Annotated in this window: 53 protein-coding genes and 1 riboswitch (1 of these 54 running past the window's edge); of the genes, 43 read left to right on the top strand and 10 right to left on the bottom strand. The window is 45.6% G+C overall.

Annotation, left to right across the window (positions count from 1 at the left end; all coding sequences use genetic code 11):
* Positions 1 to 67 carry the beginning of an aminopeptidase gene (locus AC58UU_RS30790; protein WP_497321245.1) on the bottom strand. 1,163 nt of this gene lie to the left of the window's left edge, so 67 of the gene's 1,230 nt are visible here — the first part of the coding sequence; it begins with the start codon at positions 65 to 67; its stop codon lies beyond the left edge, outside the window.
* Positions 68 to 151: 84 nt separating this feature from the next.
* Between AC58UU_RS30790 and AC58UU_RS30785 the strand changes: the two genes are divergently transcribed.
* The 4 genes from AC58UU_RS30785 (at position 152) to AC58UU_RS30770 (ending at position 4,913) form a co-directional block, all read left to right on the top strand.
* Positions 152 to 1,816, top strand: a complete 1,665-nt coding sequence (locus tag AC58UU_RS30785) for a glutamine--tRNA ligase/YqeY domain fusion protein (RefSeq protein ID WP_497321243.1) — start codon at positions 152 to 154, stop codon at positions 1,814 to 1,816.
* A gap of 177 nt (positions 1,817 to 1,993) precedes the next feature.
* Positions 1,994 to 2,698 carry a response regulator transcription factor gene (locus tag AC58UU_RS30780; protein WP_497321241.1) on the top strand — a complete coding sequence of 235 codons (705 nt, stop codon included), beginning with the start codon at positions 1,994 to 1,996 and terminating at the stop codon, positions 2,696 to 2,698.
* The gene (locus AC58UU_RS30775; RefSeq protein WP_497321239.1) at positions 2,692 to 4,104 is read left to right on the top strand and encodes a sensor histidine kinase; all 1,413 of its coding nucleotides are present in this window, start codon (positions 2,692 to 2,694) and stop codon (positions 4,102 to 4,104) included. The genes AC58UU_RS30780 and AC58UU_RS30775 overlap by 7 nt, the downstream gene beginning before the upstream one ends.
* Before the next feature lie 68 nt (positions 4,105 to 4,172).
* Positions 4,173 to 4,913 (top strand): hypothetical protein, encoded by a 741-nt coding sequence (locus AC58UU_RS30770; RefSeq protein ID WP_497321238.1) that lies wholly within the window; start codon positions 4,173 to 4,175, stop codon positions 4,911 to 4,913.
* A 541-nt stretch (positions 4,914 to 5,454) separates the two neighbouring features.
* On the opposite strand, the gene AC58UU_RS30765 is transcribed toward AC58UU_RS30770, so the two are convergent.
* A complete protein-coding gene (locus AC58UU_RS30765) occupies positions 5,455 to 6,630 on the bottom strand; it encodes a winged helix DNA-binding domain-containing protein (protein WP_497321236.1) in 1,176 nt (391 codons plus the stop codon).
* 143 nt (positions 6,631 to 6,773) lie between these two features.
* Positions 6,774 to 7,622 (bottom strand): DUF72 domain-containing protein, encoded by an 849-nt coding sequence (locus tag AC58UU_RS30760; protein ID WP_497321234.1) that lies wholly within the window; start codon positions 7,620 to 7,622, stop codon positions 6,774 to 6,776.
* A 126-nt stretch (positions 7,623 to 7,748) separates the two neighbouring features.
* Here AC58UU_RS30760 and AC58UU_RS30755 point away from each other — a divergent pair, with 126 nt between their 5' ends.
* Positions 7,749 to 8,123, top strand: a complete 375-nt coding sequence (locus AC58UU_RS30755) for a DUF2512 family protein (protein WP_497321233.1) — start codon at positions 7,749 to 7,751, stop codon at positions 8,121 to 8,123.
* A gap of 86 nt (positions 8,124 to 8,209) precedes the next feature.
* On the opposite strand, the gene AC58UU_RS30750 is transcribed toward AC58UU_RS30755, so the two are convergent.
* Positions 8,210 to 8,404, bottom strand: coding sequence for a YgaP family membrane protein (locus AC58UU_RS30750; RefSeq protein ID WP_497321232.1), 195 nt, complete (start codon positions 8,402 to 8,404; stop codon positions 8,210 to 8,212).
* A 311-nt stretch (positions 8,405 to 8,715) separates the two neighbouring features.
* Here AC58UU_RS30750 and AC58UU_RS30745 point away from each other — a divergent pair, with 311 nt between their 5' ends.
* The 16 genes from AC58UU_RS30745 to AC58UU_RS30670 all read left to right on the top strand — a co-directional run bounded on the left by AC58UU_RS30745 (position 8,716) and on the right by AC58UU_RS30670 (position 23,615).
* On the top strand, positions 8,716 to 9,495 hold the full coding sequence (locus tag AC58UU_RS30745) for a sulfite exporter TauE/SafE family protein (RefSeq protein ID WP_497321231.1): 780 nt from the start codon (positions 8,716 to 8,718) through the stop codon (positions 9,493 to 9,495).
* Positions 9,496 to 9,531: 36 nt separating this feature from the next.
* Complete coding sequence (locus AC58UU_RS30740) at positions 9,532 to 10,686, top strand: MBL fold metallo-hydrolase (protein WP_497321229.1); 1,155 nt, start codon at positions 9,532 to 9,534, stop codon at positions 10,684 to 10,686.
* An 18-nt stretch (positions 10,687 to 10,704) separates the two neighbouring features.
* Complete coding sequence (locus AC58UU_RS30735) at positions 10,705 to 11,025, top strand: rhodanese-like domain-containing protein (protein ID WP_497321228.1); 321 nt, start codon at positions 10,705 to 10,707, stop codon at positions 11,023 to 11,025.
* 35 nt (positions 11,026 to 11,060) lie between these two features.
* Positions 11,061 to 11,633 carry a sulfurtransferase TusA family protein gene (locus AC58UU_RS30730; RefSeq protein WP_497321226.1) on the top strand — a complete coding sequence of 191 codons (573 nt, stop codon included), beginning with the start codon at positions 11,061 to 11,063 and terminating at the stop codon, positions 11,631 to 11,633.
* 31 nt (positions 11,634 to 11,664) lie between these two features.
* The gene (locus AC58UU_RS30725) at positions 11,665 to 11,892 is read left to right on the top strand and encodes a sulfurtransferase TusA family protein (RefSeq protein ID WP_497321225.1); all 228 of its coding nucleotides are present in this window, start codon (positions 11,665 to 11,667) and stop codon (positions 11,890 to 11,892) included.
* 103 nt (positions 11,893 to 11,995) lie between these two features.
* Positions 11,996 to 12,478 (top strand): DsrE/DsrF/DrsH-like family protein, encoded by a 483-nt coding sequence (locus tag AC58UU_RS30720; RefSeq protein WP_497321224.1) that lies wholly within the window; start codon positions 11,996 to 11,998, stop codon positions 12,476 to 12,478.
* Positions 12,479 to 12,567: 89 nt separating this feature from the next.
* On the top strand, positions 12,568 to 12,828 hold the full coding sequence (locus tag AC58UU_RS30715) for a metal-sensitive transcriptional regulator (protein WP_497321223.1): 261 nt from the start codon (positions 12,568 to 12,570) through the stop codon (positions 12,826 to 12,828).
* Between the two features lie 23 nt (positions 12,829 to 12,851).
* Positions 12,852 to 13,238, top strand: coding sequence for a rhodanese-like domain-containing protein (locus AC58UU_RS30710; protein ID WP_497321221.1), 387 nt, complete (start codon positions 12,852 to 12,854; stop codon positions 13,236 to 13,238).
* 135 nt (positions 13,239 to 13,373) lie between these two features.
* Positions 13,374 to 13,868 (top strand): ferritin-like domain-containing protein, encoded by a 495-nt coding sequence (locus tag AC58UU_RS30705; RefSeq protein ID WP_497321220.1) that lies wholly within the window; start codon positions 13,374 to 13,376, stop codon positions 13,866 to 13,868.
* A gap of 637 nt (positions 13,869 to 14,505) precedes the next feature.
* Entirely contained in the window at positions 14,506 to 15,516 is a 1,011-nt protein-coding gene (locus AC58UU_RS30700; RefSeq protein ID WP_497321218.1) for an ABC transporter substrate-binding protein, read from the top strand.
* Between the two features lie 263 nt (positions 15,517 to 15,779).
* Entirely contained in the window at positions 15,780 to 16,139 is a 360-nt protein-coding gene (locus AC58UU_RS30695; protein ID WP_497321216.1) for a Na-translocating system protein MpsC family protein, read from the top strand.
* 779 nt (positions 16,140 to 16,918) lie between these two features.
* Complete coding sequence (locus tag AC58UU_RS30690; protein WP_497321214.1) at positions 16,919 to 19,273, top strand: FdhF/YdeP family oxidoreductase; 2,355 nt, start codon at positions 16,919 to 16,921, stop codon at positions 19,271 to 19,273.
* A 5-nt stretch (positions 19,274 to 19,278) separates the two neighbouring features.
* Positions 19,279 to 20,133, top strand: coding sequence for a formate dehydrogenase accessory sulfurtransferase FdhD (fdhD, locus tag AC58UU_RS30685; protein ID WP_497321212.1), 855 nt, complete (start codon positions 19,279 to 19,281; stop codon positions 20,131 to 20,133).
* Positions 20,134 to 20,228: 95 nt separating this feature from the next.
* Positions 20,229 to 22,739 (top strand): trypsin-like peptidase domain-containing protein, encoded by a 2,511-nt coding sequence (locus tag AC58UU_RS30680; protein ID WP_497321210.1) that lies wholly within the window; start codon positions 20,229 to 20,231, stop codon positions 22,737 to 22,739.
* A gap of 94 nt (positions 22,740 to 22,833) precedes the next feature.
* Positions 22,834 to 23,301: a VanZ family protein gene (locus AC58UU_RS30675; RefSeq protein ID WP_497321208.1), complete on the top strand. Its 468-nt coding sequence runs from the start codon at positions 22,834 to 22,836 to the stop codon at positions 23,299 to 23,301.
* 59 nt (positions 23,302 to 23,360) lie between these two features.
* Entirely contained in the window at positions 23,361 to 23,615 is a 255-nt protein-coding gene (locus AC58UU_RS30670; RefSeq protein WP_497321206.1) for a hypothetical protein, read from the top strand.
* A gap of 364 nt (positions 23,616 to 23,979) precedes the next feature.
* Here the strand turns inward: AC58UU_RS30670 and AC58UU_RS30665 are convergent, their stop codons facing one another.
* Entirely contained in the window at positions 23,980 to 24,750 is a 771-nt protein-coding gene (locus tag AC58UU_RS30665) for a pirin family protein (RefSeq protein WP_497321204.1), read from the bottom strand.
* A gap of 163 nt (positions 24,751 to 24,913) precedes the next feature.
* On the opposite strand from AC58UU_RS30665, the gene AC58UU_RS30660 reads away from it, so the two are divergent.
* The 3 genes from AC58UU_RS30660 (at position 24,914) to AC58UU_RS30650 (ending at position 26,829) form a co-directional block, all read left to right on the top strand.
* A complete protein-coding gene (locus AC58UU_RS30660) occupies positions 24,914 to 25,330 on the top strand; it encodes a BlaI/MecI/CopY family transcriptional regulator (RefSeq protein ID WP_497321203.1) in 417 nt (138 codons plus the stop codon).
* A 2-nt stretch (positions 25,331 to 25,332) separates the two neighbouring features.
* Positions 25,333 to 26,172, top strand: coding sequence for a M56 family metallopeptidase (locus AC58UU_RS30655; RefSeq protein WP_497321201.1), 840 nt, complete (start codon positions 25,333 to 25,335; stop codon positions 26,170 to 26,172).
* 168 nt (positions 26,173 to 26,340) lie between these two features.
* Positions 26,341 to 26,829: a DUF2231 domain-containing protein gene (locus tag AC58UU_RS30650; protein ID WP_497321200.1), complete on the top strand. Its 489-nt coding sequence runs from the start codon at positions 26,341 to 26,343 to the stop codon at positions 26,827 to 26,829.
* Positions 26,830 to 26,901: 72 nt separating this feature from the next.
* Here AC58UU_RS30650 and AC58UU_RS30645 read toward each other — a convergent pair whose 3' ends face one another.
* Positions 26,902 to 27,078 (bottom strand): hypothetical protein, encoded by a 177-nt coding sequence (locus tag AC58UU_RS30645; protein WP_497321198.1) that lies wholly within the window; start codon positions 27,076 to 27,078, stop codon positions 26,902 to 26,904.
* A 600-nt stretch (positions 27,079 to 27,678) separates the two neighbouring features.
* Here AC58UU_RS30645 and AC58UU_RS30640 point away from each other — a divergent pair.
* From AC58UU_RS30640 to AC58UU_RS30620, 5 genes are all read left to right on the top strand, one after another.
* Positions 27,679 to 29,424: an ABC transporter ATP-binding protein gene (locus AC58UU_RS30640; protein ID WP_497321197.1), complete on the top strand. Its 1,746-nt coding sequence runs from the start codon at positions 27,679 to 27,681 to the stop codon at positions 29,422 to 29,424.
* Between the two features lie 34 nt (positions 29,425 to 29,458).
* Complete coding sequence (locus AC58UU_RS30635) at positions 29,459 to 31,513, top strand: ABC transporter ATP-binding protein (protein WP_497321336.1); 2,055 nt, start codon at positions 29,459 to 29,461, stop codon at positions 31,511 to 31,513.
* Positions 31,514 to 31,715: 202 nt separating this feature from the next.
* Positions 31,716 to 31,802 (top strand): putative holin-like toxin, encoded by an 87-nt coding sequence (locus AC58UU_RS30630; RefSeq protein ID WP_156389939.1) that lies wholly within the window; start codon positions 31,716 to 31,718, stop codon positions 31,800 to 31,802.
* Between the two features lie 345 nt (positions 31,803 to 32,147).
* Positions 32,148 to 32,462, top strand: a complete 315-nt coding sequence (locus AC58UU_RS30625) for a hypothetical protein (protein WP_307437512.1) — start codon at positions 32,148 to 32,150, stop codon at positions 32,460 to 32,462.
* Between the two features lie 206 nt (positions 32,463 to 32,668).
* Entirely contained in the window at positions 32,669 to 35,518 is a 2,850-nt protein-coding gene (locus tag AC58UU_RS30620) for an S-layer homology domain-containing protein (RefSeq protein WP_497321335.1), read from the top strand.
* A gap of 69 nt (positions 35,519 to 35,587) precedes the next feature.
* On the opposite strand, the gene AC58UU_RS30615 is transcribed toward AC58UU_RS30620, so the two are convergent.
* On the bottom strand, positions 35,588 to 36,211 hold the full coding sequence (locus AC58UU_RS30615; protein ID WP_497321195.1) for an NAD(P)-dependent oxidoreductase: 624 nt from the start codon (positions 36,209 to 36,211) through the stop codon (positions 35,588 to 35,590).
* A gap of 161 nt (positions 36,212 to 36,372) precedes the next feature.
* Between AC58UU_RS30615 and rluF the strand changes: the two genes are divergently transcribed.
* Positions 36,373 to 37,083, top strand: coding sequence for a 23S rRNA pseudouridine(2604) synthase RluF (rluF, locus tag AC58UU_RS30610; RefSeq protein WP_497321193.1), 711 nt, complete (start codon positions 36,373 to 36,375; stop codon positions 37,081 to 37,083).
* A gap of 267 nt (positions 37,084 to 37,350) precedes the next feature.
* A complete protein-coding gene (locus tag AC58UU_RS30605; protein ID WP_497321192.1) occupies positions 37,351 to 39,717 on the top strand; it encodes an S-layer homology domain-containing protein in 2,367 nt (788 codons plus the stop codon).
* Positions 39,718 to 39,874: 157 nt separating this feature from the next.
* Here the strand turns inward: AC58UU_RS30605 and AC58UU_RS30600 are convergent, their stop codons facing one another.
* A complete protein-coding gene (locus AC58UU_RS30600; RefSeq protein WP_173184903.1) occupies positions 39,875 to 40,036 on the bottom strand; it encodes a hypothetical protein in 162 nt (53 codons plus the stop codon).
* A 167-nt stretch (positions 40,037 to 40,203) separates the two neighbouring features.
* Here AC58UU_RS30600 and ilvA point away from each other — a divergent pair, with 167 nt between their 5' ends.
* From ilvA to AC58UU_RS30560, 8 genes are all read left to right on the top strand, one after another.
* Positions 40,204 to 41,460, top strand: coding sequence for a threonine ammonia-lyase IlvA (ilvA, locus tag AC58UU_RS30595; RefSeq protein ID WP_497321190.1), 1,257 nt, complete (start codon positions 40,204 to 40,206; stop codon positions 41,458 to 41,460).
* A 62-nt stretch (positions 41,461 to 41,522) separates the two neighbouring features.
* A riboswitch (cyclic di-GMP riboswitch) is annotated at positions 41,523 to 41,611 on the top strand.
* 87 nt (positions 41,612 to 41,698) lie between these two features.
* Positions 41,699 to 43,237: a putative bifunctional diguanylate cyclase/phosphodiesterase gene (locus tag AC58UU_RS30590; RefSeq protein WP_497321189.1), complete on the top strand. Its 1,539-nt coding sequence runs from the start codon at positions 41,699 to 41,701 to the stop codon at positions 43,235 to 43,237.
* A gap of 256 nt (positions 43,238 to 43,493) precedes the next feature.
* Entirely contained in the window at positions 43,494 to 44,567 is a 1,074-nt protein-coding gene (locus AC58UU_RS30585) for a BMP family lipoprotein (protein WP_171649596.1), read from the top strand.
* A 130-nt stretch (positions 44,568 to 44,697) separates the two neighbouring features.
* Complete coding sequence (locus tag AC58UU_RS30580) at positions 44,698 to 46,239, top strand: ABC transporter ATP-binding protein (RefSeq protein WP_497321188.1); 1,542 nt, start codon at positions 44,698 to 44,700, stop codon at positions 46,237 to 46,239.
* Positions 46,232 to 47,311 (top strand): ABC transporter permease, encoded by a 1,080-nt coding sequence (locus AC58UU_RS30575; RefSeq protein WP_497321187.1) that lies wholly within the window; start codon positions 46,232 to 46,234, stop codon positions 47,309 to 47,311. Before AC58UU_RS30580 ends, AC58UU_RS30575 begins: the two co-directional genes overlap by 8 nt.
* A gap of 1 nt (position 47,312) precedes the next feature.
* A complete protein-coding gene (locus AC58UU_RS30570; protein ID WP_497321185.1) occupies positions 47,313 to 48,296 on the top strand; it encodes an ABC transporter permease in 984 nt (327 codons plus the stop codon).
* A 193-nt stretch (positions 48,297 to 48,489) separates the two neighbouring features.
* The gene (locus tag AC58UU_RS30565; RefSeq protein WP_497321184.1) at positions 48,490 to 50,436 is read left to right on the top strand and encodes a methyl-accepting chemotaxis protein; all 1,947 of its coding nucleotides are present in this window, start codon (positions 48,490 to 48,492) and stop codon (positions 50,434 to 50,436) included.
* 168 nt (positions 50,437 to 50,604) lie between these two features.
* Entirely contained in the window at positions 50,605 to 50,973 is a 369-nt protein-coding gene (locus AC58UU_RS30560; RefSeq protein ID WP_497321183.1) for a VOC family protein, read from the top strand.
* A 62-nt stretch (positions 50,974 to 51,035) separates the two neighbouring features.
* On the opposite strand, the gene AC58UU_RS30555 is transcribed toward AC58UU_RS30560, so the two are convergent.
* Positions 51,036 to 51,800: an SDR family oxidoreductase gene (locus AC58UU_RS30555; protein ID WP_497321182.1), complete on the bottom strand. Its 765-nt coding sequence runs from the start codon at positions 51,798 to 51,800 to the stop codon at positions 51,036 to 51,038.
* A 138-nt stretch (positions 51,801 to 51,938) separates the two neighbouring features.
* Between AC58UU_RS30555 and AC58UU_RS30550 the strand changes: the two genes are divergently transcribed.
* Positions 51,939 to 52,136: a hypothetical protein gene (locus AC58UU_RS30550; protein ID WP_497321181.1), complete on the top strand. Its 198-nt coding sequence runs from the start codon at positions 51,939 to 51,941 to the stop codon at positions 52,134 to 52,136.
* A 49-nt stretch (positions 52,137 to 52,185) separates the two neighbouring features.
* Here the strand turns inward: AC58UU_RS30550 and AC58UU_RS30545 are convergent, their stop codons facing one another.
* The gene (locus AC58UU_RS30545) at positions 52,186 to 53,043 is read right to left on the bottom strand and encodes an AraC family transcriptional regulator (RefSeq protein ID WP_497321180.1); all 858 of its coding nucleotides are present in this window, start codon (positions 53,041 to 53,043) and stop codon (positions 52,186 to 52,188) included.
* A 234-nt stretch (positions 53,044 to 53,277) separates the two neighbouring features.
* On the opposite strand from AC58UU_RS30545, the gene AC58UU_RS30540 reads away from it, so the two are divergent.
* From AC58UU_RS30540 to AC58UU_RS30530, 3 genes are all read left to right on the top strand, one after another.
* Complete coding sequence (locus AC58UU_RS30540; RefSeq protein WP_497321179.1) at positions 53,278 to 54,459, top strand: galactokinase; 1,182 nt, start codon at positions 53,278 to 53,280, stop codon at positions 54,457 to 54,459.
* Entirely contained in the window at positions 54,460 to 55,446 is a 987-nt protein-coding gene (gene galE / locus AC58UU_RS30535; RefSeq protein ID WP_060648625.1) for a UDP-glucose 4-epimerase GalE, read from the top strand.
* Between the two features lie 69 nt (positions 55,447 to 55,515).
* Positions 55,516 to 57,093: a UDP-glucose--hexose-1-phosphate uridylyltransferase gene (locus AC58UU_RS30530; protein WP_497321177.1), complete on the top strand. Its 1,578-nt coding sequence runs from the start codon at positions 55,516 to 55,518 to the stop codon at positions 57,091 to 57,093.
* Positions 57,094 to 57,671: the final 578 nt, after the last annotated feature.

The following is a 57,671-nucleotide window of genomic DNA, read 5'->3' as shown; positions in this document are numbered from 1 at the left end:
GTACGTTTAATCCTACACGAATTGCAAGCTCTGCATATTTATCTAAATAATGTTCGAATGTCTCCATATCGCTGGCTCCTTTATATTTTAGTGAGATATAGTGTATGATAGAAAATAAAACTTTAACCCGTGGGAGAAAGGCTGGGCGAATATGGAAACGAAGAGCGCAACAATAAGCACTCCATCCAATTTCATTAAGAACATTGTAAACGAAGATCTGAAATCAGGCAAAGTCAGTCAGGTTATTACCCGATTTCCCCCGGAGCCGAACGGTTACCTTCATATAGGACATGCGAAGTCGATCTGTCTTAATTTTGAACTTGCGGATGAATTCAAAGGGTTAACGAACCTTCGCTTCGATGATACGAATCCAGTTAAGGAAGATACGGAATATGTAGAATCCATTAAAGCCGATGTGGCATGGCTTGGTTTTCAGTGGGATGGCTTGTTCTTCGCTTCGGATTATTTCGAGGAAATGTACAACCGCGCACTAGTATTGATCCGCAAAGGTTTGGCGTATGTGGATAACCAAACAGCGGATGAAATTCGTGAGACCCGCGGGACGCTTACACAGCCGGGTACGAACAGTCCTTACCGCGAGCGCAGTATCGAAGAGAATCTCGATTTGTTCGAGCGTATGCGTGCCGGTGAATTCAAAGATGGAGAGCGTGTTCTTCGTGCCAAGATCGATATGTCTTCGCCGAACATCAACCTTCGCGATCCAATCATCTACCGTGTCGTGCATGCCCATCACCATAATACGGGAGATGCTTGGTGCATCTACCCAATGTACGCTTTCGCGCATCCTTTGGAAGATGCCATTGAAGGTGTAACGCATTCTATCTGTACGCTCGAGTTCGAAGATCAACGCCCGTTCTATGATTGGGTTGTTCGCGAGTGTGAAATGCCGAATGTGCCTAGACAATATGAATTTGCACGCCTCAACCTGACGAATACGGTGATGAGTAAAAGAAAGCTGAAACAACTTGTCGACGAGAAAGCCGTTGACGGTTGGGACGATCCGCGGATGCCCACCATCTCCGGTCTGCGCCGCAGAGGCTTTACGGCTGAATCCATTCGCAATTTCGCTCGCGAAATCGGTGTAGCTCGCAGCTATAGCGTCGTCGATGCGAAGATGCTGGATCATTTTATCCGTGAGGATCTGAAGTTGAAGGCGATGCGTACAATGGGTGTTCTTAATCCGCTCAAAGTCGTGATTACGAACTATCCTGAGGATCAAGTCGAAATGCTGGATATGGAGAACAACGCAGAGAATCCGGAGATGGGCAATCGCCAAATTCCGTTTTCCCGCGAGATCTACATCGAGCAAGACGATTTCATGGAAAATCCGCCGAACAAATATTTCCGGTTATTTCCCGGCAACGAAGTGCGGTTGAAAAACGCCTACTTCATCAAATGCAATGATTTCATCAAAGATGAGAACGGCAAAGTGGTTGAGCTGCACTGCACCTATGACGTGGAAACGAAAAGCGGCAGCGGCTTCACCGGTCGTAAAGTCAAAGGAACGATACACTGGGTGGATGCGAAGAGTGCTGTACCTGCGGAGTTCCGCCTGTATGAGCCGCTGATTCTCGATAACCAAGAGAACGAGGATGCTTCGTTCTTGGAGAACTTGAATCCGAACTCGCTGCAAATTGTGCAAGGTTTCGTGGAAGACAATATGAAGCAAGCACAGCCGCATGATAAGTTCCAATTTTTCCGCCACGGCTATTTCAACGTAGATCCGAAACATACAACAAGCGATAGACTGGTGTTTAACCTGATTGTCTCGCTGAAAAGCTCATTTGAAATATAAGATTGGGCTCGCTTGAGTTCTAATAAAGATTAGATAGGAAATCCTAGTGAAAACTAGGATTTTTTGTTGTGCAGGCAGCCTGTTGCGGTGGAAAGCGATTTTGAAAAAATAAATTTTTTGTTCACAAATATCCAGTAATATAAATGATATATATCTATTTTTTAAGGAGAGTGCCGCGTGACAACCGTATTGGTGGTAGATGATGATCTTAATATTTGCCGGATTACGAAGTTATATTTGGAGAAAAATGGATATATAGTCGTAACCGCAAATGACGGTGAGCAGGCGCTAACCCAGTTCGATGAGCTGCACCCAGACTTCATTGTACTCGACATTATGATGCCCAAACGCGATGGCTGGGAGGTCTGTCAGAAAATTCGTGCAAAGAGTGATGTTCCTATTCTCATGCTGACGGCAAGAGGTCACGTGGATGAGCGAATTGAAGGTTTGCAGATGGGCGCCGATGATTATCTGGTGAAGCCCTTTGACCCTAACGAACTGGTTGCTCGTGTGACCACGATTCTTCGCAGGACGCTGCTCCGTACAGAAGCTGCTGCGCCTGCTCATCTATATGAAGTGGGCAGCTTGCGAGTGGATAGCCTATCCCATGATGTGACTGTAGAAGGGCAGTTCGTTGCTTTGCCCAAGAAGGAGTATGAGCTGCTGCTTTTTTTCGTACGAAACCCGAATCAAGTTTTTACCCGGGAGGATCTGATCGCCAAGATATGGGGTTGGGATTTCGAGGGTGAAGACCGCGTCGTGGATTTATATATTAAACGTTTGAGACAAAAGCTTTCTGCTTTGACGGACAGGAAAGAGGACTGGAGCATCCGTACCGTTTGGGGCGTCGGGTATAAGTTTGAGGGGCCTGGAGTATGCTGAACTCCTTTTACCGTAAGCTATTATTTATTTATATTTCTATTACCGTTGTGTCCATTCTTGCCATTTCAGGAACCATTGGCTATTCGATGAAACAGAAAACCTATGAACGCAGCGAGAAGCTCCTACTAGAGAAGGTGGAGCAAGTTGGTGAACTGGCTAAGGATTTGTTCGATAACTCGACACAGCTGAAGGATTTCCGTAAGCAGATTAGCGCCATGGAGAAAACGTCGAACGTTCGCGTTGCCGTTATTAAGCATCCCAAAGCAAATCTGGATAAGATTCAGTCGGTGGGCGAGGCTCCAGCACGTAAAGAATGGGTGGATAAAGTACTGTCTGGTAATCAAGTGACGGTGCAAAGCAATTTTGCTCAAAATAGTACGGTGAAAATGCTCATTGTCGGGCGACCTGTCATGCAGGAGAATCGGGTCATTGGCGGGATTTTCTTATATACTCCAATAGTAAATATTCAAGGCACTATCAATGGCATTAATCGAGCGATATTCCTATCTGCCTTAACGGTTGCTTTACTTGCGATTGCTGTCCTGTACTTCGTTTCCAGACATTTTATGAAGCCGATTCAGCTCATGAGTAAAACCGCAGAGGCTTTGGCCTTGGGGGATTTCAGCGGAAGGGTACCTGTTAGAGGGAAGGACGAAATCGCTTCGCTGTCAGGATCTCTGAATCGCATGGCCGGTAAATTGCAGAAAGTAGAAGAGGGACGAAAGCGATTTCTATCCGAAATTTCCCACGAACTGCGAACGCCGTTGACGACAATTCGTGCTTCCCTTCAAGGGATAACGGATGGCGTTGTTGAGCCTGAAGATGCGAAAGAATTCATCCAAGTTTCTCTTCAGGAAACCCTTCGATTAAGCCATTTGGTTGATGATTTGATGGAGCTGTCGTCTTTTGAGGAGAAGCAGGTCAAATTAAACCTCCAGAATGTCGATGTACCTGAATTAATAGGGCTGGTGGTTACCCAACTTAAGATGAAAGCCAAAGCAAAGCAGATCGAGCTGAGCTCGGAGTCGGAGGGGCCTTACTTGGTTTATGCGGATGCAGACCGGTTGAGGCAGGTGTTTATCAATTTGCTGGACAATGCCATTAACCATATTCCTGAGGGGTCTTCGGCGGGTATTCGAGTAAAAGTAGTCAAGAACGAACGCTGGATAGAAGTGTGGGATAACGGCCGAGGTATCGCGCCAGAGAAGCTGCCTCATCTATTCGACCGTTTCTATAAAACGGACGAAAGCCGCAACCGTTCCGGTGCTGGCCTCGGTTTGACAATCAGCAAACACATCGTAGAAGCTCATGGCGGTTCGATTCGAGTGGAATCTCAACCTCAAATGGGTACGGTATTTAAAATATTTTTGCAGTCGCCTATGCTTCGCCGCATGACAAACTTATGACATAACTATTCGGTAAGATAGGGTTCGTAAGGTAAACATAACCATAAACGAATCGAGGAGCGATACTTATGTTGAAAAAATTAACAGGCCTTGCGTTGGTTGGTGCAATTGTATTAACAGTTCCGATTGCAGCTTTTGCCGAGAATGCACAGGGCACTGCTCCAGCGCCAACAAGCAAATCCACTAAACCAGTTAAGCAGCTGCTTCAGGATAAAGCGCAAATATTCGGTGTATCAACAGATGGTAAAACGAATGAGCAGATCAAAGCGGAGCTAAAAGCTTTAAGTGCGGCCAAACACACGGAGCAATTGAATAAAGCGGCAGCGAAGCTGGGTATTAGCACAGACGGCAAAACAGTGGAACAGCTCAAAGCTGATATTCAAGCTGCTGTTCAAGTGAAGCTGAAAGAGAAAGCGATTAAGCTCGGTGTTAGCGCCGATGGGAAAACGAATAAAGAGCTGAGAGCAGCGCTTAAAGCAGCCGTTTTACCGAAACTGCAGGAAAAAGCGTCTAAGCTCGGTGTTACCACAGATGGAAAAACAAATAAAGAGATTAGAACTGAGCTGCAAGCGGCAGCTTTGACGAAACTACAAGAAAAAGCAACAAAAGCGGGTGTTGCAACGGAAGGCAAGACAGCCAAGGAAATACGCGCTGCTTTAAAGGCGAGTAAAGAAGGCAAAAAGGCAGAAGCAGTGAATAAAAAAGCTGCTAAATTAGGTATTTCTACGGAAGGTAAGACATCTGAGCAGGTATTTGCTGAGATAGAAAGCACGTTGAAAGCGAAATGGGAGAAGCGGGCGCAGAAGTAGTGTAAAAAATAGGCACAGAAATAGGGTAAGGATAGGAACAAACCTCGAGGGTGGCCTCGGGGTTTGTTTTTTTTGAGCGCATAGATAAATGAATTCTCACTTGGTGAGTGATTTTGCTTTCAATGTGTCAGCCTTTTTTGGCTTAAATGGGCTAAAGTTGTACAATGTACAACAATCTCGCGGGTTTCTTGTCACCAAGCAGTAGTTGTTGTATATCGTGCAACAATTTCATTTCATTTCATCAAATATGAGCTACTTTTGGGAGAATATGTTGTATTTTCTACAACAATAGCCGTGATAACGCAGAATAGCCATCCGATTGTTGTACAAAGTACAACATCTCTATGATCGAATATTGATAGTGCTATCATCCCAAAAGGACGGTGTAATCCGCATATCCTAGATGTCACTACGAGGTTCGGAAGCACATAGCTGGCCAGTTATATTCGTGCCTTGAAGTAGGGTCCGAGGACGGGAAGGCTAATTTGAATTTTGTATGTTCCCCATAAAAATAGGAAACCTCGAGGGCAGCCTCGGTTTCCTATTTTTGATTAATAAAGAGAATATCTCGCGAATCTGCATCAGGTGCGATGAAATCAAACAATCGCTCCGCTTCCTCAGCTACCTCTGCGTGATCAACCTGGGATAATGGCTGGAATAAGTTGATGGTTAAAATAGCCGATTTGCGTTTCTGTGTGATGGACCAAATACCGCGAACAAAACCATCGATAATCAGCGTGGCCCGGATGATGCCATTGTCCGTGAACACCAGATGCTTATCTTCATCACGCATGATGCGGGTGCGATCATCGTAGGACAGGAGCATATTATCGAACTCCGATAGGAAACGTGGCGGAGCTGGGGTTGCAGGGTCCGGCCGAGGAGCATCCGGCAGGTCGAACAGCTCGTTTCCTTGCTCGTCGAGGAAGGAGAGCAGGCTTGGGCGCAGCCGCTCGATCACCTCGCGAAGCCGAGTAAGCCCGGACCAGACCTGCATATCCTTGACGGAAGCAGGCCCGAAGACGGCCAGGTAGCGCAGCAGCATGGCTTCGGGGTCTTGCCCTTGTGCCAGCGGGCGGCCAAGCCAAGCCTCCGCTGTGGTGTGGGCGGCCTGCCCGCTGGCGCCCCAGATGCCGCGGGGCGGCACCTGGACAAGCGGTAGGCTGCAGCGCACCGCTTGAGCGAGAGCCGTGGCATCGCTCTGCGGCCACTGGGCTTGGAGGCGCTTGCCGAGCTCACTGAAGGTGAGCGGCTGCGCCTCAAGGAGCGCTCGCCCGGTAGCGGCGAGCGCGGCTAGATCTAGTTCGGCAAGCTTCTTGCCGAACGTGCCCTTTAAAGCGCGGTCCTGCACGGACTGCAGGACGGGGCGCAGCGTCAGGCAGTCTTCGGCCGTGACGAGGTGGATCGTCGAGCGCATGAGGGCGATGCGCACGATGCTTCTGTCCATGATGAGCTGAGACAGCTCTTCATGACGAAAGTTCCGCAGTCTAGCCCACAACGCCACGTAAGGTGGGTTGGGAGCTTGCGCCTGCAGGCCAATGAGGTGCCGGACAGCCTGGTGGCTGGGCATGTCCGAGCGCTCGAGGAGCAATTGCCGAGCTAATAGTGCTCGATTTAACGCACGCTGACTGAGGATTTGGCTGGCACAGCCCGTCATGGCAGGTTTTGAAATGTCCTTTTTAGCGCAGCCCTCGTCTGAAGAATTGATTAACGACATGTGTACATGCCTCCTATGATTTGAACGATCATTTGCTATATAAATTTCATTATATAACATGTTACTGACAACGTAATGTCAGGGAGGAATGCATGTTTTAGAAAAGCGACACCTGCTTTTTAATCGCGGATTGTTATACGACATCAATCAAACATATCTATTTGTTTCGGGGGAAGTTCTGGCTCTTCCAATCCTAAAAGATTCGTAAGTTGAAATGCATTAGAAGCAGCATCCCCTCCTGAATTGTTGTTGAAAATCACACAAACTTCATCTGTTTCCTTCTCTAATCTTAAGAGATTCTCTTTCCACTCCATTAATTCATCGTTACTGTAGCGGTAGAGATAACGCACTTCTCGCCAATTTGTTGTCCCGCTTGATGTCCAACCTGATGTATTTCTACCATGGAAACGAACAATTGTTAAATTTTTATTTGTTGGTTTTAAAATTGTTGGGATCGACCCTGGAAAAACTTGAGGCTCATCACAAATACTATGAATCCAGCCTTCTTTAAGCATATATGATAATGTTTTTTCTTTCATTTCCGGACTAAACCAACTCTGATGACGAAATTCGAGAGCTACAGGAATATCTCCCATTCTTTCCTTAGTAAATCGCAATAACTTTACATTATCACGATTGCACTCAAACCACGGAGGATATTGGAAAAGAACTGCCTTTAATTTACAGATTTCTATAACAGGTTTTATTGATTCAATAAAATTCTGGAACATAACGTCTGTTTCTGCATCAGAATAATTCTGCCGCGTATGCCCTGTCATACCTTGATATGCTTTTATTAGAAATGAGAAATTATTTGAAGTGTCTGAAGCCCACTTGCGATACAAACTATCTTTGTGAATGGCGTAATAAGAACTATCTACTTCAACAACTGAAAAATATTTGTTATATTCTTTTAGCTTGTCTTGAGATCTAATTCCATTATTATATAACTCATCATGATCTCCCCATCCAGCAAGCCCAATTGATATCATTTTCCCACCACTTTTAACAAGTTAGAAACTTAAACTATACTTTACAGGTAATTTTATAATATTCCAATTACAAAAGGGTAATAGTAAGAAACAGGAGTACATTCTTGGTGAAAGAAGGCAAAGAAAATGCTGCGAATGCTTGGGAAGCTGTTTTTGAAGTTACTTTTAAATGGAGTTTTTATAATCCCGCTATTGATGTATTTAACGCAAGCCACATTTATAGAGGCGCTCTTTGCCACGTATACGTTTTCTCTTATGTCTTATGCTGCAATTGATCAACTGCTATTAAGAGTCACCAACAATGGGGTTGCTACCTTAGCTGATGTAGGACTGGCCTTTGTTTTCTTTTGGTTGGTCGAGAAATTCTTCTTCCATTGGTCCATAAACTTTACGAATGTGGCGATAGTTGCTTTGGTTTTTGGCATTATTGAGTTCTTTATGCATAGTTATTTTCAGAAGGACAGGGGCAGACTTGATCGACATAGTTTTAGTGATACCTAACTTAAAGTAATGCCTAGGTCCTGTAAAATATAAAACAGAAGGAAAACTCAGATTCTGAGCATTCCTTCTTTTTTTTTACATTTGTTTCAAGACTTACTATTAGCTTTGCAATTCGATATTCCCAAAACAGCATTCAGTGGACAATAACGGGTCGTTCCCGTAACAATAGGTGCTACTCCAATTAAGCCCCACCATTTTTTATAATATGCCCCAGCGAGAACAATAGCGGATCCAATTGTAATTCTTATAACTTGCTCCGTTTTCCCAACGTTACACTGCATGATCAAACCTCCAAAGTATTGTTATTGCTGTTACATTTACAGCACACATTGAATATGTTGCCCTTTCTAAGTCAGACAATGACTCGATTGAGATTGTAATTTCAGGGGTTGACGTAAATGAAAATCTTTATTATAGTATCCATATACCCATACGGGTATGGGTAATAAAAAGATTGTAAAGGTGGTGTAAAAAGGAATTCTCTAAACTAAATAGGTATGAGGTAGGAGCATTTTTTTTGCGAATTTATATACCCCTATAGGTATAATTGGAGCTTTAACATGTTTAATGAAAAAAGGAAAGGCAGTGCCTTATGGATTTAACATGGATTATAACTATTTTCACTATTGGATTTTTGGGCTCGTTTATTTCGGGAATGGTGGGAATCGGCGGTTCCATTATTAACTATCCGATGTTGTTATTTATACCAGTGGCACTAGGATTTACTGCTTTTACCGCACAGGAAGTATCTGCAATTAGTGCCATACAGGTGTTCTTTGCAAGTTTAATGGGAATGCTTGTGTTTCGAAAAGAGGGACTTGTAAATAAAGCCTTAGTGCTTTACATGGGGTCTTCAATTATCATTGGCAGCTTTATGGGGAGCTTTGTATCCAACACATTATCAAATTCAATCATTAATCTCGTTTATGCCATTTTGGCGCTGATTGCTGCGATTATGATGTTTTTACCTAAACGAGGAACAGATGTCCAAGATGTAAGTGAAGTTACATTTAATAAACCTCTAGCTGTTATTTTAGCTTTAATAATAGGGATGGTTTCAGGGATCGTAGGCGCGGCTGGTGCCTTTATAACGGTGCCGGGGATGCTAGTCGTTCTTAAGATCCCAACAAGGATTGCTATCGCAACATCCCTTGCCATTACTTTTATCTCCTCCATTGGCTCTACGACAGGAAAGCTATTAGGGGGACATATGCTTTTGATTCCATCCATTGTGCTTGTGATTGCAAGTACGATTGCATCACCGATTGGAGCTAGGCTGAGTAAAAAAATCAACACGAAAATTCTTCAATGGATTTTGGCTGTATTGATAACGGCAACTGTCATTAAAATTTGGTTTTCTATTTTTCTTTAGAATAATCTGACCTTTTACCTTTGGAGGGAACTATACATGAATGAAAAACAGATACATGGAATGAATGCCGCTAAGTTAGCTAAAAAGGTGTTGAACCATACACCCATGTTTATTTTAGATGTTCGTAATGAAAGTGACTTCAATGACTGGAAAATCGAAGGCGAGAAAGTCACTATTCTCAACGTACCTTATTTTGAACTTCTAGATGGCGTAGATGGGATTCTTGATCAAATCCCGGATGACCAAGATGTTGTGGTTGTTTGCGCGAAGGAGGGCTCTTCCAGGTTTGTAGCTGAACAGCTGCTCGAAAACGGAAAACAAAACATTTCCTATTTGATTGGCGGTATGAAATCTTGGAGTGAGCATCTCGAGCCCGTGAAAATTGCTAATTTGAAAGACGGGGGCTCCCTGTATCAATTTATACGGTTAGGCAAAGGTTGTCTGTCTTACATGTTGATTTCTAACGGTGAAGCTGCCGTAATTGATGCGGTTCGGACTACCGCGGTGTTTGAGGACTTTGCCAATGAAAATCATGCAGTCATCAAACATACCATGGATACGCACCTTCATGCCGATCATATCTCAGGCGGCCGGCAATTAGCTGAGAAAACGGGAGGATCTTACTGGCTTCCGCCAAAAGATGCGACAGAGGTTGTGTTCCATTATGAAAAGCTTGAAGAAAGCAGCCATCTTGTCGTTGGCCAAACAGAAATCAACATCCAGCCGATTTATTCTCCGGGTCATACGATTGGAAGCACATCACTTATTATTGATAATCAATATTTGCTTTCCGGGGATATTTTATTCGTGAATTCGATTGGCCGCCCTGACTTGGCTGGGAAAGCAGAAGATTGGGTCGCTGATCTCAGAACAACATTGTATGAGCGATATAAGCAGCTGTCTGACGATCTAATCGTGCTTCCTGCCCACTTTGGTACAATTGCGGAATTAGGTGTTAGAGGACAAGTAGCTGCACGTCTTGGCGATTTGTTTAAAGAAAATCCTGGTTTAAACATACACGACGAATCTGAATTCAGACGCACCGTTTCTGAGAATCTGCCGCCACAACCGAATGCCTATCAGGAAATACGCCAAACGAACATGGGGAAAATAAGTCCGACAACGGAGGAACAGCGAGAAATGGAGATTGGACCAAATCGTTGTGCCGTTCATGATGAGAAAACAAAATGAATATATGGAGGAATCCAAGTGCCTAATAAAACTTATAGAGAGCTATTGCCACATGAAGTTCTGGAGTGTATCAGACAGAAAGAGAATGTAACTATCCTTGATGTTCGGGAGCACGACGAATGGGAATCCGGACATATATCCGGCGCCAAACATATTCCTCTAGGCCAGATCGCTAGAGCGCTTAATGAATTAGAGCCAAAACAGGAAACGATCATTGTTTGTCGCAGCGGTAATCGAAGTGGAATGGCTTGCGATTATTTATCTTCTATGGGCTATCACGTTGTAAATATGTCTGGTGGTATGTCCCAGTGGTCTGGAGAAATGGCATACGGGAAATAATCAATTCAAAAATAAATGATATGGAGGTCTAACTTATGAATGCATTGCACGTAGATCGCACGCTGGAGTGTGAAGGACTTGCTTGTCCGCTTCCGGTGGTTCGTACCAAAAAGGCGATAGATGACATGAATCCTGGCGAAGTATTAGAAATTCGTGCGACTGATAAAGGCTCCATGGCAGACCTAAAGGGCTGGGCAAGTCGCACAGGACACCAATACGTAGGGTTAAAAGAGGAAAACGGTGTATATCGGCATTTCATTCGCAAGGCTGAAGCATCTGGAACAAAAGCGGAGATGAAATTTCCTCATACCGCAACGAATGATGAGATACAAGCTAGAGTAGATGCAGGAGAGAAACTCAATATACTTGATGTAAGAGAGCCGGCAGAATATGCTTTCGGACGTATTCCCGGGGCTATATCATTCCCTTTAGGGGAACTCGAAGTGAAGATCACGCAGCTTGATCCGAACAATGAATATTACGTTGTATGTCGTACCGGGAACCGTAGTGATATGGCATGCCAAATGCTAGCGGAACGAGGGTTTAAAAGTATTAAGAATGTAGCACCCGGTATGTTGCAGTGGGTTCATGACGTAGAAAAGGACTAACAGAATTTTCAAATATAAGGAGGAGTCTAGCATGGTAAATTTGATTGTTGACGCTAAAGGATTGGCATGTCCACTGCCGATTGTTAAAGCAAAAAAGGGGATCGACTCTTTGGAATCGGGACAGATCATGGAATTGCAAACAACGGACAAAGGGTCGATGAAGGATTTCCAGGCCTGGGTCAATCAAACGAAACACGAGCTCATCGATGCAAAAGAAGAAGATGGGATTTTCACATTTACTGTAAAAAAGGGATCATAACCCATCTGATTGATAGGGAGTTATCTTAAAATTTGGTGTCTAATTTTTTTTGAACTTTTAGATACCCATACGTGTACAAGTATAATAAGAGGAGTGTGGCAGCATGGAAGACAGCATAGAGAAAACAACAATTGTCCTTTTTAGCGGAGAGCTAGATAAAGCTATTGCCGCATTTATTATCGCAAATGGAGCTGCCGCCTATGATCACGAAGTCACGATTTTCTTTACGTTTTGGGGTCTGAACGTGCTTCGTAAAGATCAAAAAATTACGGTGAAGAAGGGATTCCTAGAGAAAATGTTTGGGAAAATGATGCCTCGCGGAGCTGAGAAACTTGGAATTTCCAAAATGAATTTCGGTGGCATGGGTCCAAAAATGATTAAGCATGTAATGAAAAAGCATAATGCGTTGTCGCTGCCGCAATTAATTGAGTTAGCTCAAGAACAAGGCGTTAAACTGGTTGCTTGTACAATGACAATGGACTTGCTCGGTTTGCAGCAGGAAGAATTGCTCGACGGCATTCAATATGCGGGTGTTGCGGCATACTTGGGTGATGCTGCTGATGCTAAAGTAAATTTGTTTATTTAAGCCTTTTCTTCGCCTTCCTTCATATTGTTTTCGTGAGTCATATCAGCAATAATATACCTATACAGGTATCAATGAAAGGAAGGTAGAATATGAAATACGATGATGATGTGAAAAAGAGATTGAGGCGTGCTGAAGGACAAATCCGGGGTATTTTAAAGATGATGGAGGAAGAACAGGATTGCAAGGATGTTGTTAGCCAAATTTCAGCAGTCAGGAGCGCCGCGGATAAAGCGATTGCCTACATTGTTGCGGTCAATTTAGAGAAGTGTATCCTTGAGGAGCAGGAAGCTGGGAGAGATTCGAGCAAAATGGTCAAGCAGGCTGTTGAATTGTTAATGAAAAGCCGCTAAGAGGATCAGGAAAGAGGTAGGGTATGGATTATACATCCATTTTTAATATAATGGCGGTAGCGTTTTTAGTCTGGTTTATTTATTCCAGGTTTGCAAGCTTAAAAGGTCTGAAAAATCTATCACCGGATCAATTTCAGGATGAATTGAAGGAAAACCGTAATTATGTTCTGATTGATGTACGTGAACCCGGCGAAGTAAAGCAAGGCTACATCCCAGGTGCGATCAATATACCTTTATCCCAAATGAAACAAAGAGTTGCCGAAATTCAAAAAAATGATCGTGTATATCTATATTGTCGCAGTGGAATGAGGAGCAAACAAGCAGCAAGAATTCTAAAAAAGAATGGTTTTAACGAATTATCTCATTTGCAGGGCGGAATTATCTCCTGGAATGGGAAGTTAACCAACTAAACGAACAATCATTAGCCTTCGCGGGTTAATGATTTTTTGTTTTTAATAACAAGAGATGTGATTAATTTTGAACGGAATGGCGGCGGGCGAATATTCTAATGTGTAGATTACGCCATAAAGGAGAAGTGTTAAAACATGTATTACACCTTACAAGCACCCACTTACGTCGCGTATCAAGGTTACCGAGAGCATTTCGCACGTAGTGAAGATATGGTTCTGAATTTAATTCTGCAATCCATTGCTGGAGAAAGAAATGATGAACTCTTCTATCAAGAGTTGATAAGGCTTGCCCCTACGGAGAAAGAAAAGGAAGTTATTACAGGCATTAGAGATGACGAGAGAAAACATAGACAAATGTTTCGAAATATTTATACGCAACTTACGGGTACACAACCTGCTGGAATAGAGGCTACGGAACCGATTGAACATGTTACCGATTACTTAAGTGGTATTGAGAACGCATTGTTTGGTGAATTGAAGGCTTTTGAAAAGTATCGCACACTTTATTTGAATATTCGACCCATATACCGCGATATGATCTTTGAAATCATGACGGATGAGATTAAGCATGCTAGTTACTATAACTGGCTATACGCGAAAAATAATAAAATTGACACTCTTAAGAGGTAGTGGCCTACGATGCCTCTCATTACAATATAAAAAATACCCCAGGAGCTTTAACAATGGCGTACTGGGGTATTTTTATATTATAAGAGAAACTCGACGAGACTTATTTTGGCGACAATTTCATATCCGTTGCCTTGGCCTTTCGGCCTAATTGGGGTCGAAAGCCAGTCTTATCGGCGGATAAACATGATATTCATAATGCTATGAAAGAACAATTACATGAAGGAATGAAGCATGAAACTAGCAATCAAAAAGGTTGGTTTATTTGCGTGTTTACAGATTTTCGGGCTATAGTAAGGGTTATAAGTAATTGGGGCTGAGTATAAGCAAAAGAGGAGAGTTAGACAATGGTTGGTGCCATCATCTTAGGTATTATTGCCCTTTTGATCATAGTGGGTCTGACATTCTGGGTAACGAAGAAAGCGTACTCCCGTAAATGGGATGAAGAGGATAACGATTGAGGATAGAGACACTGACTACGAAATGGAATGCCAAAGCGCCAGCCTTCAAATGAAGGTTGGTCTTTTTTTATTAAGAGGGGCATTAGCCTGTAGAGATATTGACATTTGCTAGTAAAGGAATTAGGATATTATAGATAATGATAATCATTCTCATAATATTGAAGGAGAGATAACTATTTATGCATACCCATTTTTCTGTTGCAAATCGTACATATGGAGTTAAGCTGCTTGTTCTTGTTACGATGATCATGCTGATCCTAGCTGGCTGCGGACAACAAACAGACACTTCGAAGTCGGATGCTGCAGCTACCGCGAGCACGAAGAAAGAAAGTCAACCTGCTCAATCCGAAGAATATACCGTTAAGCATGCCATGGGTGAAACAAAGATAAAAGGCACTCCCAAAAAGGTTGTCGTGTTAACGAATGAAGGTACGGAAGCCGTTCTCTCGATGGGGATTAAGCCTATTGGTGCGGTAAAGTCTTTTACATTAGGGGATTGGTATGATCATATCAAAGCGGATATGGAAGGCGTGAAAATAGTTGGGGATGAAAACCAACCGAATTTAGAAATGATCGCGTCCCTAAAGCCTGATTTAATCATCGGAAATAAGGTGCGTCAGGAAAAAGTATATGAGCAGCTGTCTGCTATTGCTCCTACCGTATTTTCGGAGAGATTATCAGGGGATTGGCAGATCAACTTCAAGCTGTATGCAGAAGCTTTGAACAAAAAGGCTGAGGGTGATAAAATCATTGCAGATTTCGAGAAACGTATCACAGATTTCAAAGCTAAAGCAGGCGATCAGTTAAAGACGAAGGTATCGATTGTGCGTTTTATGCCGGGTAAAGTTCGTATCTATATGAAAGATACATTCTCCGGTGTTATTCTCAATAAACTGGGCTTCCAGCGTCCTACTTCGCAGAATCAAGATAAATTCGCAGATGATCTGACGAAAGAACGTATTCCGGATATGAATGGGGACATTCTATTCTACTTCACATGGGATAACGAAAAGGGAGAAGCGAACAAAATCGAGCAAGAATGGACGAATGATCCACTTTGGAAAAACCTCGATGTCGTGAAACAAGGCAAAGTGCATAAAGTAAGTGATGCGGTTTGGAATACGGCAGGCGGAATTAAAGCTGCTAATTTATTGCTGGATGACTTGGAGAAGTATTTTCTGAAAAAATAATTCACTTAAAACAGAATTACTTATAGTAGGAAGTGAGAGAGTGGACAAAGTTGTCCGCTCTTTTTTTACCACATAAGAAAGTATAAGTTTTCGGTACCCGAAAACCGCTTTCTTATTGGCGATAAAACATACATCTAAACGCGGTCGCTCATCCTTAGAATGGCCTCGATAGAGGTTTTCTCATAAATGAGTCTAGCGGTTCAGTTGTCAGGTATACGCTTTCTTGCTATGATTGAAGCAGTACATATAAAGGTGGCTGGCCGATGAACCGAATGGAGGCCGAATTTAGTAACCTAGTGAAGGCTTACCGCAAAAAGCATATGGGCAAGGGGCCGGAGCGCGTGATGACGACCTTTTGTAAGTGCTGGGCGATATGCGAAATGGCAGGAAACCTTTCTCCCGTGGAAAAGTTTATGGCGAAAACCGGCGATGGCAGACAAATGCTCCGCACGGCTCGCACGGAAATGGTGAAAGAGATTTATAAGGACCACCCCCCTGTCGAAATGGAGGAGCTGCTTGGCGCGAAATTCGTAAAGCTGTTCGTCGATATCGATATTGAGCTGGATGAGGGGATGTCGGTGTTCGTTTTTGATCAGGATTTGGAAAAGAAGTTTTGTAAATAGAGATGTGGGAAACCCGACAACTCGACTACTTGGTAGACTAGTAACCAGGCAACGCGACAACCCTAATTACTTGGTAAACTAGTAACCAGGCAACCCCGCAACACGACTTCCTGACTTCCGAGACTTGAGATGATGTAAAAAGTGCATCTAATTTCGGTTATATAGCGGTGAAATCGGAAAAAGCTGCAAATTGTGCAGTAAAATCAGCTGCTTTTGACGTTTTTGCATGTATCGGGCTAGATTAGCTGTAGGAAATGCATCAAATTCATTGAATATAGGAATTTATGCCCGTTTTGCTGCACTTTATGCAGGATTCGATTCAGGTGAAAGTCATTAAGTAAGAGGGATTCTGTAAATAATTACTCAAATAGCAACATATACATAGGTAAAGGTGCTTGGCACTTGGTAGCGAACCTGCTGGAGACTAACCACTGTGAGACATGACTTGAGGCTTCCTCTGATGAGAGGAGGTCTGGGGATTGTTTTGCGGTGGTTTTTTGCTTGCTTGGGGTGTTGTTAGGGCAGCTATTGGGTGTACGGAGGAGGGGGAAGGGATAGCGATAGGATGCTGTGCGAGATGGAAGTGACCCCGGAATCTGAGCTAATGGGATAGTGGCTAGAGTAGGGTGTGAGCAAGTGTTATTGAGAGTTGTTCGTAGGTATGAAGGTGCGAAAATTCATAGAGTAAGAGTAAGAGTAAGAGTAAGTGTAAGTGTAATTGCAAGAGCAAGAGCAAAAGAGTGGAAGATAAAAAATAGAACCAAAGGAGCGTTTTTAAGATGGGGAAAACGAAGCATACGGGGCCAATCAAGCTGCCTTCTAAACCAGATCCGAAGCTTTGGGTCAGCAAAGTGCCATTCGGACTTGGGAAAATAAAGCCGCAGCATATTCGCGAAACGGCAAAAATCGCCTGGCAGAATCGCGATAATCTGCCCTATGCGTATCGCATTCTGACGCAAGGCGTGTGCGATGGCTGCGCGCTAGGCGTGTCAGGGCTCTACGACCAAACGCTGGCAGGGCCGCATCTCTGTACAACGCGGCTGAATGTGCTGCGTTTGAACACGATGCCGGCGATTCGGGAGGAGCTGCTGCATGCAGACATTGACGAGCTGAGCCGCATGAGCAGCACCGAGCTCAGACAGCTCGGGCGTATCCCTTATCCGCTCATCCGCCGCCATGGGGAGCGGAAATTCAGCCGAGCCACTTGGGATGAGGCGCTGGACACGATTGCAGGAAAGATGCGTACGATCGATCCGAAGCAGATGGCTTTTTACTTGACGGCTCGGGGAATTACGAACGAGTCGTACTATGTGGCAGCGAAGGTGGCAAGGTTGCTCGGTACGAACAACATCGACAACGCCTCGCGCATCTGCCACTCCCCGTCGAAGACGGCACTGAAGCGCTCCGTTGGCGTGGGCGCTTCGACGTGCAATTACAAGGACTGGATCGGCACGGACGTCCTTGTGTTCTGGGGCAGCGTGGCCGCGAATAATCAGCCGGTCTCGACGAAGTATATGTACGCGGCCAAGCGCAAAGGGACGAAGATCATTGTCATTAACCCGTACTACGAGCCGTCGATGGAGCAGTACTGGATTCCTTCGATTCCCGAATCGGCGTTATTCGGGACGAAGCTGGCCGACGATGTGTACCAAGTGAACATCGGCGGGGATATCGGCTTCATGAACGGCGTTATGAAGGTATGGTTCGAGATGGAGGAGCGCGAACTGGGCTCCGCGATTGACCATGCGTTCGTACAGGCGCACACGAACGGGCTAGAACAGCTGCGCGCCCACGTGGCGCAGCAGGACTGGACGGCGCTGGAACAGTCGTCCGGCCTCACTCGCGAACGCATGCGCGAGTTCGCGGAGCTGCTGGCCCGTGCCAAGAGCGCGGTTTTCGTGTGGAGCATGGGGCTCACACAGCACCGCTTCAGCACGGACAACATCTCGCAGGTGGCGAATCTCGCCCTCCTGCGGGGCTTCCTCGGCCGCGAGCACTGTGGGCTGATGCCCATCCGCGGCCACAGCGGCGTGCAGGGATCCGGCGAAATGGGCGCCGATCCCTTCAGCCTGCCGGGCGGCGACATCGCCAGCGCCGCCGATCGCGCAAGAATCGAGCAGCTCTGGGGGTTCGAGCTGCCGAAATGGCAGGGTGACATTGTCGGTGTCACCCTCGAGAACGCGCTCCTGCCCGAGGAGCAGGAGCGGAAGCTCCGGATGTTCTACACATCCGGCGGCAACTTCCTCGAGACGATGCCGGACCCGGCATTCGTCCGCGAAGCCCTCACAAGCATCGATGTCCGTGTCCACCAGGACATCATCCTGAACACCTCCACGCTGCTTGACGCGCGGAAGGCTGTGGTGGTGCTGCCCGCGATGACGCGTTACGAGCAGCCCGGAGGGGGCACGTCCACCTCGACGGAGCGGATGGTGTACTTCTCACCCGAGATCGCCGGCCCCCGCATCGGTGAAGCCCGCGCGGAATGGGCGATCTACGTGGATCTCGCCCGCCGCGTGAAACCGGATGCCGCCGAGCAGCTGGGCTGCGGCAGCGCAGAAGCTATCCGCGAGGAAATTGCTCTAGCCGCACCTAGCTACAACGGCATCCAACATCTGCGTGAGCGCGGTGATGTGTTTCAATACGGCGGCGCGTGGCTGTGCGAGGACGGCGTCTGTCCGACGCCGGATGGCCGCGGCGCGCTGCTGCCGATCGAGCTTCCGGAGCTGCGGAAGCCGGAAGGGCATTTCGCGGTGACGACGCGCCGCGGCAAGCAGTTCAATTCGATGATCTACAGCGACATCGATCCATTCAATGAAGCAGATCGCTACGATGTGCTTATTCATAACGACGACGCTAGCGCTCTCTCTTTGAATGAAGGAGAGGCGATCGTCATCTACAACAGCTACGGCAGTATGCACGGAAGGGTTAAGCGTGCCGAGGTAAAACCAGGCAACATCGAGGTGCATTGGCCCGAAGGTAACTCCTTGATTCCCAAAGGTGTGTATGAGCAGTATGCAGGCATCCCGGAGTATAACACGGCAGTCATTGTAGAGAAGGCAGAAACCTACCACGCTCACAAGGATACACGCTACGTTGAGCGGCGTATTCAAGAGCTTGAGACAGAAGTGGAGTGAAGACGATGGACGACGAACAGGATAACTCTCACGCACCTAATGCGGACTCAGCATCTCAAGCTCACCCCCCAATTCAATCAACGACATCATGGGGGATATACCGATATAACGGAACGGAGGTACTCTCTCAAGAGGATACCATCGCGACAGAGGCGCCGCTCACCATCAAAATTGATGGCGAGGAATTCGCGACACTCGTCTACACACCGACCGATACCATCGATCTAGTCACGGGGTTTCTAGCTTCCGAAGGCTTGATTCGATTCGTGGATCAGATCGAGTCGCTAACGCTGGAAGAGGAGCGGGGCTTCGTTCATGTCAAGCTGCGCCATCTCCATCAGTTAAGCCAGAAGATGGTGTCCAAGCGCTTCATCGGTTCCTGCTGCGGGAAAAGCCGCCAGTTCTATTTTCACAACGACGCTCGTACCGCCAAAACCGTTAGCACGAAGCTCCAACTATCGATTCAGCAGTGCTTTCATCTTATGAATCAGTTGCAGGAGCAATCAGCTGATTTTCAGGCCACGGGAGGTTTGCATAATGCAGCGCTTTGCACGGCTAACGAACTGCTCCTCAGCAGGGCGGACATCGGCAGGCATAACGCACTAGATAAAATTTATGGACACCTATTAAGGCAGCGAATTCCTGTTCGCGATAAGGTCATAGCCTTCAGCGGAAGAGTCTCTTCCGAGGTCGCTCTCAAAGCCGCCAAGATCGGCGTCGGTATCCTGTTGTCGAAATCTGCTCCGACAGATCTGGCGCTTCGCTTGGCTCAGGATCTAGGTATTACGGTTGTTGGCTTCATCCGAAGGGATCAATTATCGGTGTACACGCACCCCGAACGTATAACGGAATGTCGATAAAGCCCCTTTTTTGTGGAAAAATTTGTATTGTTTCTCTATCTTAATTATGCTAGATTCTAGCTATTGCCATCTTTTGTAAAGAGAGGAACACAACTATGGGGAATTGGAATACTTTTACGAAAAAAGGGATCGTAGCGCTGATTGCAGCCTTCTTACTTGTCTCCTTGCAGGGCCCTCTACCATCTTATGCAACTGAAGTGAATGCGGAGGTTCCAAAGGTTATTGAGAAGACATCACCTTCGGTTGTAGCCATTATTGGGAAGCCATCATCTGATTCGGATAGAACCTTAGACAAGAATCGCTTTAATCTCGCGCACGGAACGGGTGTCATCGTAGAGTCAAATGGTGTTATCGTGACGAATGCCCACGTAGTCAAAGATATGAAAAATATCGTCGTCGTTACGTCTAACGGTACAACCTATAATGGACACGCAACGAATATCGACGAGGAGAGCGATTTAGCCTTGGTCAAAATTGATGCAACCGGCTTATCGCCTGCGAAATTCGCCTCTTCCTCCGATATTAAAGTGGGGGAAACTGTGGCGGCAATTGGGACTCCGATTTCTTTTGCCCTTAGAAACTCTGTCACGGTTGGGATTGTCAGCGGGCTTGATCGCTCCGTGAACTCACAATATCAGCTTATTCAAACGGATGCGGCGATTAACCCTGGTAACAGCGGGGGCGCTTTGATCAATATGAATGGCGAAGTCATTGGTATTAATACGATGAAATATGCGGATATCGGCGTCGAAAATCTCGGATTCGCGATTCCTGTGGATACCGTCAAATATGTATTAAAGCATTTTCAGCTTTACGGCAAAGTTAAACGCCCTTATCTCGGTTTGGAGCTGGAAGAAAGCTGGGAAGCGGTTGTTGGTTTACCAAGTTCTACGGGTTTAAGAGTTGCTTACGTAGATCCGGATTCACCAGCGGCTGGGGCTGGCATTCAGCAAGATGATCTATTCGTATCGATCGGTGCAAGTAAAGTGAAGACGCTGGTGGATTACAATGAGGCTATTAAGAAGTATTTGCCGGGTGAAGCAATTGAAATAACGATTCAATCAGGTAATTCAACCAAATCGAAGTCGGTTACACTCGGAGAAGCGCAGCAGCAGGAAATGAAACGTACGCAGGACGCTGAGGGTTCTTACTTGGATGCGGATCGCGGCAAAACGAAAATCGGCGATAGCCACTATGGATGGTCCATGAAATACCCCGCGGGCTTAGTGAAAGGTCATCAGTCCGATGATGGCGACTCCATCAGTTTCGTGGATGCGAAGGGGGATTTCTCCCTAACGATTAAAGTAGAAAGCAATCAAAGCGACGAGCTGTCACCTTCAGCACTTCTGAACAGATTGGCTAGTGATGATGAGGACGATTATTCCGGCGCGGCTTCGACTATTTTGGAGCGTCAGTATGTGAAGCGAGAAGGTAATCCCTATGCCAAAATTGTCGGTCGTTCAGGGGATGAAGGCTATATCCAGACCCGTGGATACCTTCACCAAGGCAGCTTATATACGGTGCAACTATTTGTATCGAAAGAGCATTACAATAACAATTTTAAGCAAAATAGCTACAATGATCTGCTGGATAGCTTCAAGCTTTCCTTTAATGATAAGGATGAGTCGCTTAAAGACATTTCAGTCTACTCTGGCGGCAATACTACCTACACGAATGAGTATGGCTTATCCTTTGATTTGCCCTCCAATTGGCAGCAAGGGGGTTATACGGGCGGCTCCTCCTTCTTTAATGATGACTATTCCCAAATGCTTCAAGTCGGCGTAACCTCAGCCTCTTCCGGTGACACACTGGGAGCGTGGGTGGATCGTCAGCGTAAGCAGTTTGAAGATTCTTATGCCCCCAAATACCGCAGTATGGAAGAACCCGAGGAGCTAACCTTAGCCGGTGTGCCTGCTCTGAAATTAACCTACGCGAGTACGTTAGGGAGTAAGTGGAGTGCGGGCTATTCCCTCTTTTTTATCAAGGATAAGTATAAATATGTGGTGGATGTGAGTTATCCGCAAGAGGAAGCGGGGGCAACGCTTGAGGATCTCCTGAAAACCTTAACTGCTACCATCAAAGTGGACAAAGACAGCATGGATCAAGAGCTTGGCTTCATTCAGGATCTGGATGAACTCATGGATCCGAATCGTACAGTTACTTACAAAAATGAGAAATTCAAATACGCGCTGCAAATTCCAGAGATCTGGACCAGCAGCAATTCATACGATAACAAAGATCAAGTGAATAAGACGTTCCTCTTCACAGGCGGGTACTTGAGCGTTGGTGCAGAAACGAAAACGACTTACGAAGAGATGGTTAAAGAGGAAGATGCCGCTCAGAAGAAAAGTCACGATAACGATAATGACTATACGTTTACCGATGCGGAAATCTCGCTATTCGGTGATGTAAAAGCCAAAAAGTATGAGATCAGCTATGCAAGTGCCAAGATTCCTTACAAAGAAACGACCTACATTTTCAATCAAAATAATATTTCTTACACGGCAACGCTCCGTATTGATGATGCTGTACGCACCGAAGCCAATCAGGCTCGGCTCAATAAGGCTTTTGAGTCGTTCAAATTTTTGGACGGTGTGAAAAAATAGAGCTGCGCTAATCGAGAAACCTCTCATCGGTCCAGGCTGAAGGGAGGTTTCTTGTTTTAACCTTTGATGACTTCTCTAAAGGGGATACTAACACATGAATATCAAGCTCGCTCGGACACTCATCTGGCTGCTTTTCATAGGCTACACGAGCTGTTTGCTGTATTGGATGTTTCTAGGCTTCGGACGGCATATGCACACTACAGGTCAACTTGCTTACAATGTTGTCCCTTTTCGAACAATCCGTATGTATGTGCTGCATGTCGATTCGTTTTCTACCCGGACTTGGATCATCAATTTGTTTGGCAATATTGGGGTCTTCCTTCCTTATGGTTTTTTACTGCCTTATTTATTTCGTTCCGCAATACGTTATGGTACGTTCCTCCTGTACTTCGGATGCCCTCTTATAGGCTTGGAATTGCTACAAATGCTGCTGCGGGTGGGCAGCTTCGATGTCGATGATGTGATATTGAATGTACTTGGTGCCAGTGTATCTTTTGTCTTTTTCGCGGCATTTAAACGAGGTATAGAAGGAGGGAAATCAAATAGAAGGTATAAAATGTGACCAAATGCCTCACCATAGCGGGTGTAACGAATTAACCCCAGAGGAGGAATTTAATAGCCATGACACAGCCAGATTCAAGTTTACAATCACAAAATCCGATATCCTCAGCGCAAAACTCGGTAGATAATGTCCATGCAGCCGTTTCTCGTGCGATGTCTCATCCAACGCCTCAGACAACGCAAGAAGCTCAAAATTCAATCACTCATGCGGAAAGAGCGCTAGAGCAGGCGACGGATCAATCCGATTCGCCAGCGGTGCAGCAAGCCGTCCAATCGCTGAACGATGAAAAGGCAAGGCTCCAGAGTAACCAATAATATAAAGAGGTTCCTCCATTTTACCAAAGAACGGTTTCTTTTTGTTTTAGAAAAATGAGAGGCTGCCCCTCAGTCATTTTTTATGACTTTTGGGATAGCCTCTTTTTACATTTTGCGGTTTGGGGCTGACACCAAAATGATAAATCCATAAGAGGTGCAGCTTTTTCATGGATAGGTGCAGGCAGCCATCTCTATGCTTCCACTAAGGGGAAACTAGAGATGCATTTACGTGAAATATGCGCCAATTCAACTTTCAGCGCATTTCATCCACTTTAGCGTCTTGTCGTTCCGTTAAGAACAACTCTTCCCCAAAAAGCCCCCTTATTGTGGAAGTTTTTGGGACAGCCGCTTGCTTATCTCCTGTTTATTTATGATATAACGCATAGCCCGGATCTTCCGGCACTTCGATAGCAATGATACGCAGGCCTTGATCACTATCAGCTTTCAGGTGAAGAGTTTCACCTTCCGAGGTGGCTTGGACTATCGCGAAGTCTTTGTGGGACCAAGCTTGAAGCTCCTCCGCGGCGATTTCACTTGTGCCTTGACCTCGAATAACAAGGAAGGCTAGCGGTCGGCTTGGCATAAGTGTGTAGCTGAACTCGGAACCAGGTTCAAGGCTCCAATCGTACATATTAACGTCCGCATCCAGCTTAATGGGAGAATCCCCGCCGATTACTGTTTTCAGCGTTGCTCCACCGATATGGCGGATTGAGAATTTCTCATGCTCATATTGATGGTAAGCGGCAGGCTTTTTCACGGTCTGACTAAGGTGCGGCTCGAACCAGATTTGCATCGCTTCGCTGCCAGCTCTGCGAAATGCCTCCGCATGATAAACACCGGAACCAGCTTGAATGACTTGCGCGCCTCCATTTGTTACTGTTTCCAAGGAACCAAGGGAATCTTGGTGTTCTACGAGACCATCAATGACATAAGTGACAATTTCGAACGCTTTATGAGGATGCATACCGATTTCCGATACGTCAGAAGCTTTGCCCCATGCCCAGTAGAATAAGGAACCGACGCGGTCAACAGCCGTTTTTTCACCCGGAAAGCTGATAGCTCGTTGTTCCAGGAACTTTCCTCCGTCAAAAGCGCCAACGCCCTGTTGCTCAGCTGAAAAAACTTGCATTTTCATAGTAGCAGCCCCTTCGCTATAAAATATTTAATTACTTACTATATGTAAGTATTATAGATCTTTTTTAACCGGCTGTCAAAGACGTATCGCTTGGTAAACTTGGGTAAATCTTGACTTCGCATCTTGCCCCAACTACAATTTTAATGTAAGGAGTGTGACTATAATGAAAATGCAAAACTTTAAATATGAAGGAAGCGGACTTAATCGCTTTTTTGGCCCCTTAGAAGCAAAGATTATGGAAATTCTCTGGACCAACTCGCTGGAAATGACGATTAAAGATGTCCAACAGAAGTTGGATCAAGCCAAAATCATCAATTTCAATACCGTTATGACCGTTATGAATCGCTTGGTAGCCAAAGGAATTCTGCAAAAGAAATCCGTTGTAAGATCGTTTAAGTACAAACCCGTCGTTACGAGAGATGAGTTCATGGAAAAACAATCCAAAGAGCTTACCCTTGACCTTATCGAAGAATTCGGTTCTTTGGCAGTCACCCATATGGTGGATGCGCTTGATAAAGTAGACCCCGATCTGCTTGACAAGCTGGAGCAAAAAATTAAAGAAATTAAAAAGGATCGATAACGATGATGGAAACACGTTTTAAATGGTTGTATGCCGCGTCACTCGCCTTATCGGGGGCTATTTTAGGACAAATGTTACTCTTTGTACTTCAATATATTTTTAAATGGAAATCGTTATATAATATATTTGATCTGTGTGTTATTTTATTTAAACATCTTCATGTACCTGCAACTATTGCTTGGAATGTAGTGAACGCTCTTATCCTTTACTCGTTTAGTGCAATCCTTTGGATATCGGCTCGGCATGCCCTCGGCTCCATCAGAGCGATGAAGCTCGTTGAGAAGTATCAAGACCCTCAGTTATCAGAGCAATACCGCGATGAAATTCAGCTGGGTGAAGGTCAGTTCCATGTTATTTCTTCCAAAGCTCCCATCGCGATGACGTTAGGGCTGTGGAAGCCGCGGATGATCTTATCATCCGGACTTATGGACATGCTGGAACCTAATGAGCTGCGCGCAGTTATCGAGCATGAGAAGTGCCATATGAGGCACAGAGATCCACTCGCGATCTTCCTGCTTTCGATGATATCCAAGTCGATGTGGTACATTCCGATATTCGCTTGGATGGCAGAGAAATACCCCATTATGATTGAACTTCGGGCAGACAAATATGCCATTACACAAATGAAACAGTCCGCACATTTAGGCAGTGCTCTCCTCAAACTACTCAAACAAGCACCAACACCGCATGTATCCTTATCACACGCCTCATTCGCCGAAACATCAATGAATGTACGCATTATGCATATTCTCGATCCACAGATGAAAATCTCATTCAAATGGCCCCTTGTACGGCTACTCATTTCGCTCTTAACAATTATTTTACTTGTGGGACTTATCTAAGATAGGATACCCTGATAACAATGGTCACATTTAGCAGTCGAAGCCCATGTCAGATAAGTTGACGGGCTTCGACAATAACTGCAGAAAAGTCTTGACTTTTCGGATATCCAAAACTACACTTTGTAGTGTGAAATCGTACATAGCTTTTAATATGGGGGAGAGAGATTAATGGATTATATCTTGAAAAATTTACACTACATCGTAACACATGTACCAATTGCACTTCTTGTTTTTAGCTTTATTTTTGACTTAATCGCAATTATCGCGAAAAAACGTGAATGGCACTCCGCTGGTATGCTTTGCCTAGTTGTAGGCGCACTCGGGGCTATCGCAAGTGTCCTAACAGGCCCATCCCCATGGCGTAATCCACTAGTGGTTCCGCATGAGTTTTATGCGAAATTAACGATGTTTTTGTCAATCGTGTTGGCGATTGTACGTGTTGGCTTACTGATCTGGAAAAAGAAAGAATTGGGTCGTAACCCTATCTACTTGATTGGTTCGCTCGCGGCAGTTATCCTCGTTGGCTATACAGGACATATTGGCGGACAAATGGTACATAAACCGGTTCCAGCTAAGACGGCTGTTCCCGCTGCATCACCAGGAGCAACTCCAGCAGCATCCACTGCACCAGCGGCTACAGCAGCACCAGCGAAATAATGAAAAGGGTTATCCAAAGGCTTGCAGCCTTGTGGATAACCCTTTTTTTGTTTGGATTGAGCAGAGTCAAAGCTACTTGTCCCGAACCAACTCCAGCTCCTCTAGTGTATAACGATGCTCCCACAAAAATATCATGTCGTACTGTATCGAATCCCTTTCGACAAAGCGGGCTATGCCTGCGATGACTCCCCCAATAACAACTCCAAAAACGACAATCCATCCCATTAGAGCAAACACTTGATCGATCATGCACATCCACTCCCCTTAAAGCTTTCCGTAGGAAAGCTATCTTCGTAAGCGTTGGCCCTATGCGCTATGAACCTATATACTATGGATATGCCGCCATATTTTGAAACATGTGTGACAATTCAAAGGGGTTAAAAGGCGAGTAAATGCATCCGAAATGTCGAGGTAAGATAGTTCGTTTATAGTCTTTCTATCCGGTTGACACAGACTCGCCAAGGATGTTAAGATCACCTCTGTAAGCACGAATATACAACTTTTGGAAAAGAAAACACTTACGCTGCAAGCTTACTTACAACAACACTAAAGGAGGGTTTCAAAAATGATTGATATGGTTATGGATCCTATTGCCCATCGCAGATTTACAGATAAAAACCATACAATTTCATATTTTGTAACCCGATTGTTAGCCGGAAGCGCATGATTTGTGCTTGTTCGGCTGCTGCCGCCCCTTCACATACGCTAATTAAAAGCGCGGGTTACGAAGAAGTTCGTAACGAGCGCTTTTCTGTTTCATAGAAGGCATATCGCTGCGTGCGGTGTGCCTTTTTTGTGTGGATTTAGGTCATTTTGGACAGCACCATTTGAGAGGAGTGACATGATTACATGTTTACGGTATTAAAAAAGTTAGCTTGGTTTTTCCGGATGAATTGGATACGTTACACCATCGCTATTGGACTGCTTATTATTGTTGGAATCATTGATGTAATTCCACCGAAATTGATTGGCTACGCGATTGATGGTATACACATGGGAACTTTGACTGGCAGTAAATTGATCCAATTGCTCGCTTTTTGGGGGGCGTTAATTGTAGCTGGGTATGGTTTATCATATGTCTGGCTGTATCAGCTATTTGGCGGTGCTTTCGTGTTGGAGCGTATTCTTCGATCCCGGCTAATGAGGCAGCTGCTGCGGATGACACCTACTTTTTATGAGCGCAACCGCACGGGTGACCTGATGGCGAGAGCTACGAATGATCTGCAAGCAGTGTCGACGACAGCAGGCTTTGGGATTTTGACCTTCGTAGACTCAACGCTATTCATGCTTACGATCCTAGGTATGATGGGCTTCTTCATTAGCTGGAAGCTGACGATTGCTTCAATTCTCCCGCTGCCCATTATGGCAGTTGCGATTACGATCTACGGGGGACGTATCCACGAGAGATTCTTGCTCGCTCAGAATGCCTTTGGAGAAATGAACGATCGGGTGTTGGAGACGATAGCTGGTGTTCGCGTTATTCGCGCATTTGTACAAGAGAAAGCCAGTGAACAAAGTTTCAAAACAATGACAGACGATGTATATCGCAAAAATATCGCGGTTGCCGTGATCGACGCCCTTTTTGAACCAACGGTCAAAATTCTAGTGGGCATTTCCTACTTAATCGGATTATGTTACGGCGGATATTTGGTGTTTCACAGTGAACTGACGCTCGGAGAGCTCGTGTCTTTCAATACATTCCTAGGGATGCTGATCTGGCCGATGTTTGCAATTGGCGAGTTAATGAACATTATGCAGCGCGGGAATGCCTCCCTCGATCGGGTGAATGAAACACTTGGTTACAAGCCGGATGTAAAAGAAGATCCAAAAGCGACGACACTGCTGCTGCCGAACACGATTAGTTTTAAGGAAGTAACCTTCCGCTATCCATCTTCTTCTATTGATAACTTGGTGAATATTTCTTTCCATCTGCAGCGTGGGCAGACGCTCGGAATTGTAGGACGTACTGGAAGCGGAAAAACAACGCTGCTTAAACAGCTGCTGAGAGAGTATCCATTAGGTCAAGGTGCGATTGTTATATCGGAAACACCGATCGAGAAGTTAACCATCGACACGCTTCATGGCTGGATTGGTTACGTGCCGCAAGAGCCGATTCTTTTCTCTAAAACGGTGAAAGAGAACATCATGTTTGGACGCAGCCAAGGAACAGAGGAAGAGCTGCTGCAGGCGCTTGACCTGGCCGCGTTCCGCAAGGACGTTGAGTTCTTACCAGAAGGCCTTCAAACGTTGGTGGGTGAAAAAGGCGTCGCCTTATCCGGTGGTCAGAAGCAGCGCGTTTCCATTGCGCGGGCGCTTTATGTAGACCCCGAAATCCTCATGCTGGATGATGCGCTTTCTGCGGTGGACGCCAAAACAGAGGCTGAAATCATACGCGGCATTCGTTCGGAACGAGCCGGCAAAACAACACTCATCACGACGCACCGACTCTCCGCTGTTCAGCATGCGGATTGGATTCTTGTGCTGGATGAGGGGTATATCGTTGAAGAAGGTACGCATGAGCAGCTTGTCGCGCTCGGCGGCTGGTATAAAGAGCAGTATGACCGTCAGCAGCTAGAAGAACAGACGAAGGTTTAGTAAATAGATATCCGATGAAAAGAAGGTGAGAACCCTGAAACAGACAGGTAAGCGATTATTTCAATATGCCGCGTTATTCAAAAAGCCCCTGCTAATTGCGCTGATATTCTTATCGGTCGCAGTGGCAACGGAGCTGGCAGGACCTTTTATCGCGAGACAGATGATTGATACACATATTCTCGGGATTGAGAAGCCATGGTACGAGACTACATCTGCGACTCAAACTAAGAAGGCTGTCCCTTGGGAAGGGACTTTTTATAAGCGAATCGATAACTTTGAAGAAGGCGAGCCGAAGGGGAAGGAAGTTCGCATTTTACAGGTGGGCAGCCAGTTCGTATGGGTAGATCAGCCGATCGCCTTTGATGGCGTACGCAAGCTAGCCGACGATGGTAAGCTTTCAATTACGCAGGGGACGGAAAAAGCGGAGTATGCGGTTAAGAAGCTGAGTATTCAAGAGCTCTATACGTTCTATAAACCGGAATTTAACAGTCTAATGAAGCTTGCAGGCTTGTATTTTCTGCTAATCATTATTGGTGCAGGGTTTACCTATGGACAAAAGTATTTACTTCAATCGGCGGCGAATCGGATTATCCAGCGCATGAGAAGTGATGTTTTTGCACAAATTCAGCGACTGCCGATCAACTATTTTGATAATCAGCCTGCGGGTAAAATTGTATCGAGGATTACAAATGATACGGAGTCAGTCAGGGACCTGTATGTTCAGGTGCTTGCGAACTTTTTTACAGGTACGATCTATATCGTGGGCATCATCGCGGCATTATTCGTTCTAGATTATAGATTAGCTTTATTCACACTCCCGGTTATTCCACTGCTTTATTTATGGATCATTGTTTACCGTAAATATGCCTCCTTCTATAATCATGAAATTCGGGAACGGATTGGCTCGATCAATGGGATGATCAATGAGGCGATTCAAGGCATGACGATCATTCAAGCTTTTCGCCGGCAAAAGGAAACGATCCAAGAATTCGAACAATTGAACGATGAATATACGAAATATCAGAATAAATTGCTTAGCTTGAACTCGTTGACCTCTCATAACCTGATGAATGTGGTTCGGAATTTGTTCTTCTTCGGTCTGATCTGGTATGTCGGGGGCAGTTCAATCAACACATTGATCACCGTCGGTGTACTGTACGCTTTCGTCGATTATCTGAATCGGATGTTTCATCCGATGGTCGGGATTGTCAACCAGCTGCCGAATTTGGAGCGTGCCTTAGTATCCGCTGACCGTGTATTCGAGCTGCTTGATGAGCAGGGCATCGACGTGGCTGCGGAGAAATCGGATCGCTATCTGGGCAATGTGAAGTTCGAGCATGTTCGATTCGCCTACAAAGAAGGGGAGGATGTGCTCAAGGACATCTCCTTCGAGGCCAAACAGGGGCAGACGGTGGCGCTTGTAGGCCATACCGGATCGGGCAAAAGTTCGATCTTGAATCTGCTCTTCCGCTTCTACGATGTGAATGAAGGTCGGATCACTGTAGACGGCCGCGATGTGCGTGAGATGCCCAAACAGCAACTGCGTCAGCATATGGGCATCGTGCTGCAAGATCCGTTCCTGTTCACAGGGACGATCGCGTCCAATGTTAGTCTGGACGATCCGTCCATCACCCGGGAACGGGTGGAGGCTGCGCTGCGCGAGGTTGGCGCAGATGAGATGTTCAAGAGCCTGCCGCACGGCATCGATGAGCCCGTGATCGAGAAGGGCAGCACGCTGTCTGCTGGGCAGCGGCAGCTGATCTCTTTTGCCCGGGCGCTAGCGTTCGACCCGGCGATTTTGATCCTCGATGAGGCGACGGCATCCATCGATACGGAGACCGAGGCCATCATTCAGGCCGCGCTTGAAGTGCTTGCGAAGGGGCGGACCACCTTCATCATTGCCCACCGCCTGTCGACGATTAAGAGCGCCGACCAGATTCTTGTGCTCGACCACGGCGAGATCGTCGAGCGTGGCAGCCACGAGGAGCTGATGGGGCTCCTCGGTCGGTACTATCAGATGTACCAGCTGCAGCAGGGACATCCAGAAACAGCCTCGGCCGCTGAGAGCGAAGTGCGCAGCGTGTTGTAGGGCAGGGAGCCAGCCGTCGGACTTATTGTCCGGAGGCTGGCTTTGGCTTTTATTTCTAGAATTTGATCAGCAATAGTTTCACTACCCTTTAGGAAATTGAGGTAAAGAAAAAGCCTACCGAATGGTAGACTTTGTATGATATATTAAGTTAGTACAGGACAACCTTGGGTGAGCATTCTCCTCCAGAAAGGAGGGTGATGCCATGGAAACTTTCCAAACGATTGTAATCATGCTTGCGTTCGGTAGCTTTATACTGGCGCTATTGACATACATCGATAAACGGAAGTAACCCACTCGTATAGGTTGACGACCTAGTGGGTTACTAACTCTACAATTCGGAGGGTATTCACACCCAAGTCTGTGCAGGAGACGGTGTTGGTCGCACCGTCTCTTTGTTATTATAATCATACTACGTATGCTTTAGACACGCAATATAAAAGGAAAACAACCTATTAACTATAAGGAGATGATGAGCCGATTACAAAGTGCGAACTGCATTGGTTTTCTCGATAATTGCAGCATCTGAACTAGAATGAACTCCACTACGGACAAGGCTCTTTAACCGCACTAAAGACTATCTGTCGGCTCTATGCTACAATAAGTAATATTTCCCTATTTGAAATGGAGGAGCATCATGCGTCCAGAAACGATTCGATTGTTAAACTTGCTTCAGCTGCTGTCCGAAATTGCTATTGCTGTCGGATACTTGCTTGGTCTTATTCCGTTTGTATATTTGTGGTCGTGCTCGTGGGTGATCCCGCTTGTGTTCGTCAACTTGGTTTTTGCCATACTTACAAGTAATGGGACCACGACAAAGACGGTCATCAATATTGCTATGGCTTTTTTGAGTTTTATTCCTGTTGCAGGGTACCTTTTCCGTGTAATTGGGATCGTTGTTTCATGGATCAACATCCAGGCATTGGCGAAGGGAAGAAGCAGAGGTTACTAGTACCAAGAGGAGAAAAGGTGAATGATAGCCCAAAAGAGAGCCAATTTGGCTTTCTTTTTTTTGTCATTTGAGGATATATTCAGTCGTTTTATGACCTTAATACATATAGGTATTTAGGACTATTTTTGTCGAAAATCGTTGTTGTATAAAAAATACAATGGTAAAGTATTCCTATTCTACTAAAGGAGAGACACATATTGAAGCGAATGAAGTTTTTATCTAGGGCTATTATCCTTGTATTATGCGTAACTATGGTTATGCCTAGCTTTGCTCTTGGAGCGACGAACACGTCTTCGACGACTTCCGACATGAAGGGCCATTGGGCTGAGAAAGAAATGGCAAAATGGATTGATAAGGGGGCAGTTTCTGGATATTCTGATGGAACCTACCGACCTGACCATAGTATTAGTAGGGCGGAATTTTTCACTCTAGTTAACCGCTCATTTAACTATACTCAGGAAGTACCTGTCACTTTTAAAGATTTGAGTGCTACGCATTGGGCATCTATTGAAGTTGCTCGTGCGAAGGCTGCAGGATACGTTGCTGGTTACGAAGATGGTACCATCCATCCTGATATGCAAATAAGTCGAGAAGAAGCAGCGGTAGTGCTCAGAACAATACTTAAGTTGAATGAGGATGCAGATCGTGCTAGCTCGTTTAAAGATGCTGTACGATTGGCTGCTTGGAGTAAGGGCTCTATTGGTGTGCTTGCGGCTAATGGATATCTAGCTGGTTATGAAGATGGAACCTTTAAACCAGATAACCCTATGACTCGAGCAGAAGTGATTGTGTTGTTGGATCGCGTTCTGACCAAGAAGGTTGCTACAACCACTTTTGACCAAAAGGGGACATTTGGACCCGAGACGGGCTCAACTGCCATTAAAGGAAATGTAGTCATTAGTGCACCCGGTGTCACGCTCAAGAACACAATCATTGAAGGAGATCTCCTTCTAGCAGAGTCAATTGGTGAAGGTGATGTTTTTCTGAAAAACGTAACCGTAAAAGGGGCGACTACCGTGAATGGAGGAGGCTCTCATTCCATTCACTTTGAAGATTCTATGTTATTAACGGTTATTGTCAATAAAGTTGATGGCAGCATTCGAATTGTAGCTGAAGGTTCTACGAGTGTACAGCAAATCACTTTGCAATCTAGTGCTTTACTTGAAGCAAGAGGTACTGGGACGATTGCGGACGTCATTCTGTCCAGCTTGCTTCCTTCCAGTGCTGAAGTATCTTTAGCAGGACAATTCAATACGCTCAGTGTACAAGCTACGAGTATTCGGGTTAATCTTTCCGAAGGCTCTATTCAACAATTGACCGTTGCACAAGGTGCAGCTAATTCTACTTTGCAAGTTGGAGCAGGGGCCTCTATTGCCCAATTGATTTTGAATGCGGCTACTTCCATTACGGGCAGCGGAACAATTGATCATGCAACAGTAAATACAAATGGATCAACGTTTGAGCGCACACCTACTTCGGTAACAAATGGGGATGGAGTCACAGCAGGAAGTTCCTCAAATTCAGGAGGTTCATCAGACGATAGTCCCCCGGTCACGGATCGTGTATATGGTTTTGAAGGAAAAATTATAGATGTAAACAATCAACCTGTAAGTGGGATGACTATTTACTTCCGTCGAGGTCTTGGTAATACGGATGGCGAGGTAGCAGCTACGGCCATCACGGACAATAATGGCCATTATTCGGTTAGATTGTTACCGGGCATTTATTTTGGAGAACTTTCCAAAGAAGGTTTTATTACAACCTATTTAGTTGGCGTATCTGCTGAAAACGTTTATAACAGAAGTGAAAATGAAACAGCAATTCGAGTAGCAGCAGCCAATGAAGTGCGTGTTGTATTAACTTGGGGAGAAAGACCATTTGATTTGGATTCCCATCTTGTAGGCCCAACACCAAACGGAATTACCTTTCATACTTGGTACGGAGGTCGATCGTACTCCGTTTCTGGTGTCGTATATGATGATTTGGATCATGACGATGTAACATCATATGGTCCAGAAACTACAACCATCCGTCGACTTGTTGATGGAACGTACCGTTTTTATGTTCACAATTACTCGGGGACTCCTTCGATGCAGACGTCAGGCGCTCATATTGAGGTGTTTGTAGGATCTACAACCGTTCCTTCTAAAACTTATGATATTGCTGCAGGAACAGGCACGGAGCGTTACTGGACTGTTTTTGAGTTGAATGTGTTAAATGGATCCATTGACTCTTATACAGACATTAATCACTTGTATGCCAACGAGAATGACGCACAACGTCTAGAAAATGCTCTTCATAATACTACAATAACATCTACTGTCTATGGGATTAATCAAAATTCTTTTGAAATTAGCGGTGTAGCCGCTAATACACCGGTTTTAAGCTTTAAATCAGGGCTTACAGTTTCACAAGGTGCTTCTTTCGAGGTGTATGAGTCAAATGGGATTACGCCACGTGCACGTGTAGTTCTGAATGGTGATAAAGTAATCGTAACAAGTGCCGATGGTCAATCAAAACGAACGTATACCGTAGTTTTGACAACTATTTCTACGGTTACATCGCTCACGTACTCACCCACTGGACCGATTGTGCTTTATTCAACCGTACCTTCCGGTGTGACAGTTTTTGCTAATTATTCGAATGGCACGGTAACGGATGTGACTTATTCTTCGGGTATTACCTATAACTCTAGCAACACAAATATAGTGTCAATAGGCCAAAATGGTGTAATGACAGCCGCTGTTTCTGGAACAACAGTTGTAAGTGTTGTCTACGGAGGAGTCACGAAAGAGATTCCAGTAATCGTCATTTTTGCGCCTACGTTAACATCAGCAGCTGCAAACACATTGCAAGCATCTGGACTTATTGTAGGTGCTGAAGTGAGGCTGTACAATGCAACGACAGATACGATCATTACAACGTATCATCAGGTGATGCAAGATGGAACAATAAGTATTCCAGCTCAAGCCAACGGAAATTACTATATCACTCAAACTTTTCATGGATTGGTAAGCCAAAAATCTAATGCGATAAACTTGAATAGTATCCAATAAATTTAAAAAAGAAGCCCAACTGTAAATCGTGTAAACGACTTATAGTTGGGCTTCTTTGAATTCTACACGCTAATAAGAAATCCCCACACGACAACCCACATACTCGCCCTCGAGAGCGACTCGGTATGTGAAAGCCGCGGTGTCGCCCACGGAGATGGACATCCCGCCTTCGGGCAAATAGTCCCGCTCGGCGCGGTACCGCCCCTGTGGCTCGCCGTCGGGTAAATAAGTTGGACAGACGACTGTCCAATGTAAGCCCGAGGCAGCGAGCTGCTCCCACGCCTTGCGATGCTCCTCGGCGGCGCGTGTTGATGAGCGCCGGGAGTCCGGCGCCTCATAGCGCAGCAAGCCGGGATGCTCTCTGCTTTGCAGAATGCCGGCTGTTCCGACAGTGACTATTCGGCTCACGCCGTGTGTCTTCATAGCCTCTATGAGTAGAGGCGTAAACTCGGTCAGCACTGTGCTGCCGTCGGTGCCGAGGCAGCTTATGACCAGCTCCGCCCCGCGGAAGGCAGCATGTAGATCTTCTCCGTTACGAGCGTCCCCTTGAAGCTTGGATAAGCCTTCGGAGTGAATTTCGGTCAGCTTCTCCAGGCTTCGAACGAGTGCAGTGACTTCGTGCCCGTCCGCTAGCGCTTTTTCAAGAATTCTTCTTCCTACTCTACCTGTGGCTCCTAGTATGAGAATATGCATGATGGGGCCTCCCTGTTTCGTTAATGGTTATCATTATTATACGCTTATCACACTCGTGGAGGGAATCAACATCGATCCCTTTGAACGCTACTTGAACCGAGTGAGCGAATCCAGCATAATAGTAGGTACTTGATTACGGCATAGAAGGGAATTTCCCAAGCATGAGAATTAATAAATTTATAAGCGAAACCGGTGTTTGCTCCAGACGGGAAGCGGACAAGTGGGTAGAGGCGCGGCGTGTTACGATTAATGGTGAGGTTGCCGGACTGGGGAGCGTCGTTGGCCCTGGTGATGAGGTTCGGATCGATGGTCGACCGATTGGCGAGAAGAAGGAACATGTTTATATTGCTCTCAACAAGCCAGTAGGGATCACAAGTACAACTGAAGCGCATATCAGAGGTAACATTGTTGATTTCGTCGGGCATTCGGAGCGCATTTTTCCGATCGGTAGACTGGATAAAGATTCCGAAGGGCTTATCCTTTTGACCAATAACGGAGATATTGTGAACCAGATTCTGCGAGCGGAGAACAACCATGATAAAGAATATATCGTGACGGTGAACAGACCGATTACACCGATGTTTTTGCAAGGAATGGCTAGCGGGGTGCGTATTCTAGGCACGATGACGAAGCCTTGTGAGATTTACCAAGTTGGCGACCGCGTTTTTCGAATCATTCTCACACAAGGGCTTAATCGCCAAATTCGTCGGATGTGCGAAGCGTTCGGGTATCGGGTGGTGCGTCTGCAGAGGGTTCGGATCATGCATATCCATCTGGGTAATTTGAAGGTTGGCAAATGGCGGAATTTGACGCAAGGTGAAATGCAGGATTTAATGCATACACTTAGCAAAGAGAACACCCAATCAAGATAATAATTGAAGTAAAATTTTACACATGTTTGTGCATTCGATAAAAGGGTGCTCAGATATGTGTTTTTTGTTGAGTAATCCAAGTTTTTTATCCATAAATCGTTTCGATCTAGTGACATTTCGTGTAAATAAAAATATATAGCAGTAATCGAGCTTTTTAAAGCAACTTTTTTCCAGTTTTACACGTCAAGGATTATTATGGAATCTCTATGTTTCTTAAGTTTTAAAGCTGGTCTTTTGGAACGTAAAACGTTGAGGAGGAAGATGACTTTGAAATTAATCAAACAAGCAGGAACGTTGGTACTAGCTTCGACACTGCTGCTCACTGCTGCGCCTGGGGTTTGGGCGGCTGAAGCTGCTGTAGGAAGCACGTCCATAGCACCCGTACCCCCTGCATTTCCCGGAAAAGATGATAAGCAGCTGGATGCCAAAATTACCAAAGAGCAAGCCATTGAACGAGCTAAGACCTACATAACGCTGCCGGAAGGCTACACGTTTCAATCCATCAGTCTGAATGCTTATTACAACATGAATGGCCGGAATTTCCCGACGTGGAACATTAATTACACCAAAATGGTGAAAGATCGGAATTACGGCTCCTTAAACGTATCCATTAACGGCTTGGACGGAACGCTGACCGCCTATTCCATGAATGACAATGACCCTGATCACAAAACTAGCTATCCACCGAAGGTGGATTTCAAAGCTGCCAAGGAAGTCGCTTCTGCCTTTATTGGTAAAGTGAACCCAGTGAAGCAGAAGGAGCTTGTTTACAATGATTCAGAGGAGAATGCATTTCGTACGCCGCTGAATGGTAATTATCAGTACAATATTCGGTTTGATCGATCTGTTGGCGGTGTGCCTTTTGCAATGAATGGTATCAATGTGGTCATCAATGGAGAAGGACAGGTTACGAATTATAACTACAATTGGGATGACAATGTCACTTTTCAGCAGAATATAACACCGATTACTAAGGAGAAAGCTGCCCAAATGTTCCGCGATAAGGCGAATCTTTCTTTGCTTTACCAGATTCCATACGGTGCCAAAGGCAAGAAACTGCCGATTATTTCGTACATGCTGGGCGGCTTCTCATTGAGTGCGGAAACCGGTGAGATCTGGAGCCCAGTTAAAGGGATGGGAGACGGTGAAGGGAATAAGCCGTTAACCGACAAGCCACTGGCTGCTAAGCCGACTGCTACCTTGGACCTGACTAAGGAAGAGGCTATTAAGAAGGTGACAACGGTTTTCAACCTATCCTCCGACTACAAAATTCAAGAAGCCTCCTATAATGAATCGACGAACCCTGAAACAGGGGAAACCAATTCAAATTGGAATTTAAGTTGGAATGAGACGTCTGAGAAGGATTCCAAAGTTAAAATCGTCGGCAAAGGCGCATGGGCTAACGTGAATAGCAAGACAGGAGAGATTACGAATTTCAGCAGCTACATTCCTTATGGCCCTGACTCTGATAAAGATATAGAGGGTAAAATTGCTCTTGAAGATGCGATAACGACCGGTGTTGATTTTGTGAAAAAGCAGCTACCTGCTTATACCGATCAGCTGTTGCTTCGTGCACAAACGACTAAAAATTATTCAGAAGATCAGCTGAAGCATATGCGCAATTGGGACATTAGCTTTAAGCGCGTGATTGATGGCGTAAATGCAGGGAATGAAGAAGTGACGGTAAGCATCGATCGTGTGACCGGCCAAATTGTTGGTTATCACTTCTCCATCAGCAATCTGCCATATCCACAGCAAAAGCCGCAGGTACTGGCGATTGATAAAGCCAAGGATCTTTGGCTCGCGCAGTTCGACATCAAGTTAAATTATGTAGTTGAAGGCAGCGGGTTCATCGGTGGAATTCCACTGGAGAAATACAGAGTGATGGTGGCAGCTGGGGATGTCCCGCAATCCATGGATCTGAAGACAGACGGGAAACTAGATGCCAAGCTTGTCTATTCACTCGTTCCCAAATTCAACCGTGAACCTTTCCTCTTGGATGCGCAAAACGGTCAATGGCGGAATAGTGAAACGGGTGAAGTGATTTCTTTGGATAAAGTGACAGTAAGCGACATTGACAATCACTGGGCTAAAAATGAGCTTCAGCTTATGCTGGATTATCAAGCGCTTGATGTGAAGGATGGCAAAGTGAATCCGGATCAAACCATTCAACGTGGTGAGTTAGTCAAAATGCTCGTTATTGCCATGAATGGCGGTAACGGTGGTATTTATTACGGGGCTGAACGGAAGGCATCTTTCGCCGATGTGAGCAAATCTTCTCCTTATTTTGCCTATGTTGAAAATGCGGTTGATCGCGGTTTGTTAGATGTAGGTGCTGAATTTAATCCAGAAGCTGCGATGAATCGGGAAGAAATGGCACAGCTGATCGTGAAGGCGCTTGGCTACAAGAGCTTGACGAAGTTCGATGGCATTTTCAATGGCAATATCGTAGATGCTGCTAAGCTTAAGCATGTCGGTGATGCAGCTATTGTGGTGGGGCTGAATATTATGTCTCTGAACGATGGACAATTTGTACCTCAGCAAGAAGTGACGAAAGCACAGGCGGCTAGTGCCTTCTACCGCTTCTTGCAAAGACGGTCTGAGCTTCAGGAGCAGCCTCGTTACTATTACTAAATAAGTGTTTGAGGGGAGTTAACTAACTCCTCTCATAACCAATAAAAGAAGCCTCTAAATCCACTTGCTAGTGGGTTTGAGGCTTCTTGTGGTTGAGTGGGCTCCAGATGTGAATGTGCCCTCTTTGATGAGGACACACTCAACTTACGTCCTAGCTCTAGAACATTGGGAATACATATCGAACTAAGAAATACAGAACGCCGAAAATGATGACGATGTAAGCAGCATATTTGATGAAAGTAGAAGCAACTAGACTGGAATCCGATTTTTTCTCCACATGGCGTTCTTCGATATCGATATTGCGAGGCTGAGTCGACATTTGAACCACTCCTTTGAAGTTGTATTGCTATGTAATACCCTGCTGGGCATGAAGTGAAACACAGGAAAAAGCTATACCAATAATATTTTCGTACAGTCGGGCAGAGTTGTGTTACAATAATCTTTAAAACTTTAATAGTACGATGTAGAGAAAGGGAGTAAGAGAAAATGGTTGTTTCCAGTAAAGTAGGTTTGGAAGATATTATTAGGGCCAATCATGTGCTCAGCAGGGTGATCGAACCATCGCCTTTGCAACGCAATGAGCTGCTCTCTAACTTGTATGAATGCAACGTTTATCTTAAACGTGAAGATATGCAAATTGTTCGTTCTTTCAAAATTCGTGGAGCTTATAATGTGATCCAAAGTTTAACACCGGAGGAACGCGAAGCGGGTGTCGTGTGTGCGAGCGCCGGCAATCATGCACAGGGCGTGGCTTATTCCTGTAAACAGCTCGGTATTGAAGGCAAAATCTTCATGCCGACGACAACGCCTAGGCAAAAGATTTCCCAAGTTAAGCTATTTGGCGGATCTTTTGTTGAAGTGATTCTTACAGGTGATTCATTCGATGATTCCTCTAACCATGCTAAAGCCTACTGTGCTCAAGAGAATAAGGTGTTCATACACCCCTTCGATGATGTTCGTACGATTGCTGGACAAGGCACGGTTGGCCTCGAGATTTTGAATCAAATGCCTGAATCTCCTGACTTTATCTTCGCGACGATTGGCGGAGGTGGCCTGGTAGCGGGAGTTGCGACCTATGTGGATAGTGTTTCTCCAAGAACGCGCATCATCGGTGTTGAGCCAGAAGGCGCGGCAAGCATGACGGAAGCGCTGAAGCAGGGGAAGGTCGTAACCTTATCCACGATCGAGAAGTTCGTTGACGGTGCAGCCGTGAAACAGGTGGGCGAGCTTACTTTTGACATTTGCAAAGAAAAGCTGGAGGATATCGTAATTATCCCTTCCGGCAAAGAATGTACAACCATTCTGGAGCTTTACAACAATAACGCGATTGTTATTGAGCCCGCTGGCGCACTCCCGGTTGCAGCACTCGATGCCTATCGGGAACAGATTCGCGGTAAGAATGTGGTCTGTATCATCAGCGGCGGCAACAATGACATTGATCGTATGCAGCAGATTAAAGAAAGATCGCTCGTGTATGAAGGCTTGAAGCACTACTTTATTCTTAATTTCCCGCAGCGTGCCGGGGCATTGCGCGAATTTCTGGAAGAAGTTTTAGGACCCACAGACGACATAACACGGTTTGAGTATACGAAAAAAAATAACCGCGACGATGCTCCGGCCTTGGTCGGCATTGAGCTCAAAAATAAAGATGATTATGAGGGGCTTATTGAGCGCCTATCCCAGAAGGATTATGGCTATATAGAAATAAATAAGGACCCCAAGCTATTTAACTTGCTTATTTAAGGAAAAATAGCCAAATGTGGAATGAATATGATATAGTTAATTAGTCCCATTTATTCCCTTAATATCGTAAAAGGCAAACTTATCGAAAGGTAAGGACGCAAAGCTGCAGATCTAAGGTTGCCCTCGCAACAATGATGGCTGGGCTACCGACAGGTTGCAGTTTACCTAATCAGGTACACCTACGGCTATTCCGATTCGGAATAGCCTTTTTTTTGACCACAGATAGGGAGGTTCATGAATGAGAGGCATATTTTCTAAGTGGATACAGCATATGAAAGCGCAAACGTTGGTCTATCTGGGCGTGCTGGGCTTCTTTTTGTTGACCATTAATCTACTTGCTGCTTCTTCTTTCTCCTTTTCGCCTTACGTTTTCATTAGTATGTTTGTTCAAGCACTAATCTGTCTATTTTTTGCGAAGAGTGTCCGACAACTGCTTCTTACTAGTAGAGAACAGGAAGAAAAGAGCAAACAACTAGCCTTTCTGGCCTACCATGATACATTGACGGGATTACCCAATCGCCGATTGTTTAATGACCGGTTGGAGCGGGCACTTCTGCATGCGCAGCGTAATGAACAACTGGCGGCTGTTATGTTCTTGGACATGGACAGATTCAAGGATGTCAACGATTCATTAGGTCATTCCTATGGTGACCGTTTAATTCGCCTTGCAGCACAACGTTTGCTGGGCTGCTTGCGGGGCTCGGATACGGTGTACCGCCAAGGTGGCGACGAGTTTACAATATTACTAGAATCTTTTGCAAAACCTGAAGACGCAAGAGTTGTAGCATCCCGAATTCAAATGGCTCTGGAAGAGCCTTTTATCCTAGATGGAATGCCAGTAACCATAACAGCTAGTATAGGGATAGCTCTGTATCCGTTAGATGGCAAGCTGCCTGAGCAGCTCATGGCGTATGCAGATGAAGCGATGTATGCGGCCAAAAACAGGGGACATAACCAGTTCCAATTCTATGCCTCTGACATCGATGCCATGGTGAAGAGCAAAGCTCACATGGAGAAAGAGATTCGATTGGCCTTAGACAACAATCAATTTGAACTCCTATATCAGCCGCAATATGAAATAACAAACCGGAAATTAATAGGAATGGAAGCGATCATTCATTGGAGCAAGGGAGACAACCTCCGCGCACCTAGCATGGATTGGAAGAGAGCGGCCGAGGAAATGGGTTTCATGATACCCATCGGGAAATGGGCTGTACGAACGGCGTGCAGACAGATGAGAATCTGGCAGGACGAGGGCTACACACCGCTTAGAATGACCCTAGCAGTAACGGCCTCGCAGTTTAAAGATGAGCATTTTATTGAAGAAATTGCCGTTGTTTTGAAAGAAACAGGTATTGATCCGGTGTTGGTGGAGCTGGACCTTACGGAAAGTATCACATCTTCCAATGTACAAGAGGCTAGCGAGAAATTGATTAGGCTGAAGAAGTTCGGTGTGCGTATCGTTATGGATGACTTGTGTACAGGCCTATTTACACGAAGCGGGCTCGAAGGTATGCCACTTGATAGCGTTAAATTGGATAGTACATTGATCAGGGATTTGGTAGACGACGATGAGAATCAGCTGCTGGCTGCTGCCATTATTCGCATGGCTCACCGTCTAGGTCTAAACTTAATTGCAAAGGGTGTTGAAACCGAAGAACAACTGGAGCACTTGAGACTTTTGCAGTGTACGGAAGTGCAAGGAATGCTGTTTAGCAGCCCGTTAGGACCCGAACAATTCATGAGACTTATGAACGATAAAATTAACAAAGGGTAATCTAGATTTTATTAACCAGTGGTAGTATAATAAATAATTGGGGCTTGGAACCTATATTGTAGGGGCTTACAAAAAGACCATGTCAACTTGTATGACATGACGAATTATGTTATTTTGCTGGTGTATCGCTTTTATCTTGGGTTTCTAAATGATACACTCATGCTATAGCCAGTCTTACATAATTTAACTAATTTTGGTCAACCTACAATGTAAGATTTCATGGTTTTAAATTAAATGATTCTATGGGGGTAATAATATGAAGAAAATGCTTTCAACAGCTCTTATGGCTGTAACGGTTTCTGCATTAGCTCTTTCCGGCTGTGCCAAAAAAGAAGAAACGAAACCGGCGGCTTCAGCAACTCCAGCTACTTCTGCAGCTGCAACAGCTTCAGCAGCGCCAAGCAACAACAGCGGTAAAGACTTCAAAATCGGAATGGTTACCGATATTGGTGGCGTCAACGATAAATCTTTTAACCAAAGTGCATGGGAAGGCTTGAAGGCGCTTGAGAAACAAACAGGCGTTAAAGTGAAAAACCTTGAAAGTAAAGGCGATGCAGATTACACACCTAACTTAAACCAATTCGTTAAAGACGGCTACAACTTGACTTGGGGTATCGGCTTCTTGATGGGCGATGCACTAAAAACAGTAGCAACACAAAACCCAAATGCTAAATTAGCGATCATTGATAATGTCGTTGAAGCTCCAAACGTAGAATCCGTAACATTCTCTGAGCAAGAAGGTTCTTACCTTGTTGGGGTAGTTGCAGGTTTAACTACAAAATCAAACAAAATCGGTTTCGTTGGCGGTATCGACATCCCGGTTATCAAACGTTTTGAAGCTGGTTTCGTAGCTGGCGTTAAAGCGGTTAATCCAAATGCTAAAGTTCAAATTAACTATACAGGCGCTTTTGACAAGCCAGACCTTGGTAAAGCTGCAGCAGCTACGATCTACAACGACGGCGCTGATGTTATTTTCCACGCAGCTGGTTCCACAGGTAATGGTGTATTCAACGAAGCGAAAGACCGTGCGAAAAACGGTAAAAAGGTTTGGGTTATCGGTGTAGATAAAGACCAATCCCTTGAGTTCGGCGATGAAGTTACACTGACTTCCATGTTGAAACGTGTCGACACAGCAGTTGTTCGTGTTTCCAAAGACATCATCGACAACAAATTCCAAGGTGGTAAAGTCGTTACACTTGGTTTGAAAGACGATGGCGTAGGCCTTCCTGAAACTTCCAAGAAAAACGTAACACCGGAAATCTTGAAAAAAGTTGATGAGTTCAAAGCAAAAATTATTAGCGGCGAAATCAAAGTTCCTGAAAAACCTTAATTTAGGTATAAAAGGCGTTGCGGTTACGAACGATAGGTTTGCTTCTGTTCAAACAAGGCTAGTTATAATAACTAGCCTTGTTCTTTAGTTTTAGAGGTAATTAAAAAAAATTGATCCTTAGGGTGATCTGATGAGTGAAGTAGTCCCTGTTGTTGAGCTTAGCAACATTACGAAGCGGTTTCCAGGAATAGTGGCGAATGATGCCATTAGTTTAAAGCTGATGAAGGGTGAAATTCATGCCTTACTTGGCGAAAATGGTGCGGGTAAATCAACACTAATGAACATTGTGTTCGGACTTTATCAGCCGGATGAAGGTAACATTAAAGTGCAAGGCAAGGAAGTGTTTATTGATAGCCCGAATCGTGCTATCGAGCTTGGCATTGGTATGGTGCATCAGCACTTCAAGCTGGTTCAGCCATTTACCGTAACTGAAAACATCATTTTGGGCATGGAGCCCAAAAAAGGGTCGAAAATTGATTACAAAACAGCGCAAGACAAAGTACGTAAGTTATCGGAGCAATATGGTTTGCGTGTGGATCCAAAAGCGAGAATTGAAGATATCTCCGTCGGCATGCAGCAGCGTGTGGAAATATTGAAAACGCTGTATCGCGGCGCCGATATTCTTATTTTTGATGAACCTACAGCAGTACTAACGCCGCAAGAAATTAGTGAATTGATGGTCATTATGCGCAATCTTGTCCAAGAGGGCAAATCCATCATTCTCATTACACATAAGCTGAAAGAAATTATGGAGATTGCTGATACTGTGACGATCATTCGTCGGGGCAAAGTGATTGATTCATTAGAAATCGCGAAGACCAATCCGCAGATTCTGGCGGAGAAGATGGTCGGGCGCGATGTCTCCTTCAAAGTGAACAAGCAGGATGTGAAGCTTGGAGAACCCGTTCTTCAAGTGCAAGAATTGGTCGCGCGTAACCAGCAGGGTTTGGCTGCTCTGAAAGGGCTTAATTTTGAGGTGAAAGCCGGAGAAATTCTGGGAATCGCCGGTGTTGATGGCAACGGACAGAGTGAATTAATCGAGGCATTAACCGGGCTGCGTTCCATTGATAGCGGTCGTGTACTGCTGATGGGAAGCGATATTACCAACCATACGCCGAGAGAAATCTCCGAGGCTGGATTGTCGCATATTCCTGAGGACCGGCACAAGCATGGACTAGTGCTCGATTTTACAATGAGCGAAAACATGGTGCTGGAAACGTATTTTCATCCTGCGTATAACAAAGCTGGTTTCTTGAATTATGAAGCTATCGATCGTCATGCGGAAGCGTTGATTAAGCAATTCGACGTTAGAACGCCAAGTATCTACAATAAAGCGCGTTCTTTGTCGGGTGGTAATCAACAAAAGGCGATTATTGCCAGGGAAATATACAAAAATCCCAATCTTCTCATTGCCGCGCAACCGACGAGGGGATTGGATGTCGGTGCAATCGAGTTCGTGCATCGTCAATTGATCGAGCAGCGGAACAAAGGCAAAGCTGTTCTGTTGATTTCTTTTGAGCTGGATGAAATTATGAATGTGTCGGATCGCATTGCCGTCATCTATGAAGGACAGATTGTGGGAGAAGTGCTGCCGCAGGAGACGAACGATCAAGAGATTGGTTTGCTTATGGCTGGCAGTAAGCGCACAGAGAAAGGAGCTGCTCATGAATAAGGTTGCTCGCATTTTTACAAGTGAATCAGCGGTGAATCCGATCGTGGCGATTATACTTGGGCTGTTATTCGGAGCACTCGTGATGCTGGCAGGCGGATATAACCCAATTGCCGCCTATGGGGCGCTATTTTCTCGTATTTTCGGTAATTCGTATGATATAGGTGAATCCATTCGTGCGATTACCCCTCTTATTTTGACAGGATTATCCGTTGCATTCGCATTTCGTACAGGCTTGTTTAATATTGGTGCCGAAGGGCAATTCGTCATGGGAATGACGGGGGCCACATTTATCGGTGTCAAATTGACAGGTCTTCCATGGATTATTCATGCTCCACTAGCTGTTATCGTCGGTGCACTTATTGGTGGCTTATGGGGAGCAATTGCGGGTTATTTGAAAGCAAAGCGTGGAGTTAATGAAGTAATTACAACGATTATGTTGAACTGGATCGCTTTGTTCCTGTCGAATTATATCATTAATCAATTTCTTCTAGAGCCGAAGCAGCAGCGCTCCTACATGATCCAAGACTCGGCATCTCTGAGCATCACATGGCTATCAGCTATGTTGGATAATGCGAGGATGCACTGGGGTACACTCATTGCGATACTCGCAGCGATTGTGTTCTATATCATCTTATGGAAAACGAAACAAGGCTACGAGCTGCGTGCAGTTGGTCATAACATCGATGCCGCGAAATATGCCGGTATGAATGTGAAGAAGAACATTATTAAAGCGATGTTTATCTCCGGTGTGTTTGCCGGGCTTGCGGGCGTGTTTGAAGTCCTTGGTGTATTCCACTATCAAGTTGTTTCAGCGGGCTTCCCAGGTTATGGGTTTGATGGGATTGCGGTATCCCTGCTAGGTGCTAACAATCCAATAGGGATTGTGCTCGGGGCTGCACTGTTTGGTGGATTGTCTTACGGTTCAGCAGGCATGAGTTTCGGTGCTGATGTGCCGCCGGAGATTATCCGTATTGTCATCGGTTCAGTCATCTTCTTCGTTGCAACCCAAGGTATCGTTAAATGGGTGCTCATCCCGTTCTATAGTAAACGCAAGAAAGAGAGGGCTACGTAACATGGACCTGCTCACCATGCTTAACGCGTTTTTCATTAAATTTAGTGAACTTATCAACACGACGCTCGTCTATTCGACAGCGCTCATCTTTGGAGCATTGGGTGGAATTTACTCGGAGCGCTCCGGAGTAGTCAATATCGGGATTGAGGGGCTCATGGTTTCCGGGGCATTTGCATCGGCCGTTGGAGCTTATTATGCCGAAGAGGCGAATATGGGTATCTGGTCCCCGTGGATCGGTTTACTGACTGCCATGGTATTTGCGCTCATTTTCGCTCTGATTCATGCGGTAGCAACGATTACATTCAAAGCTAATCAAGTCATCAGCGGTGTTGTGATTAACTTCTTGGCAGCAGGCGTAACGTTGTATTTGGTCAAAGTACTGTTCAATGGTGCTGGTCAAACAGAAACGTTAAATGATGTGTTTTCCAAATGGGAAATTCCGATTTTATCCAAAATCCCGTATATCGGCTATGCTCTCTTCAATGCCTATCCGACAACTTACATTGCTTTAATTCTAGTCGCGGTTACTTACTATGTGCTGTTCAAGACACCATTCGGTTTGCGTCTTCGTTCTGTTGGGGAGCACCCGAGTGCCGCGGATACAGTAGGGATTAAAGTGAAGCGTATTCGTTACATTGCAGTGTTGATTAGTGGTTTGTTAGGTGGACTTGGCGGGGCGACCATTACGCTCACGACAACAAGTGCCTTCTCACATAACACGATCTCAGGTCAAGGATTTATTGCTATGGCCGCGATGATTTTCGGCAAATGGCATCCAGTTGGCGCATTGGGCGCAGCAGTCTTCTTCGGAATGGCGCAGGCGCTCAACAACTTCATGCGTTTGTTCGAATTCTCGAAAAATATACCGCAGGAATTCCTCTACATGCTGCCTTATGTACTGACCATCTTAGTACTCGCAGGCGCAGTAGGTAGGGCTAAAGCACCATCGGCTCTAGGTGAACCTTACGATCCAGGTAAGCGATAAAAATAAAACATGCACTGCTACGGGAGTATTCCCGCGGCGGTGCATGTTTTTTTTTGTGTGTATTATTGTAAACAATTACCAATCAATACGTGTCGGAAAATACAGGGAATATGTCGAAGCATGACGAAATCCCATTCCACTCCATATTTTTCATAACCTATAATATATGACCACGGAAGGAAGAATGCCACAAATGTCTGTTTTACGAATCTTGTTAGGAGCCAAGTCGCTGAAGGTGAAAATGACGCTGCTGCTGCTGGCTGTCTCACTGATCCCTCTTTTGATCTCTATGCTTATTCTTACCTCTCAATCCTCTTCTGTTGTTGAGTCTGACACCAAAGATCAGCAAATGCATCTTGCGGAGCTTAGTACGAGCGAGATCAATGCCTGGCTGAATAGCAAAATTGCGTCTATTCAATCTGTTGCTAAAGCTCATCCAGATTTTATTAATGGTAAAGCCAACACGATCTTACCCGTGCTGAAAGTTATGGCGGAAAGCGATCCGGAAGTGTATCGTTTTGCCTATATTGACCCGCAGGGCATGTCCATTGACACAGCTGGCGATAAGTTGGACGCAAGCAAATTTGATAATTTTAAGAAAGCTACCGTTGATAAGAAAGTATCGGTGTCCGAAATTATAAAGGAGGAAAGCAGCGGCAAAAACATTATCATCATCGATGTTCCGCTCGTGGACGGCAAAGGCGATTTCCGCGGCATTGTGCAATCTTTCCTCTTTCCTGAACAAATGCTGTCCATCATCAATCGCATCAAATTCGGTGAAACGGGTTATGGCTACCTACTCTCACCAAGCGGTACATATCTCGTTCACCCGAAGAAAACGGGGCAAAAACTAGCGGAATCATCCACAGCAGAGAAGATGGATCTTTACAAAAATACGGTATTCAAGGATAAGAGTGGGTATATCCTATACAAAGAGCCAGATGGCCTACTAAAGTCAGCTGCTCATCAAACCATTGATGCCACGGGTTGGAAGCTTATTTTGACCGCCGAGCATTCGGAAGTATTCCAAAAGGTGAGTCTGCTAAAGAAAAATTCAGCCATCATGCTAGCTGTTTCTGCGCTGCTTGTCATTGTACTAGCTATGATAGTCTCACGGATGATGATCCGCCCAATCACGACGATTTCATCCCTCATGCAGCGAGTAGGGCAAGGTGATCTATCTGGTAGATTGAACACCTATGGTGAAGATGAGATCGCTTCGATGCGCAAGAACATTAATGCGATGCTCGATTCTTTCTCCGGTATGATTTGCAAAATATCAGAAGCCGTGTCACATACCGCAGCATCTTCCGAGCAGCTCACTGCAATTGCGAGTGAATCGACGAAAGCTTCCGAACATATCACTGTAGCGGTGGGGCAGGTCGTGCGGTGTTCAGAAGCGAACTACCAGGCATCTGAGCAAATTTCGACAGCTATGAATGAAATGTCATCGGGCGTGCAAAAAATTGCCGAATCCTCCACGAATGTCTCGGAAACAGCACAAAGTGTCGTTCAAGTAGTGGACCGTGGAAACGGGGAAATTCAACAAGCAATTACCCAAATGCGACAGGTCAGTCATGCCGTAGAACATACTGCCGAACTCGTGCACGGCTTAGAGGAGAAATCCGAGCAAATTCGCCAAATTGTAAGCTTTATTTCCGAAATTGCTTCACAAACCAACCTGCTGGCCTTGAACGCATCCATTGAAGCAGCCAGGGCAGGCGAACATGGCAGAGGCTTCGCCGTCGTCGCTAGCGAGGTTAAGAAGTTAGCAGAGCAAACAAGCAGCGCGACCGTGAACATTTCCTCCATTATCGGTGAAACGATTAACGCTACCAAAGAAGCATCAAGCTCGATGCGGGGCGGACTGTCAGAGGTTGAAAAAGGCTCGGCTCTCGTCCAAACGGCGGGGCAAGTATTCCAATCGATTCTCGCCTCGATCCAGCATGTAAACGACCAAATCCAAGAAGTATCGGCTGCATCCGAGGAAATATCAGCCGGAACCGAACAGGTGGCCGCTTCTTCTCAGGAGACAGTGAATATCGTAAAGCAGGCTATGGATGAACTGCAGGCTATTGCCAAGTCGGCAAGTGGGCAGCTGCAATCGATGGAAGAGATCAGTTCCTCCCGAATCGCTTAGCGTGTTGGCGGTCGATTTACAGGACCAAATCAACCGCTTCAAGTTGAAATAAATACTGAGCAAAGCACCTCATCCGACTATCGGTGAGGTGCTTTGTTTTGAATGAATTGAAACGCTAAATTTATTGTGATAATGTGATGCTGTGTACTAGTCATTGGAGGGATTATGATGAGCAAGGTGCTACGTTTTGAAATGCAAGTACCGAATCCAGAAAGTGTGATTCAATTTTATACAGAAGCATTCAATTGGGAGTTTACAAAATTTCCGGGACCTCAAGATTATTGGTTTATTAAAACGGGAAGAAATGATGAACAAGGCATTGATGGCGGTTTAATGAGATCTCCGGATGGAGCGGCTAGAACTGTAAACTCTATTGAGGTTACCTCCATAGATGATTACTTAGCATCGATTGCCTCTAACGGTGGAACGATTGTGGTTCCGAAAATGAGTATGCCAGGGATGGGATATCTCGCCTATTTTACGGATCCTAGTGGAATGATAGTAGGTGTTTCACAAGCGGATTCGAATGCGAAGTAATTGTATGAAGCCGATACTGTTAAAAGCTTGGCGTATCAGCCAAGCTTTTTAATTGTTTAATTTTACATATGTGATCCGCCGCTTGCATCAATCAATTGCCCTGTTATCCAGCGGCTGTCCGAAGAGGCAAGAAAGGCTGCGATATCTGCAACATCTTCAGGTTGCCCCCATCTGTTAAAAGGAGAGAGACCGGCAGCGAACTTCTGCCCACCCGGATCCTGCAATGTTCCGGCATTCATATCGGTATCGATGATTCCCGGCAGGATGGCGTTCACTGTAATGCTGCGATTCCCAAGATGCTGAGCTAAGACGAAGGTGAGTGTGTTGAGTGCACCTTTCGAGATGCTGTAGCCCAGAAAATTAGGGAAAGCCAAACGGGTAACAGCCGAAGATATATTGATGATGCGGCCCTCGTCTCTCAGACGTGACAATGCTTGTTGGATAAGGAAAAGCGGTGCTTTGACATGGATACTCATGACTTCGTCAAAAGATTGTTCCGTCGTCTCTTCAATGGTTCCACCTTGCCCAATTCCGGCGTTATTAACAAGAATATCAAACTGATTACCGCCGGTGTGCTTCTCGAGGGCTTCGTCCAAGCCCACATATAAATCGCGAACGCCGTATACGGCATTCAAGTCCGCACCGAGTGTAAAGGCGGATCCGCCTTTATGCTGAATCTCGCGAACCACTTCCTCTGCAGCATCGTAATTCTTTCCATAATGTACGGCTACAATGGCGCCATCCTGCGCTAGACGCAAAGCAATCCCTCGTCCAATACCCCGACTTGCACCCGTTACTAAAGCGATTTTACCTTTCAGCATGCTCATATCCTCATCTCCTTAAATGTTTTCATGTTTAGTTTTATCACAGGGTGGCATTCGAAATGTTGCTCTCTCATTCAGGATTCCTGCCTTGTGAGGGGATTGAGGAGTACAGATATTGTCTGTTGGTACCCAAGTCTGAGCATGCTTCAGGAACTGCGTGAAGGGTTTTATCTGATGCTTGCGAGGGTGGCGAAACGTTGGCTTGAGCTCGGTATTCAGCATGAAATTATACTTCTATTGGAATTTTCCAATGGAATTAGCATTCAGGCTTTGAAATTCACGAAGTGGGAGCTGAATATTACAAATATGACTTTTAGGACAGCCCCTTCTGTATGGTGAAGTTATCTACACGAACTTTGATTCAGCGATACCTTATGGTAGATTAAAATCAAAGCGATTTAATTTGATTCCGATACTCGCTTGGCGAGACACCGTACCAACGTCGGAATTGCTTAGAGAAGTACAGCGGATCGTAGAAACCGACGGATGATGCGATCTGTTCGATGGTGAGCTCCAGCCGTTCTCGAAGCAGCAGACGAGCTTTATCCACGCGCAGTTTCAGAAGAAACGTAACGGGTGTTACCTTGGTATGGCGCTTGAACATGCGCGATAAATACGCGCGGTTGTAGCCCAAACTCTCGGCCATCAGCTCAATGGTGATAGGCTCGGCGTATTGGGTGGACAGGTAGTGAATCGCTTGCTGCACGATGCGGTCACTCTCGGCTTCCGTGACCACGCCGGCTAATGTGGAAGCTGATAATGTTTCACAGTATTCACCGAGCAACAAGTGTAGATATCCGATGGATTTCAGCTGTGCGTTCGCTTTTTTGGATCTTAAAGCTTGCTGAATATGGCGAAAAAGAACAGGGATGTGGCGGTTGCGTTTCATATGGATTATGGGCTGCAAGGGATTCACTCCTGTTGAGGTGACTAACGCCGCGGCCTGCGTACCTGTAAAAGCGATCCAGCAATAATGCCACGGATCTATCTCATCGGAGACATAGCTTATGAGCTGTTCAGGTTCGATGACGAAGCTGTCTCCGGCGCCAAGCTCGTACTCTTCGCCTTGCGAAGAGAATACCCCTTTACCCGATATCACATAATGGATCAGATAGTAGTCGTATACTTTGGGGCCTAACCGATGCTCAGGTTTCGTCTGACTCTCACCCGCAAACAGCACGGTTATTTCACTCTCCTGGGAAGGCAGTGGATTCGAAACAACGTAATAGCTCTCTGACTTTGGCATGCCTACTCATCATCTCCGATCGAAGCATCTTTATATACCATCACTTTATCATAAATCCAATAAAAAAGTAGTGAGCTTGAGATCACATTTTTCCATGTGGAAATAACATGCCTCCATAGCCAATCACGCGTTCTTCTCGTATACTGAAGTTACAAAGATACCAAACATAAACGACTCCATCATCCTCAGATGACGAGCGAAATCACTTCTAAAACCACTAAAGGCGGTGCCAGAATGGCAGACTTGCAAGCTCTAAAAAACACGTTTATTGAAATTTACGGGAATTCTACAACGGCAATTTCGGCTTTTCATGCTCCAGGTCGGGTCAATTTGATCGGTGAGCACACGGATTACAATGGCGGTTATGTTTTCCCGGCAGCGTTAACGTTCGGAACAACTTTGATCATTCGTCCAAGACAAGATCGTGTAATTGGATTTGCATCGACAAACCTGGCACTTCGCAAACAAATTTCCATAGATGACTTGTCCTATCAAGAAGAGGACGACTGGATCAATTATCCGAAAGGGATCTTCGTTCACTTAGCGAAAGCAGGTTTCCCTGTCACGCAGGGTTACGATCTTTTGTTCCACGGTGAAATCCCGAATGGTGCCGGACTTTCGTCCTCGGCTTCTATTGAAGTCGTTACAGCTTTTAGCTTATTAACACTTGAAAAATATCCAATCGATACCGTGAAAATCGCACTGCTCGCTCAAAAAACAGAGAACGAATTCGTTGGCGTCAACTGTGGCATTATGGACCAATTCGCTGTAGCCAATGGCAAAAAAGATCACGCGATCCTGCTCATGTGCGACACGCTTGAGTATCGCCATGTTCCTTTTCAAAGCGGCAGCTATAAGCTGGTTATCGGAAATACGAACAAACGCAGAGGTCTGGTAGACTCCGCTTACAATGAGAGAAGAAGCCAATGCGAGCAGGCTGTGACCTATTTGCAAAAACAGTTTCCTTCTATTACTTTGCTCGGTCAACTGAACCTTGCGCAATTTAACGAATTCAAACATCTAATTCCAGACGAAACCGTTCGTCGCAGAGCGCAGCATGTTATTGAAGAAATTGACCGTGTTCTGAAATCCATTGAGGTGCTGGAAGCGAACGACCTTGAATCCTTCGGAAAGCTGATGATCGGGTCCCATGACTCGCTTCGTGATCTTTATGAAGTAACAGGGGTAGAGTTGGATACGATGGTTGCCGCAGCACTGAAGGTTCCGGGTGTGTTTGGGGCACGTATGACAGGCGCAGGTTTCGGTGGATGCACGGTTTCCTTAGTTCACGAGGACAGTGTACAGACTTTTATCGATCAAGTGGGTAAAGAATATACGGAAAAAACAGGCCTGACACCAAGCTTCTACGTTTGTGATATCGGCAATGGTGTCGAACAAGTCGGGGAGGCGTTATAAATGGCCATTTTAGTAACGGGCGGAGCAGGCTATATCGGATCTCATGCGGTGGCGGAGCTGGTTGCCAAAGGTGAAGAAGTCGTAATCGTTGATAATTTGCAGCAAGGGCACAGAAACGCAGTGCTTGGGGGCAAGCTGTACGTAGGTGATTTGCGCGACGGCGAATTTCTGGATACGGTTTTCACAGAGAACAGTATTGATGCTATCATCCATTTTGCAGCGAATTCGTTAGTTGGCGAAAGCATGACCAATCCTGCGAAATACTATCACAATAACGTTTACGGAACGCTTTGCTTACTTGAGAAAATGACGCAATACGGCGTGAAGAAAATCGTCTTCTCCTCTACGGCTGCCACGTATGGTGAGCCTGAAAATATTCCAATCCTAGAAAGCGACCGTACTTTGCCGACAAATACGTATGGCGAGACGAAGCTGGCTATGGAAAAAATGATGAAATGGTTCGACATAGCGCATGGTATTAAATATGTATCACTTCGCTATTTTAACGCAGCTGGGGCTCACGCCGGTGGCAAAATCGGGGAGGATCATAGCCCAGAGACGCATCTGATTCCTATCATTCTTCAAGTGGCTCTTGGTCAAAGGCCGCATATTTCCATCTTCGGAGAAGACTATGCAACAGAAGATGGTTCGTGTGTACGCGACTACATTCATGTTAGCGATTTGGCAAGCGCCCATGTTCTTGCGGTTGAGAAGCTGCGTGGCGGAGCCGAAAGCAATATTTACAACCTAGGCAATGGCACAGGTTTCTCGGTCAAAGAAGTCATCGAAATCGCCCGTAAAGTAACCGGTCATGCAATTCCTGCCGTCATCGAACCGCGTAGAGCCGGTGATCCAGCAACGTTAATCGCCTCCTCGGAGCGCGCAAGAGCTGAGCTAGGTTGGAAACCAACACGCGATTCCTTGGAATCCATTATCGAGAGCGCGTGGAACTGGCACCAAAATCATCCGAATGGGTACGAAGAGTAGAGTAGAGCAGGGAAGAAAGTGCAGAACGGAGCTGAACAGAGGCTTGTTTTGTAGAAAGGAACGTGGCACATGGAACGGACAGTTAAAGCATCGCAGCATGCAGCGTTGACCATAGAAAGGCTCCTTCAGTTCGCTATGCAAAATGGGCTGATTGAGCAACTTGATATATATACTTCTCGCAATGCTTTACTTGATTTATTCGGACTTGCTGAACCTTATCTAGGAGAAGTTCCGACAGAGAGATTAAGCAGTCCGGTTGTACTGCTTGAAGAACTGCTCGATGCAGCTTTCAAGGCAGGCCTCTTGGAAGAGAATACGACAACGTACCGTGATTTGCTGGACGCGCGGATTATGGGGCTTTTGATGCCTCGTCCATCCGAGGTTGTGCATCAATTCTGGAACACAGCTAAAACAACGAGCGTTGAGGCGGCGACGGATTACTTCTACAAGCAATCCATCGATTCCAATTACATTCGAATGGATCGCATTCAGAAAAATGCCTATTGGTTGGCCGAAACAACGTATGGCGATCTTGAAATCACGATCAACCTTTCCAAACCGGAGAAAGATCCGAAGGAAATTGCCCTGCTCAAAACGCTGCCGCAAAGCAGCTATCCTTTATGTCTGCTATGCGCGGACAACTTAGGGTACGCAGGCCGTGTGAATCACCCGGCGAGGCAAAATCTACGTGTCATTCCGTTGGAATTAGATGGCGAGAAATGGTACTTCCAATATTCGCCGTATGTGTATTACAACGAGCACAGCATCATTTTCCATGAGAAACACATCCCGATGAAAACGACGGCGCACACGTTCTACCGTTTGCTGGACTTCATCGATCAGTTCCCACATTATTTCATCGGATCGAACGCGGATCTGCCGATCGTAGGTGGTTCTATTCTGAACCACGACCATTTCCAAGGCGGACGCCATAAATTCCCGATGGAAAAAGCACCAAGTGAGAAAGCATTCTCACATGCTGAGTTTGCCAGTGTGAAGGCCGCCATCGTCAAGTGGCCGATGTCAGTACTTCGCCTGAGCGGGCACAACAAGCAGCAGCTTTATATGCTTGCGAGCAAGCTGCTCGAAGACTGGCGCGCCTACAGTGATGCGGAAGCAGACGTCCTCGCCTTCAGCGAGAAGGACGGACAGTGGGTCCCGCATAATACGATCACCCCGATCGCCCGCAACAATGCACGGGGCGAGTACGAACTTGACCTGGTGCTGCGAAACAACCGCACCAGCGAAGAGCATCCGGATGGGATTTTCCATCCGCACCAGCACTTGCACCACATCAAGAAGGAGAACATCGGCTTGATTGAGGTTATGGGGCTGGCGGTGCTGCCAGGCCGCCTGCAAGAGGAGCTGGCGGATATCGCCAAGCTCCTCACCGGCGAAGCCGCATTCGGCCGCGAGATCCGCGAAGAAGCCAACCATCCGCTGCATAAGCATGCGGAATGGATCGAAGCGCTGCTCGCGAAGCATGGCGCTGCGCTGCCGCAGGACGGAGCCAATGCGGTGCTGCAGTCGGAAGTCGGCAGCAAGTTCATGGACGTGCTGCTGGACGCAGGCGTGTTCAAGCGTGATGAAGCCGGGCAAGCGGCTTTTGGACGGTTTTTGGCGGCTGCGGGCTTTGCGCAGCTGTAATTTGGAACTCCCTGGTCAATTTGATCGGGGAGTTTTTTTGTCAACTTATAAGTATTTATATTTTGGGGGTTAGGGGTAAGCAATGAAGCTTACCTTAGTTAGGATAGTTAGCTAGAGATTTTTGCTAGTCTAAGTGAGATTATGGATACGCATAATTACTTGTAAGTAACTATGTTTTTCTAACGTTTTGTTTCTGGTTTTTTGAAAAATTGGAGAATTAGAGAAGTAAGTTGTACTGCGTACAACAATTTCCTTGATTTCTTCTTGAATAGCTCAGGATGTTGTATGCTATACAACAATTTAGCTCTTTTATAGGCTGTAGAGCTACTTTAGACTAAAAGTATTGTATTTTTTGCAACATTCGGTTGGAAAACGTGGATTAGCTTGCCTAAAGTTGTACAAAGTACAACTTCACACGGATAAGTATGCGAATGTTTCAGCATTACGTCACTTGGGTAGATTGTTTTGGCTAGGCCCCCTAATTCCGGAGTCTTCCCGTTAAAAAAACCAATTTTCGTAAGATTGCTTCTATTTGCAAACAATTACATCGCTTTATAGAATATCGATCGGTCCTCCAG

The organism is Paenibacillus sp. JT22N1 (genome assembly GCF_059692155.1).
Note: the sequence above shows the minus strand (reverse complement) of the source record. Positions and strands in the feature narration are given on the sequence as shown.

What these genes read in the sequence shown, in the direction of transcription:
- AC58UU_RS30785 (WP_497321243.1), top strand. Translation starts at nt 152, where the DNA reads ATGGAAACGAAGAGCGCAACAATAAGCACTCCATCCAATTTCATTAAG.
- AC58UU_RS30775 (WP_497321239.1), top strand. Translation starts at nt 2,692, where the DNA reads ATGCTGAACTCCTTTTACCGTAAGCTATTATTTATTTATATTTCTATT.
- AC58UU_RS30770 (WP_497321238.1), top strand. Translation starts at nt 4,173, where the DNA reads ATGTTGAAAAAATTAACAGGCCTTGCGTTGGTTGGTGCAATTGTATTA.
- AC58UU_RS30765 (WP_497321236.1), bottom strand. Translation starts at nt 6,630, where the DNA reads ATGTCGTTAATCAATTCTTCAGACGAGGGCTGCGCTAAAAAGGACATT.
- AC58UU_RS30760 (WP_497321234.1), bottom strand. Translation starts at nt 7,622, where the DNA reads ATGATATCAATTGGGCTTGCTGGATGGGGAGATCATGATGAGTTATAT.
- AC58UU_RS30755 (WP_497321233.1), top strand. Translation starts at nt 7,749, where the DNA reads ATGCTGCGAATGCTTGGGAAGCTGTTTTTGAAGTTACTTTTAAATGGA.
- AC58UU_RS30750 (WP_497321232.1), bottom strand. Translation starts at nt 8,404, where the DNA reads ATGCAGTGTAACGTTGGGAAAACGGAGCAAGTTATAAGAATTACAATT.
- AC58UU_RS30745 (WP_497321231.1), top strand. Translation starts at nt 8,716, where the DNA reads ATGGATTTAACATGGATTATAACTATTTTCACTATTGGATTTTTGGGC.
- AC58UU_RS30740 (WP_497321229.1), top strand. Translation starts at nt 9,532, where the DNA reads ATGAATGAAAAACAGATACATGGAATGAATGCCGCTAAGTTAGCTAAA.
- AC58UU_RS30730 (WP_497321226.1), top strand. Translation starts at nt 11,061, where the DNA reads ATGAATGCATTGCACGTAGATCGCACGCTGGAGTGTGAAGGACTTGCT.
- AC58UU_RS30725 (WP_497321225.1), top strand. Translation starts at nt 11,665, where the DNA reads ATGGTAAATTTGATTGTTGACGCTAAAGGATTGGCATGTCCACTGCCG.
- AC58UU_RS30720 (WP_497321224.1), top strand. Translation starts at nt 11,996, where the DNA reads ATGGAAGACAGCATAGAGAAAACAACAATTGTCCTTTTTAGCGGAGAG.
- AC58UU_RS30715 (WP_497321223.1), top strand. Translation starts at nt 12,568, where the DNA reads ATGAAATACGATGATGATGTGAAAAAGAGATTGAGGCGTGCTGAAGGA.
- AC58UU_RS30710 (WP_497321221.1), top strand. Translation starts at nt 12,852, where the DNA reads ATGGATTATACATCCATTTTTAATATAATGGCGGTAGCGTTTTTAGTC.
- AC58UU_RS30705 (WP_497321220.1), top strand. Translation starts at nt 13,374, where the DNA reads ATGTATTACACCTTACAAGCACCCACTTACGTCGCGTATCAAGGTTAC.
- AC58UU_RS30700 (WP_497321218.1), top strand. Translation starts at nt 14,506, where the DNA reads ATGCATACCCATTTTTCTGTTGCAAATCGTACATATGGAGTTAAGCTG.
- AC58UU_RS30695 (WP_497321216.1), top strand. Translation starts at nt 15,780, where the DNA reads ATGAACCGAATGGAGGCCGAATTTAGTAACCTAGTGAAGGCTTACCGC.
- AC58UU_RS30690 (WP_497321214.1), top strand. Translation starts at nt 16,919, where the DNA reads ATGGGGAAAACGAAGCATACGGGGCCAATCAAGCTGCCTTCTAAACCA.
- fdhD (WP_497321212.1), top strand. Translation starts at nt 19,279, where the DNA reads ATGGACGACGAACAGGATAACTCTCACGCACCTAATGCGGACTCAGCA.
- AC58UU_RS30680 (WP_497321210.1), top strand. Translation starts at nt 20,229, where the DNA reads ATGGGGAATTGGAATACTTTTACGAAAAAAGGGATCGTAGCGCTGATT.
- AC58UU_RS30675 (WP_497321208.1), top strand. Translation starts at nt 22,834, where the DNA reads ATGAATATCAAGCTCGCTCGGACACTCATCTGGCTGCTTTTCATAGGC.
- AC58UU_RS30670 (WP_497321206.1), top strand. Translation starts at nt 23,361, where the DNA reads ATGACACAGCCAGATTCAAGTTTACAATCACAAAATCCGATATCCTCA.
- AC58UU_RS30665 (WP_497321204.1), bottom strand. Translation starts at nt 24,750, where the DNA reads ATGAAAATGCAAGTTTTTTCAGCTGAGCAACAGGGCGTTGGCGCTTTT.
- AC58UU_RS30660 (WP_497321203.1), top strand. Translation starts at nt 24,914, where the DNA reads ATGAAAATGCAAAACTTTAAATATGAAGGAAGCGGACTTAATCGCTTT.
- AC58UU_RS30655 (WP_497321201.1), top strand. Translation starts at nt 25,333, where the DNA reads ATGATGGAAACACGTTTTAAATGGTTGTATGCCGCGTCACTCGCCTTA.
- AC58UU_RS30650 (WP_497321200.1), top strand. Translation starts at nt 26,341, where the DNA reads ATGGATTATATCTTGAAAAATTTACACTACATCGTAACACATGTACCA.
- AC58UU_RS30645 (WP_497321198.1), bottom strand. Translation starts at nt 27,078, where the DNA reads ATGATCGATCAAGTGTTTGCTCTAATGGGATGGATTGTCGTTTTTGGA.
- AC58UU_RS30640 (WP_497321197.1), top strand. Translation starts at nt 27,679, where the DNA reads ATGTTTACGGTATTAAAAAAGTTAGCTTGGTTTTTCCGGATGAATTGG.
- AC58UU_RS30630 (WP_156389939.1), top strand. Translation starts at nt 31,716, where the DNA reads ATGGAAACTTTCCAAACGATTGTAATCATGCTTGCGTTCGGTAGCTTT.
- AC58UU_RS30625 (WP_307437512.1), top strand. Translation starts at nt 32,148, where the DNA reads ATGCGTCCAGAAACGATTCGATTGTTAAACTTGCTTCAGCTGCTGTCC.
- AC58UU_RS30620 (WP_497321335.1), top strand. Translation starts at nt 32,669, where the DNA reads ATGAAGTTTTTATCTAGGGCTATTATCCTTGTATTATGCGTAACTATG.
- AC58UU_RS30615 (WP_497321195.1), bottom strand. Translation starts at nt 36,211, where the DNA reads ATGCATATTCTCATACTAGGAGCCACAGGTAGAGTAGGAAGAAGAATT.
- rluF (WP_497321193.1), top strand. Translation starts at nt 36,373, where the DNA reads ATGAGAATTAATAAATTTATAAGCGAAACCGGTGTTTGCTCCAGACGG.
- AC58UU_RS30600 (WP_173184903.1), bottom strand. Translation starts at nt 40,036, where the DNA reads ATGTCGACTCAGCCTCGCAATATCGATATCGAAGAACGCCATGTGGAG.
- ilvA (WP_497321190.1), top strand. Translation starts at nt 40,204, where the DNA reads ATGGTTGTTTCCAGTAAAGTAGGTTTGGAAGATATTATTAGGGCCAAT.
- AC58UU_RS30590 (WP_497321189.1), top strand. Translation starts at nt 41,699, where the DNA reads ATGAGAGGCATATTTTCTAAGTGGATACAGCATATGAAAGCGCAAACG.
- AC58UU_RS30585 (WP_171649596.1), top strand. Translation starts at nt 43,494, where the DNA reads ATGAAGAAAATGCTTTCAACAGCTCTTATGGCTGTAACGGTTTCTGCA.
- AC58UU_RS30580 (WP_497321188.1), top strand. Translation starts at nt 44,698, where the DNA reads ATGAGTGAAGTAGTCCCTGTTGTTGAGCTTAGCAACATTACGAAGCGG.
- AC58UU_RS30575 (WP_497321187.1), top strand. Translation starts at nt 46,232, where the DNA reads ATGAATAAGGTTGCTCGCATTTTTACAAGTGAATCAGCGGTGAATCCG.
- AC58UU_RS30570 (WP_497321185.1), top strand. Translation starts at nt 47,313, where the DNA reads ATGGACCTGCTCACCATGCTTAACGCGTTTTTCATTAAATTTAGTGAA.
- AC58UU_RS30565 (WP_497321184.1), top strand. Translation starts at nt 48,490, where the DNA reads ATGTCTGTTTTACGAATCTTGTTAGGAGCCAAGTCGCTGAAGGTGAAA.
- AC58UU_RS30560 (WP_497321183.1), top strand. Translation starts at nt 50,605, where the DNA reads ATGAGCAAGGTGCTACGTTTTGAAATGCAAGTACCGAATCCAGAAAGT.
- AC58UU_RS30555 (WP_497321182.1), bottom strand. Translation starts at nt 51,800, where the DNA reads ATGAGCATGCTGAAAGGTAAAATCGCTTTAGTAACGGGTGCAAGTCGG.
- AC58UU_RS30550 (WP_497321181.1), top strand. Translation starts at nt 51,939, where the DNA reads ATGCTTCAGGAACTGCGTGAAGGGTTTTATCTGATGCTTGCGAGGGTG.
- AC58UU_RS30545 (WP_497321180.1), bottom strand. Translation starts at nt 53,043, where the DNA reads ATGCCAAAGTCAGAGAGCTATTACGTTGTTTCGAATCCACTGCCTTCC.
- AC58UU_RS30540 (WP_497321179.1), top strand. Translation starts at nt 53,278, where the DNA reads ATGGCAGACTTGCAAGCTCTAAAAAACACGTTTATTGAAATTTACGGG.
- galE (WP_060648625.1), top strand. Translation starts at nt 54,460, where the DNA reads ATGGCCATTTTAGTAACGGGCGGAGCAGGCTATATCGGATCTCATGCG.
- AC58UU_RS30530 (WP_497321177.1), top strand. Translation starts at nt 55,516, where the DNA reads ATGGAACGGACAGTTAAAGCATCGCAGCATGCAGCGTTGACCATAGAA.